The organism is Streptomyces sp. TRM49041 (assembly GCF_008271805.1).
Lineage (GTDB): Bacteria > Actinomycetota > Actinomycetes > Streptomycetales > Streptomycetaceae > Streptomyces.
Window position 1 is genome coordinate 1 of sequence record NZ_VSRY01000166.1, and the last position, 54,892, is coordinate 54,892.

Annotated in this window: 55 protein-coding genes and 2 pseudogenes (1 of these 57 cut by a window edge); 28 read left to right on the top strand and 29 right to left on the bottom strand. The window is 70.7% G+C overall.

What is annotated here, in order from left to right; genetic code table 11:
• From FVS66_RS28850 to FVS66_RS28860, 3 genes and pseudogenes are all read right to left on the bottom strand, one after another.
• Positions 1-394, bottom strand: a pseudogene (locus tag FVS66_RS28850) (serine/threonine protein phosphatase); the annotation flags it as partial.
• A 247-nt stretch (positions 395-641) separates the two neighbouring features.
• A complete protein-coding gene (locus tag FVS66_RS28855) occupies positions 642-1,376 on the bottom strand; it encodes a DUF402 domain-containing protein (RefSeq protein WP_149184185.1) in 735 nt (244 codons plus the stop codon).
• Positions 1,377-1,488: 112 nt separating this feature from the next.
• Positions 1,489-2,889, bottom strand: a complete 1,401-nt coding sequence (locus FVS66_RS28860; protein ID WP_149184186.1) for a class II fumarate hydratase — start codon at positions 2,887-2,889, stop codon at positions 1,489-1,491.
• Between the two features lie 105 nt (positions 2,890-2,994).
• Between FVS66_RS28860 and FVS66_RS28865 the strand changes: the two genes are divergently transcribed.
• The gene (locus FVS66_RS28865; protein WP_149184187.1) at positions 2,995-4,518 is read left to right on the top strand and encodes a ricin-type beta-trefoil lectin domain protein; all 1,524 of its coding nucleotides are present in this window, start codon (positions 2,995-2,997) and stop codon (positions 4,516-4,518) included.
• 180 nt (positions 4,519-4,698) lie between these two features.
• On the opposite strand, the gene FVS66_RS28870 is transcribed toward FVS66_RS28865, so the two are convergent.
• On the bottom strand, positions 4,699-6,369 hold the full coding sequence (locus tag FVS66_RS28870; RefSeq protein ID WP_149184188.1) for a fumarate hydratase: 1,671 nt from the start codon (positions 6,367-6,369) through the stop codon (positions 4,699-4,701).
• A 138-nt stretch (positions 6,370-6,507) separates the two neighbouring features.
• Here FVS66_RS28870 and FVS66_RS28875 point away from each other — a divergent pair, with 138 nt between their 5' ends.
• Positions 6,508-7,194, top strand: coding sequence for a DUF1707 domain-containing protein (locus FVS66_RS28875; RefSeq protein ID WP_149184189.1), 687 nt, complete (start codon positions 6,508-6,510; stop codon positions 7,192-7,194).
• A gap of 138 nt (positions 7,195-7,332) precedes the next feature.
• Positions 7,333-7,707 carry a WhiB family transcriptional regulator gene (locus FVS66_RS28880; RefSeq protein ID WP_149184190.1) on the top strand — a complete coding sequence of 125 codons (375 nt, stop codon included), beginning with the start codon at positions 7,333-7,335 and terminating at the stop codon, positions 7,705-7,707.
• Positions 7,708-7,896: 189 nt separating this feature from the next.
• Here the strand turns inward: FVS66_RS28880 and glpX are convergent, their stop codons facing one another.
• Complete coding sequence (gene glpX, locus FVS66_RS28885) at positions 7,897-8,928, bottom strand: class II fructose-bisphosphatase (protein WP_149184191.1); 1,032 nt, start codon at positions 8,926-8,928, stop codon at positions 7,897-7,899.
• Between the two features lie 127 nt (positions 8,929-9,055).
• Between glpX and FVS66_RS28890 the strand changes: the two genes are divergently transcribed.
• A complete protein-coding gene (locus tag FVS66_RS28890; RefSeq protein ID WP_149184192.1) occupies positions 9,056-9,580 on the top strand; it encodes a DUF4245 domain-containing protein in 525 nt (174 codons plus the stop codon).
• Between the two features lie 10 nt (positions 9,581-9,590).
• On the opposite strand, the gene ppgK is transcribed toward FVS66_RS28890, so the two are convergent.
• Entirely contained in the window at positions 9,591-10,331 is a 741-nt protein-coding gene (gene ppgK, locus FVS66_RS28895) for a polyphosphate--glucose phosphotransferase (protein ID WP_149184193.1), read from the bottom strand.
• Positions 10,332-10,370: 39 nt separating this feature from the next.
• Complete coding sequence (locus FVS66_RS28900; RefSeq protein ID WP_149184194.1) at positions 10,371-11,378, bottom strand: 4-hydroxy-3-methylbut-2-enyl diphosphate reductase; 1,008 nt, start codon at positions 11,376-11,378, stop codon at positions 10,371-10,373.
• A 66-nt stretch (positions 11,379-11,444) separates the two neighbouring features.
• On the opposite strand from FVS66_RS28900, the gene xseA reads away from it, so the two are divergent.
• From xseA to FVS66_RS28915, 3 genes are all read left to right on the top strand, one after another.
• Positions 11,445-12,680, top strand: coding sequence for an exodeoxyribonuclease VII large subunit (gene xseA / locus FVS66_RS28905; protein ID WP_149184195.1), 1,236 nt, complete (start codon positions 11,445-11,447; stop codon positions 12,678-12,680).
• Positions 12,681-12,690: 10 nt separating this feature from the next.
• A complete protein-coding gene (locus FVS66_RS28910; RefSeq protein WP_149184196.1) occupies positions 12,691-12,996 on the top strand; it encodes an exodeoxyribonuclease VII small subunit in 306 nt (101 codons plus the stop codon).
• A 139-nt stretch (positions 12,997-13,135) separates the two neighbouring features.
• On the top strand, positions 13,136-13,726 hold the full coding sequence (locus FVS66_RS28915) for a malonic semialdehyde reductase (protein WP_149184197.1): 591 nt from the start codon (positions 13,136-13,138) through the stop codon (positions 13,724-13,726).
• 121 nt (positions 13,727-13,847) lie between these two features.
• Here the strand turns inward: FVS66_RS28915 and FVS66_RS28920 are convergent, their stop codons facing one another.
• Positions 13,848-14,447, bottom strand: a complete 600-nt coding sequence (locus tag FVS66_RS28920) for a DUF6542 domain-containing protein (RefSeq protein ID WP_149184198.1) — start codon at positions 14,445-14,447, stop codon at positions 13,848-13,850.
• 195 nt (positions 14,448-14,642) lie between these two features.
• Here FVS66_RS28920 and ychF point away from each other — a divergent pair, with 195 nt between their 5' ends.
• The gene (gene ychF, locus FVS66_RS28925) at positions 14,643-15,731 is read left to right on the top strand and encodes a redox-regulated ATPase YchF (RefSeq protein WP_149184199.1); all 1,089 of its coding nucleotides are present in this window, start codon (positions 14,643-14,645) and stop codon (positions 15,729-15,731) included.
• Between the two features lie 108 nt (positions 15,732-15,839).
• Here ychF and FVS66_RS28930 read toward each other — a convergent pair.
• Positions 15,840-16,241: pseudogene (locus tag FVS66_RS28930) on the bottom strand (tyrosine-type recombinase/integrase); the annotation flags it as partial.
• Between the two features lie 161 nt (positions 16,242-16,402).
• Here FVS66_RS28930 and FVS66_RS28935 point away from each other — a divergent pair.
• Positions 16,403-16,906, top strand: a complete 504-nt coding sequence (locus tag FVS66_RS28935) for a hypothetical protein (RefSeq protein ID WP_262387277.1) — start codon at positions 16,403-16,405, stop codon at positions 16,904-16,906.
• Positions 16,907-16,973: 67 nt separating this feature from the next.
• Here the strand turns inward: FVS66_RS28935 and FVS66_RS28940 are convergent, their stop codons facing one another.
• The 4 genes from FVS66_RS28940 to FVS66_RS28955 form a co-directional block, all read right to left on the bottom strand.
• Positions 16,974-17,519 (bottom strand): HAD domain-containing protein, encoded by a 546-nt coding sequence (locus FVS66_RS28940; protein WP_149184200.1) that lies wholly within the window; start codon positions 17,517-17,519, stop codon positions 16,974-16,976.
• Between the two features lie 35 nt (positions 17,520-17,554).
• Positions 17,555-18,247, bottom strand: a complete 693-nt coding sequence (locus tag FVS66_RS28945; RefSeq protein WP_149184201.1) for a class I SAM-dependent methyltransferase — start codon at positions 18,245-18,247, stop codon at positions 17,555-17,557.
• A gap of 1 nt (position 18,248) precedes the next feature.
• Positions 18,249-19,160, bottom strand: a complete 912-nt coding sequence (locus FVS66_RS28950) for a phosphotransferase (protein WP_149184202.1) — start codon at positions 19,158-19,160, stop codon at positions 18,249-18,251.
• 76 nt (positions 19,161-19,236) lie between these two features.
• A complete protein-coding gene (locus FVS66_RS28955) occupies positions 19,237-19,986 on the bottom strand; it encodes a hypothetical protein (RefSeq protein WP_149184203.1) in 750 nt (249 codons plus the stop codon).
• Between the two features lie 223 nt (positions 19,987-20,209).
• Between FVS66_RS28955 and FVS66_RS28960 the strand changes: the two genes are divergently transcribed.
• The 3 genes from FVS66_RS28960 to FVS66_RS28970 are packed head-to-tail and all read left to right on the top strand — an operon-like array spanning position 20,210 to position 22,561.
• On the top strand, positions 20,210-21,565 hold the full coding sequence (locus FVS66_RS28960) for a tetratricopeptide repeat protein (RefSeq protein ID WP_149184204.1): 1,356 nt from the start codon (positions 20,210-20,212) through the stop codon (positions 21,563-21,565).
• A 1-nt stretch (position 21,566) separates the two neighbouring features.
• A complete protein-coding gene (locus FVS66_RS28965) occupies positions 21,567-22,103 on the top strand; it encodes an NUDIX domain-containing protein (RefSeq protein WP_149184205.1) in 537 nt (178 codons plus the stop codon).
• On the top strand, positions 22,100-22,561 hold the full coding sequence (locus tag FVS66_RS28970; protein WP_149184206.1) for a hypothetical protein: 462 nt from the start codon (positions 22,100-22,102) through the stop codon (positions 22,559-22,561). The genes FVS66_RS28965 and FVS66_RS28970 overlap by 4 nt, the downstream gene beginning before the upstream one ends.
• Before the next feature lie 18 nt (positions 22,562-22,579).
• Here FVS66_RS28970 and FVS66_RS28975 read toward each other — a convergent pair whose 3' ends face one another.
• Positions 22,580-23,122 carry a hypothetical protein gene (locus FVS66_RS28975; protein WP_149184207.1) on the bottom strand — a complete coding sequence of 181 codons (543 nt, stop codon included), beginning with the start codon at positions 23,120-23,122 and terminating at the stop codon, positions 22,580-22,582.
• Between the two features lie 96 nt (positions 23,123-23,218).
• Here FVS66_RS28975 and FVS66_RS28980 point away from each other — a divergent pair, with 96 nt between their 5' ends.
• A complete protein-coding gene (locus tag FVS66_RS28980) occupies positions 23,219-23,575 on the top strand; it encodes a hypothetical protein (protein ID WP_149184208.1) in 357 nt (118 codons plus the stop codon).
• 30 nt (positions 23,576-23,605) lie between these two features.
• Here the strand turns inward: FVS66_RS28980 and FVS66_RS28985 are convergent, their stop codons facing one another.
• The 3 genes from FVS66_RS28985 to FVS66_RS28995 are packed head-to-tail and all read right to left on the bottom strand — an operon-like array spanning position 23,606 to position 25,353.
• Positions 23,606-24,235: a DUF6000 family protein gene (locus tag FVS66_RS28985; protein ID WP_149184209.1), complete on the bottom strand. Its 630-nt coding sequence runs from the start codon at positions 24,233-24,235 to the stop codon at positions 23,606-23,608.
• A gap of 3 nt (positions 24,236-24,238) precedes the next feature.
• Positions 24,239-24,970, bottom strand: coding sequence for a HEAT repeat domain-containing protein (locus FVS66_RS28990; RefSeq protein WP_149184210.1), 732 nt, complete (start codon positions 24,968-24,970; stop codon positions 24,239-24,241).
• Complete coding sequence (locus FVS66_RS28995; RefSeq protein ID WP_149184211.1) at positions 24,967-25,353, bottom strand: CPCC family cysteine-rich protein; 387 nt, start codon at positions 25,351-25,353, stop codon at positions 24,967-24,969. Before FVS66_RS28995 ends, FVS66_RS28990 begins: the two co-directional genes overlap by 4 nt.
• 402 nt (positions 25,354-25,755) lie before the next feature.
• Between FVS66_RS28995 and FVS66_RS29000 the strand changes: the two genes are divergently transcribed.
• The 4 genes from FVS66_RS29000 (at position 25,756) to FVS66_RS29020 (ending at position 27,298) form a co-directional block, all read left to right on the top strand.
• Entirely contained in the window at positions 25,756-26,040 is a 285-nt protein-coding gene (locus FVS66_RS29000; RefSeq protein WP_149184212.1) for a type II toxin-antitoxin system prevent-host-death family antitoxin, read from the top strand.
• Entirely contained in the window at positions 26,037-26,291 is a 255-nt protein-coding gene (locus FVS66_RS29005) for a Txe/YoeB family addiction module toxin (RefSeq protein WP_009321768.1), read from the top strand. The genes FVS66_RS29000 and FVS66_RS29005 overlap by 4 nt, the downstream gene beginning before the upstream one ends.
• Positions 26,292-26,633: 342 nt before the next feature.
• Positions 26,634-26,885, top strand: a complete 252-nt coding sequence (locus FVS66_RS29015; RefSeq protein ID WP_149184214.1) for a type II toxin-antitoxin system VapB family antitoxin — start codon at positions 26,634-26,636, stop codon at positions 26,883-26,885.
• A complete protein-coding gene (locus FVS66_RS29020; RefSeq protein WP_149184215.1) occupies positions 26,882-27,298 on the top strand; it encodes a PIN domain nuclease in 417 nt (138 codons plus the stop codon). The genes FVS66_RS29015 and FVS66_RS29020 overlap by 4 nt, the downstream gene beginning before the upstream one ends.
• 258 nt (positions 27,299-27,556) lie before the next feature.
• On the opposite strand, the gene FVS66_RS29025 is transcribed toward FVS66_RS29020, so the two are convergent.
• The 3 genes from FVS66_RS29025 to FVS66_RS29035 all read right to left on the bottom strand — a co-directional run bounded on the left by FVS66_RS29025 (position 27,557) and on the right by FVS66_RS29035 (position 30,253).
• Positions 27,557-28,138: a Uma2 family endonuclease gene (locus tag FVS66_RS29025; protein ID WP_149184216.1), complete on the bottom strand. Its 582-nt coding sequence runs from the start codon at positions 28,136-28,138 to the stop codon at positions 27,557-27,559.
• A gap of 294 nt (positions 28,139-28,432) precedes the next feature.
• Positions 28,433-29,350 carry a hypothetical protein gene (locus FVS66_RS29030; protein ID WP_149184217.1) on the bottom strand — a complete coding sequence of 306 codons (918 nt, stop codon included), beginning with the start codon at positions 29,348-29,350 and terminating at the stop codon, positions 28,433-28,435.
• A 33-nt stretch (positions 29,351-29,383) separates the two neighbouring features.
• Positions 29,384-30,253, bottom strand: a complete 870-nt coding sequence (locus FVS66_RS29035; RefSeq protein WP_222946991.1) for a papain-like cysteine protease family protein — start codon at positions 30,251-30,253, stop codon at positions 29,384-29,386.
• Positions 30,254-30,968: 715 nt separating this feature from the next.
• Here FVS66_RS29035 and FVS66_RS29040 point away from each other — a divergent pair.
• Positions 30,969-31,460, top strand: coding sequence for a PH domain-containing protein (locus FVS66_RS29040; protein ID WP_149184219.1), 492 nt, complete (start codon positions 30,969-30,971; stop codon positions 31,458-31,460).
• 8 nt (positions 31,461-31,468) lie between these two features.
• Positions 31,469-32,794, top strand: coding sequence for a PH domain-containing protein (locus FVS66_RS29045; protein WP_262387279.1), 1,326 nt, complete (start codon positions 31,469-31,471; stop codon positions 32,792-32,794).
• A gap of 309 nt (positions 32,795-33,103) precedes the next feature.
• On the opposite strand, the gene FVS66_RS29050 is transcribed toward FVS66_RS29045, so the two are convergent.
• The 3 genes from FVS66_RS29050 to FVS66_RS29060 all read right to left on the bottom strand — a co-directional run bounded on the left by FVS66_RS29050 (position 33,104) and on the right by FVS66_RS29060 (position 35,018).
• On the bottom strand, positions 33,104-33,571 hold the full coding sequence (locus FVS66_RS29050; protein WP_149184221.1) for a hypothetical protein: 468 nt from the start codon (positions 33,569-33,571) through the stop codon (positions 33,104-33,106).
• A 2-nt stretch (positions 33,572-33,573) separates the two neighbouring features.
• A complete protein-coding gene (locus FVS66_RS29055; protein WP_149184222.1) occupies positions 33,574-33,822 on the bottom strand; it encodes a hypothetical protein in 249 nt (82 codons plus the stop codon).
• 95 nt (positions 33,823-33,917) lie between these two features.
• Positions 33,918-35,018 carry a pyridoxal-phosphate dependent enzyme gene (locus tag FVS66_RS29060; protein WP_262387280.1) on the bottom strand — a complete coding sequence of 367 codons (1,101 nt, stop codon included), beginning with the start codon at positions 35,016-35,018 and terminating at the stop codon, positions 33,918-33,920.
• Between the two features lie 217 nt (positions 35,019-35,235).
• Between FVS66_RS29060 and FVS66_RS29065 the strand changes: the two genes are divergently transcribed.
• The 7 genes from FVS66_RS29065 (at position 35,236) to FVS66_RS29095 (ending at position 43,701) form a co-directional block, all read left to right on the top strand.
• On the top strand, positions 35,236-36,819 hold the full coding sequence (locus tag FVS66_RS29065; RefSeq protein ID WP_149184223.1) for a S8 family peptidase: 1,584 nt from the start codon (positions 35,236-35,238) through the stop codon (positions 36,817-36,819).
• Between the two features lie 571 nt (positions 36,820-37,390).
• On the top strand, positions 37,391-38,482 hold the full coding sequence (locus FVS66_RS29070; protein ID WP_187645739.1) for a DUF4190 domain-containing protein: 1,092 nt from the start codon (positions 37,391-37,393) through the stop codon (positions 38,480-38,482).
• A gap of 196 nt (positions 38,483-38,678) precedes the next feature.
• Positions 38,679-39,434 carry a GntR family transcriptional regulator gene (locus FVS66_RS29075; protein ID WP_149184225.1) on the top strand — a complete coding sequence of 252 codons (756 nt, stop codon included), beginning with the start codon at positions 38,679-38,681 and terminating at the stop codon, positions 39,432-39,434.
• Between the two features lie 266 nt (positions 39,435-39,700).
• On the top strand, positions 39,701-39,880 hold the full coding sequence (locus FVS66_RS29080; protein WP_149184226.1) for an SPOR domain-containing protein: 180 nt from the start codon (positions 39,701-39,703) through the stop codon (positions 39,878-39,880).
• Between the two features lie 27 nt (positions 39,881-39,907).
• Entirely contained in the window at positions 39,908-40,393 is a 486-nt protein-coding gene (locus FVS66_RS29085; protein ID WP_149184227.1) for a (deoxy)nucleoside triphosphate pyrophosphohydrolase, read from the top strand.
• A gap of 191 nt (positions 40,394-40,584) precedes the next feature.
• On the top strand, positions 40,585-41,013 hold the full coding sequence (locus tag FVS66_RS29090; RefSeq protein ID WP_149184228.1) for an ATP-binding protein: 429 nt from the start codon (positions 40,585-40,587) through the stop codon (positions 41,011-41,013).
• A gap of 180 nt (positions 41,014-41,193) precedes the next feature.
• Positions 41,194-43,701, top strand: a complete 2,508-nt coding sequence (locus FVS66_RS29095) for a SpoIIE family protein phosphatase (protein WP_149184377.1) — start codon at positions 41,194-41,196, stop codon at positions 43,699-43,701.
• A gap of 60 nt (positions 43,702-43,761) precedes the next feature.
• On the opposite strand, the gene FVS66_RS29100 is transcribed toward FVS66_RS29095, so the two are convergent.
• From FVS66_RS29100 to FVS66_RS29125, 6 genes are all read right to left on the bottom strand, one after another.
• Positions 43,762-44,475, bottom strand: a complete 714-nt coding sequence (locus tag FVS66_RS29100) for a PspA/IM30 family protein (protein ID WP_149184229.1) — start codon at positions 44,473-44,475, stop codon at positions 43,762-43,764.
• Positions 44,472-46,514 (bottom strand): TPM domain-containing protein, encoded by a 2,043-nt coding sequence (locus FVS66_RS29105; RefSeq protein WP_149184230.1) that lies wholly within the window; start codon positions 46,512-46,514, stop codon positions 44,472-44,474. The genes FVS66_RS29100 and FVS66_RS29105 overlap by 4 nt, the downstream gene beginning before the upstream one ends.
• 99 nt (positions 46,515-46,613) lie before the next feature.
• Positions 46,614-47,381, bottom strand: a complete 768-nt coding sequence (locus tag FVS66_RS29110) for a succinate dehydrogenase/fumarate reductase iron-sulfur subunit (RefSeq protein WP_149184231.1) — start codon at positions 47,379-47,381, stop codon at positions 46,614-46,616.
• A complete protein-coding gene (locus FVS66_RS29115; RefSeq protein ID WP_149184232.1) occupies positions 47,378-49,321 on the bottom strand; it encodes a fumarate reductase/succinate dehydrogenase flavoprotein subunit in 1,944 nt (647 codons plus the stop codon). Before FVS66_RS29115 ends, FVS66_RS29110 begins: the two co-directional genes overlap by 4 nt.
• Positions 49,322-49,344: 23 nt before the next feature.
• Positions 49,345-50,175 (bottom strand): hypothetical protein, encoded by an 831-nt coding sequence (locus tag FVS66_RS29120; protein WP_149184233.1) that lies wholly within the window; start codon positions 50,173-50,175, stop codon positions 49,345-49,347.
• A gap of 143 nt (positions 50,176-50,318) precedes the next feature.
• Positions 50,319-50,555 carry a hypothetical protein gene (locus FVS66_RS29125; protein WP_149184234.1) on the bottom strand — a complete coding sequence of 79 codons (237 nt, stop codon included), beginning with the start codon at positions 50,553-50,555 and terminating at the stop codon, positions 50,319-50,321.
• Positions 50,556-50,814: 259 nt separating this feature from the next.
• Between FVS66_RS29125 and FVS66_RS29130 the strand changes: the two genes are divergently transcribed.
• Both FVS66_RS29130 and typA read left to right on the top strand, forming a co-directional pair.
• Positions 50,815-53,169 carry an ABC transporter family substrate-binding protein gene (locus FVS66_RS29130; protein ID WP_149184235.1) on the top strand — a complete coding sequence of 785 codons (2,355 nt, stop codon included), beginning with the start codon at positions 50,815-50,817 and terminating at the stop codon, positions 53,167-53,169.
• 205 nt (positions 53,170-53,374) lie between these two features.
• Positions 53,375-54,892, top strand: partial view of a translational GTPase TypA gene (typA, locus tag FVS66_RS29135; RefSeq protein WP_149184236.1) — the 5' portion only. The gene runs 390 nt beyond the window's last position; only the first 1,518 of its 1,908 coding nucleotides appear in the window; it begins with the start codon at positions 53,375-53,377; the stop codon falls past the right edge of the window.

Below are 54,892 nucleotides of genomic sequence, written 5' to 3' on the forward strand. Positions count from 1 at the left end.
CGGCGCGCCCGGCCGTGCGGGCCGCGCCCGTCTGCCGGGCGTCGGCGGTACGTCCGGTACCCGGCTCGGCACCCTGCCCATCACCACCACCGGCGGACGGCCGGGCCGCCCCGGTGCCGGTCGCCTCCCCGCCCGCGTTCGCCCTGCCCCGGGCCTCACCGTGGGCGGCGGCGGCCGCCGGGTCCGTACCCGGCGCGGGTCCGGGCCGGTGTCCCGGCTGGGACGGTACCGATGCGGACGCGGGTGCGCGGCCGGGATGGGCACGGCCGTGCGCCGGCGCGGCCTCGGCGGGGGTATCGGCCGCCTCCGGGGCCTCCTGCCGGGGCCGGGTGCGTTCCTGGGGCCGGGCAGCGAGCGGCTGCCGACCTTCGTGGGAGGTGGGATGCTCCGTCACGCGTGGGATTCCGTCCGTCCGGGCCGGTTGGGCGATGCAATCGCTCTGTCAGGCGCTATACCCGCTCTGAGGGCGGCGTCGACAAGGGACGACGGATCCGTGCACACCTCGGGCACGGCTCCACCCCCCTCGTAGATGACTTACGGTCAGTTCGTGTCCTGTACTCGATGGTTACTGCTGCGGGGCCGCGTCGGCTGTCCGGCGGAGGACGATCCTACGGTTTCCCCCCAGGGGCGCATCAAGGGTCTCATGGAGCCGTGTGCGCCGGGGTGCGATCCCAGTCGGCCGGCAGCTCCGGAACGGTCCACCGGGGGTCCGGACGCCAGTTCTCCCAGCCGTCCGCGAAGGGCGGCCCCCAGGCCCGGATCACCTCCAGGGCGGCCTCACCGGCCTCCCGTACCCGCCGGGCCTGCGCGGCGTCCATGAGTCCCGCCCGCTGGGCCTGCGCGAACTCGTCCTCGTCGCGCCAGAGCCAGCTGCGGTCGGGGTAGACCGAGATGTCGAGGAAGTGGTCCTCGGAGTCCACGCCCCCCGTCCACCGAACGCGTGGCGCCTCCAAGTTGACGTACCAGCTGCGGAACTCCCAGCCGCGCTCCCAGAACAGCCACACCGACCACGGGTCCGCTGGGCGGGCCAGCTTCAGGACGCCCATGCCGGTCCAGGGCGCCCGCGTGGTGGTGCGCGGCGCGGTGTACCGGGTGGCGAGCGGCTCGTCGTGCACGGGCGTACCGTCCACCAGCACGGGCTTGACGCACTCGGTGCCGGGCGCCATCCACACGGCGAGCAGGTCGGCGGTGTCCTGGACGACGGTCACGGGCCGGCAGATGTGGACGTGGCCGCCGCCGTTGTCCCGGTACCGCCACAGGATCCGGTCGCCAGACGACCAGCGCGCGCCACCGGTGCCCGGTCCGCCCGCCTCGCCCGCGCCGCCCGCCGCCCCGCCCGCCGCTCCTGGCACTGAGCCTGTCGTGTCCGCTGTCATGCGCAGATCTTAGGCGCGCTCCGTGGCGTACGTCCGCGATCCCGGTCACGGACGACGGGCGCCCCGGACGCCGACACAGCAGGTCAGAGGCGGGCCACCGACCCGGCGCCGGTCAGGGGCGGGTCATCCGCAGCACGTCCAGCGCCTCGTCGAGCTGCTGGACGGTGAGGTCGCCCCGCTCCACGTACCCCGACTCCAGCACTACCTCGCGGATCGTCTTCCGCTCGGCCAGCGACCTCTTCGCGACCTTCGCGGCCTCCTCGTACCCGATGTACCGGTTGAGCGGTGTGACCACGGACGGGGACGACTCGGCGTACTCCCGCGCCCGCTCGGCGTTCGCGGTGATCCCGTCGACCGTACGGTCCGCCAGCAGGCGCGCGGCGTTGGCGAGGAGCCGGATGGACTCCAGCAGGTTCTTCGCCATGACCGGAAGCATCACGTTCAGCTCGAAGTTCCCCGCGGCGCCGGCCGTCGCGACAGTCGTGTCGTTGCCGGTGACCTGCGCGGCGACCATCAGGACCGCCTCGGGGACCACCGGATTGACCTTGCCGGGCATGATCGACGAGCCGGGCTGGAGGTCGGGGAGGTTGATCTCGGCCAGGCCGGTGCGGGGGCCGGAGGCCATCCACCGGAGATCGTTGGCGATCTTGGTGAGGGAGACCGCGACCGTACGGAGCTGCCCGGACGTCTCCACGAGCCCGTCCCGCGCCCCCTGTGCCTCGAAGTGGTCGCGAGCCTCGGTCAGCGGCAGCCCGGTGGCGCGGGCGACCTCGGCGATGACGGCGGCGGAGAACCCGGGCGGTGTGTTGATGCCCGTACCGACCGCCGTTCCGCCCAGGGGCAGTTCGGCGAGACGGGGCAGGGCGGCCCGCAGCCGCTCGACGCCGTACCGGACCTGCGCCGCGTAGCCTCCGAACTCCTGACCCAGCGTCACGGGCGTCGCGTCCATCAGATGTGTACGGCCCGACTTGACCACGTTCTCGAATTCGGCTGATTTCCGCCCCAGGGCGCCGGCCAGATGGTCCAGCGCGGGGATGAGGTCCTCGGTCACGGCGGCGGTGGCCGCGATGTGGATGGAGGACGGGAAGACGTCGTTGGACGACTGGGACGCGTTGACGTGGTCGTTGGGGTGGACGTCGCGGCCGTCACCGAGCCGTTCGCCCGCGAGTGTGGCGAGCACCTCGTTCATGTTCATGTTGGACGACGTGCCCGATCCGGTCTGGAAGACGTCGACCGGGAAGTGGTCGTCCCAGCGCCCCTCCGCGACCTCGGCGGCCGCCTCCTGGACGGCCCGGGCGATGTCCGCCTCCAGGACACCGAGCTCCGCGTTCACCTTGGCTGCGGCGGCCTTGACGCGTGCCAGGGCCGCGATGTGGGCGCGCTCCAGGCGCTGGCCCGAGAGGGGGAAGTTCTCCACGGCCCGCTGGGTCTGGGCGCGCCACTTGGCGTGTGCGGGGACCCGCACCTCACCCATCGAGTCGTGCTCCGTCCGGTACTCGCCTGCGTCGGTCATCGTCCCAACCTCCCTGGAAAGTTGAGCACTTGTCTTGTTCGTTCTATTCCCAAGTGCTTTACCGGCCAGTAAAAACCGTGGGTAACCCCACATCCAGGAGGCGCAATGGCGCGCACCAGACTGAAACTCAGATGTACGGTTGCGGCGGCCGCCGCGCTCGCGGCCGCCGTGTCCGGGCTGACCGTGGCCCCTACCGCGACAGCGGCCGATTCCGGACGGTCCGTCACCTCCGCGGCCCTTCCCGCCGAGCTGGAGCGCATCCGAGCGGCCGAGGCCACCGCACTGTACGGCAGCCCTGTCGAGCGTCCGCTCGACGAGCGCAAGAGCGCGCTCATCTCCCTCGGCGACAGCGAGATCTCCGGCGAGGGTGTCGGTACGTACGAGCCCGGCACGGACGGCCCCGACAACTGGTGCCACCGCTCACCCGACGCGGCCATCCACCGCACCGGCATCCCCGCCGACGTCACCTACAACGTCGCCTGCTCCGGCGCGTCCACCGGCAACATCCGCATCGGAGGCTCGAAGCAGTACGCCGACGAGCTGGTGCAGAGCGACAGCCTCGCCGTCAAGGCGCGCAACACCCGAGTCAAGATGGTCCTGCTGGTCGCCGGCGCCAACGACGACCTCCGGTTCGGCCCCGTGATGACCGACTGTGTCACCCGCTACGTCCTGCTCCAGGGCCCGTGCGAGCCGAAGTACGCGTCCGGCTGGCAGTCCCGCGTCGACGGCCTCGTCCCCAAGGTCGAGCAGACCGTACGCGACCTGCGCACCGTGATGCGCGACGCCGGATACGCCGACGGCGACTACAAGCTCGTCGTGATGAGCTACCCGAGCCCCATCGGCCCGGACTTCCGGGACAACCCGAACTTCCCCGGCAAGCTCCTCTGCGGTGGCCTGGGCTACGACTCCGACACCGTCTGGGGCCGCAACACCGCCGTACCCGCGTTCGAGCGCGGGATCCGCGAGGTGGCCGCGAACACGGGCGCCGTCTACCTCGACGCCTCGCGCCTCTTCCACGGGCGCGAGGTCTGCATGGACGAGACCTGGGCGCGCGGACTGTACATCGACCTGTCCAAGTTCCCCTGGGACGAGAACTCCGTCCGCCAGTCCTTCCACCCCAACAAGGGCGGCCACGGTGCCTTCGCCTCCTGCCTCACGCAGCTGTACGAGGCCCGGGTGCGGGAGGCGAGCTGCGCCGACCCGGCGTCCACGGGCAAGCCGGTGCTGTGGTCCGGCGCGTGGGACGACAAGTTCGCCCCGCTGAAGAACGCCGCCACGAACAGCTGTGTGGACGTCGACGGCGCCGTCACCCGCAACGGCACGGCCGTCCTCGGCTGGCCCTGCCACGGCGGGCGCAACCAGAACTGGTGGTACGACAGCGAGCGGGGCTCGCTGCACACCGCGCTCACCCATGACCGCTGCCTGGACGTGCCGTCCGCGCGCTACGAGGCGGGCGCGGCGCTCATCGTCTGGAACTGCTCGGGCGCCGCGAACCAGAAGTTCGTCCGCACGGGCGAGACCCTGCGTCCGTCGGCCGCGCCGAATCTGTGCGTGACGCTGGCGTCGGCCAAGGACCGGCTGCGGCTGCAGCCGTGCGCGCCGGGGTCGGCGAACCAGCGGTTCGCGTAGCGGGGTCCGTCCCCGAATCCGGGGGCTCTGCCCCCGGACCCCCGCTCCTCAAGCGCCGGAGGGGCCGAACGCCGGCCCGTCCGGCGCTTGAGGACGAGCGCCGTCAGGCGCGGAACGGGGGCCTGGGGGCGAAGCCCCCAGTGACGGGAAGGGGCGGGGTGGGGATGTCCCCGGCTGGGTCTACCGGGCCTCGCGGACCGGGATGGACGTGAAGGTCGGCGCGGGCGCCGGGTCCTTGAAGAAGTCGTTGCCCTTGTCGTCGACCACGATGAACGCGGGGAAGTCCTCGACCTCGATCTTCCAGACGGCCTCCATGCCGAGCTCCTCGTACTCCAGGACCTCGACCTTCTTGATGCAGTCCTGGGCCAGGCGGGCCGCCGGGCCGCCGATGGAGCCCAGGTAGAAGCCGCCGTGCGTGCCGCACGCGTCCGTGACCTGCTGGGAGCGGTTGCCCTTGGCCAGCATGACCTTGGAGCCGCCCGCCGCCTGGAACTGCTCCACGTACGAGTCCATGCGCCCGGCCGTGGTCGGACCGAAGGAGCCGGAGGCGTACCCCTCGGGGGTCTTCGCCGGGCCGGCGTAGTAGACCGGGTGGTCCTTCAGGTACTGCGGCATCTCCTCGCCCGCGTCAAGCCGTTCCTTGATCTTCGCGTGCGCGATGTCGCGCGCCACGACCAGCGGGCCCGTCAGCGACAGCCGGGTCTTGACCGGGTACTTGGCCAGCTCGGCGAGGATGTCGTCCATCGGCTGGTTGAGGTCGATCTTCACGACGTCGCCCTCGTCCGCGAGCTGTTCGTCCGTCGTGTCCGGCAGGAAGCGCGCCGGGTCGGTCTCCAGCTGCTCCAGGAAGACGCCCTCGGCGGTGATCTTCGCGACGGCCTGGCGGTCGGCCGAGCAGGACACGGCGATGGCGACCGGGCAGGACGCGCCGTGCCGGGGCAGGCGCACCACGCGCACGTCGTGGCAGAAGTACTTGCCGCCGAACTGCGCGCCGATGCCGATCTTCTGCGTCAGCTCGAAGACCTTGTCCTCCAGCTCCTTGTCACGGAAGCCGTGGCCGAGCACCGAGCCCTCGTCCGGCAGCTCGTCCAGGTAGTGGGCGGAGGCGTACTTGGCGGTCTTCAGGGCGTACTCGGCGGACGTGCCGCCCACGACGATCGCCAGGTGGTACGGCGGGCACGCGGCCGTACCGAGCGAGCGGATCTTCTCCTCCAGGAACTTCATCATGGAGGACTCGTTCAGGACCGCCTTGGTCTCCTGGTAAAGGAACGACTTGTTGGCCGAGCCGCCGCCCTTGGCCATGAACAGGAACTTGTACGCGCCGCCGTCGGTGGCGTACAGCTCGATCTGGGCGGGGAGGTTGGAGCCGGTGTTCTTCTCCTCCCACATGGTGAGCGGAGCCATCTGCGAGTAACGAAGGTTCAGCTTGGTGTACGCGTCGAAGACGCCGCGCGAGAGGGCCTTCTCGTCCCCGCCCTCCGTCAGCACGTTCTGCCCGCGCTTGCCCATCACGATCGCGGTGCCGGTGTCCTGGCACATGGGGAGCACGCCGGCGGCGGCGATATTGGCGTTCCTCAGCAGGTCCAGCGCCACGAACTTGTCGTTCGACGACGCCTCCGGGTCGTCGATGATCTTCCGCAGCTGGGCGAGGTGCGCCGGCCGCAGATAGTGCTGGATGTCGTGGACGGCCTCCTCGGCCAGCTTGCGCAGCGCCTCCGGCTCGACCTTGAGGAACGTCCGCCCGTCGGCCTCGAACGTGGACACACCCTCCGAGGTCACCAGGCGGTAGGGCGTGGTGTCCTCTCCCAGGGGGAGCAGATCGGAGTACGCAAACTCTGGCATGACGGCCATTCCTCACTCGGCGGACAGCTGCGCGGCCTCCTTTGGCAACGCGTCCACAAGCGTAGAGCGCCCGCGGGGCACCGAGGCTGTGAGGTAGGGCTCATCCCGCTCTAGTCGCGATCTATCGCGTATCGCTACCCTGGGGAGATGGACCTCGAAAAGCAGCCCCAGGAGCCTTCCGCCACCCCGGCGATCCGGGCCTCGGACGCCGACCGTGACCGGATCGCGGACATCCTCCGCGAGGCCCTGGCCGAGGGGCGGCTCGACACCGAGGAGCACGCGGAGCGCGTCGACGCCGCGTACCGCGCGAAGACCGTCGCCGAGCTGGAACCGCTCGTACGCGACCTCCCCGCCACCCGCCAGGCCCCCGGTGTGCCGGCGGCGGCACAGGCGCACGGACAAGGACACGGATACGGATACGGTCCCGGCGAGACCGCCGACGGCCGGGCGGAGAGCCTGGTCGCGGTGTTCTCCAGCAACACGCGCCGGGGGCGGTGGCGCATCGGCCCCAGGACCACCGCGTTCTCCCTCTTCGGCAACATCGAGATCGACCTCACCGAGGCCACCTTCAGCCAGCGGCTCACCACCATCAACGCCACCTCCGTCTTCGGCAACGTCGAGGTCCGCGTCCCCGAGAACATCTCCCTGCGCGGCAACGGCACCGGGGTCTTCGGCAACTTCGAGGTCGTCACCCTCGAAGCCGACGACCCCGAGGCCCCCGTCGTGGTCGTCAACGGCTACTCGGTCTTCGGGAACGTGGAGGCGCGGCCCAAGCGCGGCAAGCGGATCGCGGACCTCCTCCACGACAAGCTCCGCAAGCATCTGGAGCACTGAGGTGCACCGTCGACTTTCGGCCGTACCGCATTTCGCGCCCTGGAAGGCGACGCCACGCAGTGCATAGGCGTGCGCACAGCGGGTAGGGCTTGCTGCATCGTCTCTCTCGCTCGCGTAAGCCGTCGTCAGGAGTAGACCGTGCTGCAACTGCCGCATCAGCCCCTCCAGATCGCCGCCGTCCCGTCCCAGCGTGTTCCGGCGCGGGAGGACGAGGCCGGTCCCTGGCACACGGAGGCGGTGTGCCGCCGCGACGAAGCGGGACTGTTCTTCGCCCCGTCCAAGGAGCCCACGGCCGCCCGGCTCGCCCGGGAGGAGGCCGCCAAGCGGGTCTGCGCCCGCTGCCCGGTCATGGTCGAGTGCCGGGAACACGCCCTTCTCCAGCCCGAGCCGTACGGCGTGTGGGGCGGCCTGACCGCGGCAGAGCGCCGCGTCGTGCTGGCCCGCCGTCGGCGCCGCGAGATGGAGCTGAAGAAGGCGGCGTCGGCCGGCCAGCAGATCGCCGCCGCCGGCTGACCGCATCGCGCACGCGGCGGCGGTACGGACGGCACGAGAAGGGGCGCTCCCACCGCACTGGGAGCGCCCCTCTTCGTACCGCTGTCCGTCGTACCGCGTCCGCGTCCGCCTCCGCGCTCTGCTGCCTGGCCTGGCCTGGCCTGGCCTGGTCTGGTCTGGCCCGGCCGGGCGGGGTCCGCTACCGCGCCGCTACTTCGCCCGGTCGAAGTCGATCTGGCTGTAGGCGCGCAGCTTGGACAGCCGGTGCGTCGAGTCGATCTGCCGGATCGTGCCGGACTTCGAGCGCATCACGAGCGACGAGGTCGTCGCCGTCTCCGAGCGGTAGCGCACGCCGCGCAGCAGCTCGCCGTCGGTGATGCCGGTCGCGACGAAGAACACGTTGTCACCGCGGACCAGGTCGTCCGTGGACAGGACGCGGTCCAGGTCGTGGCCCGCGTCGATGGCGCGCTGCCGCTCCTCGTCGTCCTTCGGCCACAGCTTGCCCTGGATGACACCGCCCAGGCACTTGATCGCGCAGGCGCTGATGATCCCCTCGGGCGTGCCGCCGATGCCCATGAGCAGGTCCACGCCGGTGCCCTCGCGGACCGCCATGATCGAGCCGGCGACATCGCCGTCCGAGATGAACTTGATACGGGCGCCGGTCTCCCGGATCTCCTTGACGATGCCCTCGTGACGCGGGCGGTCCAGGATGACGACCGTGACGTCCGCGGGATTCATGCTCTTCGCCTTGGCGACGCGGCGGATGTTCACCGACACCGGCGCGTCGATGTCGACGAAGTCGGCCGCCTCGGGCCCGGTGACCAGCTTGTCCATGTAGAACACGGCGGACGGGTCGAACATGGCGCCGCGGTCGGCGGCGGCCAGGACGGCGATCGCGTTGGGCATGCCCTTGGCGTTCAGCGTCGTACCGTCGATCGGGTCGACGGCGATGTCGCACTCGGCGCCGGTCCCGTCGCCGATGCGCTCGCCGTTGAACAGCATCGGCGCCTCGTCCTTCTCGCCCTCGCCGATGACGACGACGCCGTTCATCGACACGGTGGAGACGAGGGTGCGCATGGCGCGTACGGCCGCGCCGTCGGCGCCGTTCTTGTCGCCGCGGCCGACCCAGCGGCCCGCCGCCATGGCGGCGGCCTCGGTCACCCGGACGAGCTCCAGGGCGAGGTTGCGGTCGGGAGCCTCGGGAGATACCTCGAGTTCGGACGGCAGATGATGCTCGGTCATCGGAGCGCACCTTTCTGTACGGCGACGGCCGGTGGTGAAGAGGGTGCTGCGACTCTATCGGTACGTCGACAAATTGAGCAGAGGGGCCCACGCATGAGCAGGACGCCCTGATGCGACGATAGGGGGCGTGGCAGGTATGCGAGGCAAGCAGACAGTGCGCGGGATGTTCCAGTCGATGGCGGTCATCTGCGCCTTCGCGGGAGTCATCTATCTCTTCGTCCCGCACGACGAGAACGCCGACCCGCTCCAGCCGGTCGACTACCGCGTCGAGCTCGTGACGGCACAGCGCGCCGCACCCTACCCGGTGCTGGCGCCCGAGGGCCTGCCCGAGGACTGGCGGCCCACCTCGGTGTCGTACAGCCGTCAGAACGACGACTCCTGGCACCTCGGCTATCTGACGCCGGAGCGCGAGTACGTGGCCGTCGAGCAGTCCACCGCGCCCGCCGGGAAGTACATCGTCAAGGTCAGCCACGAGGCCCGGGACACGGGCGAGGTCCAGCAGGTCGCCGGGCGCCCCTGGCAGCGCTGGGAGGGCCCGAAGTACGACGCGCTTGTGCTGCGCGAGGACGGGGTGACCACGGTGGTCACCGGCACGGCGTCCTTCGAGCGGCTGGGCGAGATGGCCGCGGCGCTGAAGGCGAAGCAGGGCTGATAAGCCCGGGTCAGCGGGGCGCGGCCGCCATGGCCGCGCCCACGATGCCCGCGTTGTTCTGGAGCTGGGCCGGGACGATCTCCGCGCGGACGTTCTTGATCAGGGGGAGGAACTTCTCCGCCTTGCGGCTCACCCCGCCGCCGACGATGAAAAGCTCCGGCGAGAACAGCATCTCGACATGGGCCAGGTACTTCCGGACCCGGTGCGCCCACTCCTGCCAGTCGAGGTCCTTGTCCTCCTTGGCCTTGGTCGACGCGTGCTTCTCGGCCTCCTTGCCGTTCAGCTCCAGGTGGCCCAGCTCGGTGTTGGGGACGAGGCGGCCGTCGACGAAGAGGGCGCTGCCGATGCCCGTGCCGAAGGTCAGCATGATGACCGTGCCCTTACGGCCCCGGCCCGCGCCGTGCGTCATCTCGGCGACACCGGCCGCGTCCGCGTCGTTCAGCACCGTCACCGGCAGGCCGCCCAGCCGGTCCCCCAGCAGCGCGGCCGCGTCCACGCCGATCCACGCCTTGTCGACGTTCGCCGCCGTGCGGACCGTGGAGTCGGTGACCACTCCGGGGAACGTCACGCCCACCGGGCCCGACCAGCCGAAGTGCGCCACCACCTCCGCGACGCAGCCCGCGACGTCGGACGGTGTCGCGGGCTGCGGGGTCAGTACCTTGTGGCGGGGCTCGGCCAGATCGCCGCGGTCCAGATCCACGGGAGCGCCCTTGATCCCCGACCCGCCGATGTCCACTCCGAAGACGTTCATGGACACAACGTTACGTGGCGGGGCCGACACACACCGCCCTTATCGGGCCGCCCTGCCCTCGGTCAGCGAGGCCGCCTCCGCGCGCAGATCCCGGCGGAGCTCCTTCGGCAGCGAGAACGTGATCGACTCCTCCGCCGCCTTCACGATCCCGACGTCCTCGAAGCCGCGCTTCGACAGCCACTCCAGGACGCCCTCGACCAGTACCTCGGGCACCGACGCGCCGGAGGTGACGCCGACCGTCGAGACGTCGTCCTTCAGCCACGCCTCGTCGATCTCCTCGGCGAAGTCGACCAGGTACGCCTCGCGGGCGCCGGCCAGCTTGGCGACCTCCACCAGGCGCTTGGAGTTGGACGAGTTGCGCGAGCCCACCACGATGACCAGGTCCGCCTCCGCGCCCATCTGCTTCACGGCGAGCTGGCGGTTCTGCGTGGCGTAGCAGATGTCGTCGCTCGGCGGCGAGATCAGCTGCGGGAACTTCTCCTTCAGTGCGTCGACCGTCTCCATCGTCTCGTCGACGGAGAGCGTGGTCTGGGAGAGCCAGACGACCTTGGACGGGTCGCGGACCTCCACCTGCGCCACGTCGCCGGGGCCGTCGACCAGCTGGATGTGGTCCGGGGCTTCGCCGGAGGTGCCGATGACCTCCTCGTGGCCCTCGTGGCCGATGAGGAGGATGTCGAAGTCCTCCTGGGCGAACCGGACGGCCTCCTTGTGGACCTTGGTCACCAGCGGGCAGGTCGCGTCGATGGTCGCGAGCTTCCGCTCGGCCGCCTCCTCGTGGACGATCGGGGCCACACCGTGCGCGGAGAACATGACGATCGACCCCTCGGGGACCTCCTGCGTCCTGTCGACGAAGATGGCGCCCTTCTTCTCAAGGGTCTGCACGACGTACTTGTTGTGGACGATCTCGTGCCGGACGTAGATCGGCGCGCCGTACTGCTCCAGCGCCTTCTCCACGGCGATCACGGCGCGGTCCACGCCCGCGCAGTAGCCACGGGGAGCGGCGAGGAGGACCCGGCGGGCAGGAGGCGTAGGAGTCATGCCCCCCATCGTAAGGGTGGGCCCGGCACCCGCAGGGACCCGCATGTTGTCGGTGCCGACGCGTACGCTCCCCGTATGCCTCTGACTACGTCTGCCGAAACCCCCCTGCCCGTCGGTGAGGTGTCGCGGCTCATCGGGAGGTGGATCGACCGGCTAGGGGCCATCTGGGTGGAGGGCCAGATCACCCAGCTGTCGCGGCGGCCGGGTGCCGGGGTGGTGTTCATGACGCTGCGCGACCCGTCCCACGACATCTCGGTGAGCGTGACGTGCTACCGCCAGACCTTCGACGCGGTGGCGGACGTCGTGTCCGAGGGCGCGCGGGTCGTGGTGTACGCGAAGCCGGAGTGGTACGCGCCGCGCGGGCAGTTGTCGCTGCGGGCGGCGGAGATAAGGCCGGTCGGCATCGGGGAGCTGCTGGCGCGCCTGGAGCAGCTCAAGCGGTCGCTGGGTGCGGAGGGGCTGTTCGCGACGGAGCGGAAGCGTCCGGTGCCGTTCCTGCCGCAGCTCATCGGCCTGGTGTGCGGCCGGGCGTCGGCGGCGGAGCGGGACGTGCTGGAGGTGGCGCGGCGGCGCTGGCCCGCGGTCCGCTTCGAGGTGCGGAACGTCGCGGTGCAGGGCGTCCACGCGGTGCCGCAGGTGGTCCAGGCGGTCAAGGAGCTGGACGAGCTCGCTCATGTGGACGTGATCATCGTCGCGCGGGGCGGCGGCAGCGTGGAGGACCTCCTGCCGTTCTCGGACGAGCAGCTCGTACGGGCGGTGGCGGCGTGCCGCACGCCCGTGGTGTCCGCGATCGGACACGAGCCGGACTCGCCGCTGCTGGACCTCGTGGCGGATCTCCGGGCGGCGACGCCGACCGACGCGGCGAAGAAGGTCGTCCCGGACGTGGGCGAGGAGCTGGAGCGCGTGCGCTCGCTGCGGGAGCGGGCGCTGCGCTGCGTACGCGGTCTGCTGGAGCGGGAGGAGCGGGGCCTGGCGCACGCGCTGGCCCGGCCGGTGATGGAGCACCCCCAGCGGATGGTGGACGAGCGGGAGGCGCAGGTCGAGGCGTTGCTGGCGCGCGGTCGGCGCGTGCTGGGGCATCTGCTGGACCGGGCGGACTCGGAGCTGGCCCACACGCACGCGCGCGTGGTGGCACTGTCCCCGGCGGCGACGCTGGAGCGGGGGTACGCGGTGTTGCAGCGGGCGGACGGCACGGTGGTGCGTTCGCCCGAGGACGTGGTGGAGGACGAGGAGCTGAGGGCCCGGGTGGCGGCCGGCGAGTTCGCGGTGCGCCGCGTGGACGGCGGCGGCGTTGTCGGTCCCCGACCGTAGGGTGGACGGCATGACGGCCAACACGACGGACACGGACACGGACACGGGCGCGGACGCGGACGCGGACGCGGGCGGGGGCAGGGTCACGGACCCGGCGGCAGCCACCGCGGAGACGGCGATCGGGTACGAGCAGGCGCGCGACGAGCTGATCGACGTTGTCCGCCGTCTGGAGGCGGGCGGCACGACGCTGGAGGAGTCGCTCGCCCTCTGGGAGCGCGGCGAGGAGCTGGCGAAGGTCTGCCGCCACTGGCTGGAGGGCGCCCGGGCACGGCTCGACGCGTCGCTGGCCTCGGAGCGGGAGGACGAGCGGGCGTAGGACATCCCTCCGGCACGTCCGCGTCCGCGGACGCGTGACCGAGGGCACCCCAGCTTTAGTTGAAGCTTCACCTATCTGCCCTTACGGTGGGGATGTCGCCCCGCGATGCCCGCACACCGTTCGGAAGGTAAGCCCCGCCATGTCGCTCGCCCTTGACCCCACCGCCCAGGACCTGCTGTTCCGTGAGGCCCGCACAGCCAACACGTTCACCGACGAGCCGGTGACCGAGGAGCAGGTCCAGGCGATCTACGACCTGGTCAAGTACGGCCCGACCGCGTTCAACCAGACGCCGCTGCGTATCGTCCTCGTCCGCTCGGCCGAGGCCCGCGAGCGACTGGTCCCGCTGATGGCCGAGGGGAACCAGGCCAAGACCGCGACCGCGCCGCTCGTCGCGATCCTGGCGGCGGACAACGAGTTCCACGAGGAACTCCCGAAGCTGTTCCCGGCCTTCCCGCAGGCCAAGGACGCGTTCTTCGCCGAGCGCTCGGTGCGTGAGTCGGCCGCCGGCATGAATGCCGCGCTCCAGGCCGCGTACTTCATCGTCGGCGTCCGCGCGGCGGGCCTCGCCGCGGGCCCGATGACCGGCTTCGACTTCGCGGGCGTCCAGAAGGAGTTCCTGGACGACGACCACACCCCGCTGATGATCGTCAACATCGGCAAGCCGGGCGAGGGCGCCTCGCACCCGCGCTCGCCGCGCCTGGCGTACGAAGAGGTCGTCAAGGCCGTCTGACGTCGCCGTCCCGGTCGGCCCGGGGCGCCCGAGAGCCGGCGGCTCCGTGCACCATCCCCCCATTGGTGCCCGGAGCCGCCTTCTTCTTCTCCGCTTCCGCTCTGCTTCCGTGCCGGGGGTCTCAGAGCCGCCGCTGGGCGGTCGCCCGGGCAGCCGCGGCGGCTGCCGCCGCGGCGGCACGCTGGCGGCGCCCCATGAGCCGTACCTTCCGTACACATGTGATGACCCCGGCGATGAGCGTGCCCCCGTACAGCCACCCGGCATGCACCGCCAGGGCGGTGATCACCGCCATGGTGTGCCCCCCGATCCCGCCCTCTCCGCCGGCGATCGGCACGATCCCCACGGCGAACGCGATCGGCACACTGATCGGCGCCGTGACGAGATCGGCGCCCCGCACCCAGAGTGCCGTCAGCGCGCTCACCGGCAGGAACAGCAGCCCGAACACCAGCGGTGACCCGTCGAAGAGCAGCCAGTCCAGGCATCCGATCAGAAACATCGCCGCAGCCGCGAACAGCCCGGCGCCCAGCCCCGTCAGCCGGGGGTTCGGCAGCCGCCGCAGCGCGACCACCACAGGCGGCACGGGCCGCCGCCCACCCGGCCGGGCACCGGCCCGCGGCCGCGCCGGGTACGTGGCCGTGCCCTCGGCGAGCGCGCCCTGCGGCAGAACGGGGGACTGCGGCTGCCGCGGGCGCCGAGGGGGACTGCTCCTTTGCTGCTCCACGGGGACAACGTAGGCCGGGAGACACCGGAAAACCGGTACGAGACACACCTTTGGGGTGACCTTGGCGCGAAGTTCTCCCCCTTGCCCTCCCCTCGCCCGCCCCTCACCCCCGGCGGCCCGCGCGTCGTCGCCCGCGCCGGCACGCCCGTAAACTGGGCGGTCGGCCCACCATCCACACTTCAGGAAGTCGCCAACGTGTCGCTCACGATCGGAATCGTCGGCCTGCCGAATGTCGGCAAGTCGACCCTGTTCAACGCCCTGACCAAGAACGACGTGCTGGCGGCCAACTACCCGTTCGCCACGATCGAGCCCAACGTCGGAGTCGTCGGCGTCCCCGACGCCCGCCTGACGAAGCTCGCCGAGATCTTCAGCTCCCAGCGCATCCTCCCGGCGACGGTCGACTTCGTCGACATCGCGGGCATCGTGCGCGGCGCGAGCGAGGGCGAGGGCCTGGGCAACAAGTTCCTCGCGAACATCCGCGAGTCCGACGCCATCTGCCAGGTCATCCGTGCCTTCAAGGACGAGAACGTCGTCCACGTCGACGGCAAGGTCTCGCCGAAGGACGACATCGAGACGATCAACACCGAGCTGATCCTCGCCGACCTCCAGACCATCGAGAAGGTCCTCCCGCGCCTGTCCAAGGAAGCCCGCATCAAGAAGGACGTCGCGCCGAAGGTCGCGGCGGTCGAGGCGGCCAAGGAGATCCTGGAGCGCGGCGACACGCTCTTCTCCGAGGGCATCGTCCAGGGCAGCGAGAAGGCGGAGCTCCTCCACGACCTCCACCTCCTCACCACCAAGCCGTTCCTCTATGTCTTCAACGTCGACGAGGACGAGCTCACCGACGAGACCTTCAAGGACGAGCAGCGCGCCCTGGTGGCCCCGGCCGAAGCGATCTTCCTCAACGCCAAGCTGGAGGCGGACCTCGCCGAGCTCGACGACGAGGACGCCATGGAGCTCCTCCAGTCCGTCGGCGCCGAGGAGCCCGGCCTGGCCACCCTCGCCCGCGTCGGCTTCGACACCCTGGGCCTCCAGACCTACCTCACGGCCGGCCCGAAGGAGGCCCGTGCCTGGACCATCAAGAAGGGCGCCACGGCCCCCGAGGCGGCCGGTGTGATCCACACCGACTTCCAGAAGGGCTTCATCAAGGCCGAGGTCATCTCCTTCGACGACCTGGTCGCCACCGGCTCGGTAGCCGACGCCCGCGCCGCCGGCAAGGCCCGCATGGAGGGCAAGGACTATGTGATGCAGGACGGCGACGTGGTGGAGTTCCGCTTCAACGTCTAATACGTTCGGCGAAAGGCCGTCTGACCTGCGGTGGAGCGGGTTGGGCGGCCTTTGCTGTCCGCACAGAGTCCGCAGCGTGCTGACTTCGATCAGCGCGCGGGGGAGCGGCTACGCCGCTTCGTCGACCTGTGGCTGGGCATCGGCGGACTGGTCCGCGTACGCCTTGTCGACAGCAGCCCGGGTCCGCTCCTCGGAGTCGGGCCACAGATGGGTGTAGATGTTCAGCGTCATGGCCGCATTGGTGTGGCCGAGGCGCTCGGAGACGGTCTTCACCGACTCGCCGTGCTTGATCAGCAGGCTGGCGTAGTGGTGCCGGAGGGCGTGGGGTCCGGTGCCCTTCGCTATGCCAGCCTTCGCGCAGGCGGGCCGCCAGGACCCGTCCATGAAGTGCGTGTAGACCACGGGTCCGCCTTGCGGCGCCGTGAAGATCCAGCTCTCGGGCCCATCGGCGGGGAAGTCCCGCAGGTGGGCCTTCATCGCATCCACCGCCATGCGGGGGAGCGGGACCGTGCGGTGCGAGCGAGCGGTCTTGGGCGGGCAGACCTACACGCCGTGCTTGGCGGTCTGCCGTTCACGGTTATGCAAACAGAGTGGCGATCGGCTTGGGCTGCCAAGCCGCTGATAATGCTGGCGGATCTCCAACCGAGGTACGCGTGGGGCATGCTGTCACGGTGAGTGAATCCTCAAACGAGTGGCAGGCTTGGTTGAACAGTCTGGACGCGCGTGGAAGGGCGGCAGCGGATTCGCTGCGCGCCCGATTCGAAGCACTCGGCGCAGCCGATGCTGGAGGCTGGGCCAAGTCGGAGATCTGTGAGGACCTTCCACACCTGGCGCGGTTCATGCTGCTGCGAAGTCTGTGGCGCGGTCCAATCGGCGGTTGGGCCGATCCGGATGCCATCGATCAGCTTCCTGTTGCCCAGCGGCTCCTTGCTGCTGGGGCGAACAAGGAGGATCTCGTTCGCCTGGCGCGAGCGGTCGCCTATGAGGCAGTGTTCGGAACGCTCGATGAGCTCGACACCGGGAGTGATGTGAACGTATCGGGCATCGATGTCGGCTGGCTCGTCATGGAGTCAGCCGAAGACGGCGCCCCGACTGGTCGAGCCCTCTCGGGCCTGCACGAAGATCTCTTGGCCATGGACCCGAGTGGGCGCGATGGAGCGGACTTGTGGCAGTAGTTCTGGTGCAGGGCTCGCAGCGCACCCTGATGCCCTCGCTGCTCGTGGCAGCGAGGGCGTCAGGGCGTCAGGCGGCGCGGGCTGTGGGTAACTGCGAGACCCACGTCGTGAGCCCGGTCAGGTGCTCGGGCTGCAGCCCGTGGTGTGGGTCTGGCTGAATGAGGAGGGTCGACGTTCCCTTCGCAGTGCGCTCCGCCGCCCATTCATGGTCGAGGCCGGTGAAGTCGTCGTCGATCCAGACGGCGGGGGCGTCGCCCAGCCAGGCGTCGACGTGGTCGCGCTTCCACAGGTAGCCGTTGGGGTGGCTGGTGGTGATCTGCGGACGCGGGAGATCGACGTACGACAGGGTTGGAAGGCCGAGGAGCGGGCCGATGAGGGTGGTGGCGTCCTGGCGCCAGCTGGTGCACCAGACCGGGGTGACCAGGCCGGTGCGGATCACGTCCATGAGCAGACGGCCGTGGTCGGGGTGGAGCCAGACGGTGACCGGGTTGTCGGCGCTCCGGCCGGTGGGGACGACGTCGTGGCGGGCGTGGGTGGCCGGGGTCGAGCCGTCCGCGTTGGGGAAGGGTATGAGGACGCCGTCGATGTCGAGGAGCAGGTAGGGCAGGCGCATCGGTTCCTCCGGGGGAAGCCGGGGCGAATGGCTGGTCAGAGCTTGCGGGCGCGGATCAGCAGGGTGGTGGGCCAGTGGCCCATGCGGGGGTCGTTGAACTCCTGGGCCGAAGTGAGCCAGAAGCCCGCCCGGCTGAGGTGCCTCTCCCAAAGGTCGGTATCGAACTCCCATCGGGCGATGGGGAGCCGGGTGCGGTCGGGAAGGGTGACGTAGTCGCGGCGGGGCCGGTCGCCGCCAGAGGGGCTTCGACCGCCGCGCTGTGGGTGCGGGATGGAGAAGGCCAGCACTCGCCCGGGCGTGAGGCGCTGGGCGATGGCCGGGAGCAGGAGCTCGGGCGCGACGAGCCCGACGGCGCCGAAGACGGAGTAGATCGCGTCGAACTGCTCGTCGGTGGCGTGCAGGTAGTGCAGGGCGTGGCCGGCGACGAAGGTGAGGTTGTTCAGCCGTCCGTAGTGGGAGCGGGCGCGGCGGACCTGGAGGCCGACCAGGTCGACGCCGGTGACGTGGGCGCCGTGTCGGGCGGCGAGGTGGGCGGCGTTGTGGCCGGGGCCGCAGCCGAGTTCGAGGAGTCGCTTGCCGCGCAGGTCGGGGCCGAGGACGTCGGCGCCGGGACCTTGGCCGGATCTCGTGGTCCACTCCATCCGGGCAGGTACGGCCAGAGGTTCGGCGAGTCCGGCGGCAGTGCGCTGGACGGCGTGGGCGTGCCAGGGGGATGCCTGGGCGAGCACGTCAGATCTCCAGGAGGTGGAGGACGTCGGTGAGGTGGCGGCGGACAGTCTTGATGTAGGCGGGGTCGGTTGCCGGGTCGTTGATCCAGCGGACGGACTGCTCCATGAACCACTCGACGGCCCACATGCGGTGCCAGCCCAGGGCCCAGTTCTCGGCAGTGAGCCCGCCGCGCGGGGCGAGGGCGTCGGGGGTGCCGCCGGCGGTGACGTACTGCTCCAGGAAGACGCGCAGGCGCACGGGGTGTGGGGGCTCGATGGTGCCGTGCCAGCTGGCGAGGTCGAGCAAGCCGGGGCCGGTGAAGACGCGGGCGAAGTCGAGCAGCCGCCAGCCGTGCTCGCCGATGTGGAGGCTGGTGGGGTGGAACTCGGAGTGCACCCAGCCGAACGGTTCCAGCGTCGCTCCGGCCGAGCGGGCCTCGGCGGCCTGGGCGATACGGTCGAGCGCGTCCTCGACGTCATCCGCGTCCTGCCACCGGTCGGCCTTGCGTAGCCGTTCGAGGTGCTCCAGCGACCTGGCCGGGAGTGTCCGCAGCCGGTCCTGGTCGAGGACGGGCAAGGGCGGAGCCGTACGGGTGCCGTGCAGGATCACGGCCGCGGCGACGCCGTCGAGGTCGTCGGCCTCGCGGACGGAGGGTCCGAGGTCCTCCATGAACATGCCGAGCCAGCCGTCCAGGACGGCGGAGGCGTGGACCTGGGGGACGGGTACGCAGAGGGTGTGGGCCAGGCGGAGGGCCTGGTCCTCGCTGTCGAACGGCTTCTTGGCGTACTTGAAGATGGCCGTGGAGCCGTCGGGGAAGGTCACGCGCTCGACGCCGGACATGGTCCACACGCGTACCTCCTCCCGTACGGCGGTGGTCTGGCCGGTCGCGGTGAGCAGGTTGTCGAGGAGTTCGGCGCTGGGGTTTGTGGTCATGGGAGGGCTCCGGGGGATGGTGGCTTCCGGGGCGGGCGAGGGATGCCGGCCCGCCCCGGAAGCCTGATCGGGTGGGTTACGCGGCGGGGTTCACGTGGTGGGCGTAGACCTGCTCGATCCAGCCCGCCTTGAACGCGGCGAGGTCGTCGCGGAAGTTCGCCATCGAGGCACCGTAGGGCGCGACCACGCCGCCGGACTGGTCCGGCACGGACTGGCAGCCGTGCACGAGCCGGCCGCCGAGCGCGGCGTGGGCCTTGATGGACTCGATCCGGCGGTGCTCGTTGAACCAGCCGCCGTGGTAGACCTCGTCGAGCATCCCGCCCATCTCGTCGTCCAGGTCGAACACGACGGAGGTGGCGGCGGGGAAGAACCAGCACGGGCCGACGTTGGAGATGTGCCCGTCCAGCTCGACCTTGTTGAGCGCCATGAGCGTGGCCGCCTCGCGGAGCATCCGCAGGTGCTCGGCGGTGATCTGCGGCAGGCCGAGGCCAGCCAGGTGCTCCTCGCGGAAGAGGTACGCGTACACCTCGTACGCGGTGGCCAGGACGCGGGCCGCGTCGGACGTGGACTCGCTGTGCTGCTTGATGAAGTCGAGCGCGAGTTGCTCGACCGCGCTCTCGGTCGTCTCGTTCACGTCCAGGAGCTGGGACTTGACCAGCTCCCAGTCGGCGACGAGCCAGGTGTTCGACTCGAAGCGGAAGAAGTACTCAGCCGGGTCGATGGTGATGCGCCGGCCGTCGACCTGGATGCCGGGCAGGCGGCTCCAGCGCGGGTCGAACGCCTCGGGCAGCTCGACCGTGATGGCCGTGGTGTCGATGGTGTTCACCGTGTCTCCGTCTCTGATTGGCCGGGTTCGGGCACAGGAATGCCCGAGCCTGGTGCGGGCGTACGGAACTTCGGGGTGCCGCCCGGACCAAGGGGGAGCCTGGATCACGGTCGTGCCGTTCCGGGCGGCTGCTGATAAGTGAACAGGTGGTCACGCTCAGTGGGTACGGTGGAAGGCAGTTGAAGCGGTATACGCGGTTTACAGCTCCGGAGTGGAGGCGATCGTGGCGGCGCAGAGAGACCCCAACTCCCGTCTGCGCGACGCCATCGCGGCGGCCGACTGCACCTACGAGGCCCTCGCCAGAGACGTGCGGCGCATCGCCGCCGAGAACGGCGAGATCCTCCAGACCAACAAGTCGGCCATCTCGCACTGGGTGAACGGCACCCGTGCTCCGTCGGGCCGGGTAGGTCAGTACCTGGCCGAGGCGTTGTCCCGCCGAGCAGGGCGCATGGTCACTCGGACCGAGATTGGCCTCCAGGCTGGTGATGAAGAAGAGCCGGCGGAATCCGACCCTGTCCTCGCGGTCACCGACCTGGGCCGGGCTGACGTCGAGCGACGCCGCTTCCTCGCCATCGCGGCCTTCACCACCGCCGGCGTCGCCATGCCGCTCGGATACGACCATGAAGCCACCGCCCGCATGCTCCGCGCCCGCACCGGCACGTCCGTGGTCGGGGCAGAGGACGTGGACGTAGTGCGGCAGATCACGGCGGCCTTCAGCGCCGCCGACGAGCGCCTCGGCGGCGGGCACGGACTGACCACCGTCACCGCGTATCTCGCCGACACAGCCGCCCCCATGCTGCGCGGACGTTTCCCCAATGAAGCCTTGCGCCGGGCAGCCTTCGGCGCCGTCGCCGAACTTGCCTACCTCGCAGGGTGGAAGCAGCACGACCTCGGCCAGGAAGGGGCCGCCCAGCGCTACTACCAGGTCGGCTACAAGCTCGCCTGCGAAGCCGACCCGCACGGCCACGCCGCCTGGATGATGCGCGCCCTCGCCCACCAGGCCCTGAGCCTCAAGCAGCCTCACCACTGCGTCGACCTCGTCGAAGGCGCCCTACGCGCAGGTCTCGGCCATGTCGACGGTCAGACCGAGGCGCTCCTCCACATCACCCACGCCCGCGCTTACGCCGCCACCGACGAGAACCCGTCGGCCGCACGCGCCCTGCTCGCCGCCGAGGACGCCCTCCTACGAGACGACGGCCCCCAGCCCAGCTACTCCCGCGTCAGTGGCCCCGCCGCCGGCACCGTTGCCAGCCACACCGCCCGCACCCTGACCGACCTCGCTGACCACATCGGCACCGAACAGCAGCACCGCGACGCCCTCACCCGCTGGGACCCCGAGAAGTACAAGCGGGTCCATGCGCTCACCCACGCCGACCTCGGCGACAGCCTCGCCGCCCAGGCCCGCGCCGACGAGGCGGTCGCCGCCTGGACCCAGGCCCTGGTACTCATGGAGGGCATGACCTCCGACCGGACCCGTAAGGCAATCACCTCAATCCGCTCCACGCTCGCGGTCTACCAGCGCCGCCGCGTTCCCGGTGCCGCCGATCTCGCCCGCCGCGCCCGCGAGGCCCTCGCCTAACATGCCCAACAACCCGCCCGACGAAGGGAACACCGTGACCCAGCAGACCGACGACCAGCCCAAGGCCCTCAAGCCGGCGCTCGAATCGATGACCCTGCTGGTCGCGGCCGTCATCGTCCACGACAAGGCCACCAACCGCGTCGTCCTCCTCCAGCGCAGCGAGAACGCGAAGTTCGCCCAGGGCCTGTGGGACCTCCCCGTCGGCAAGAGCGAGCCGGGCGAACCCATCACCGAAACTGCGGTCCGCGAGCTCTACGAGGAGACGGGCCTTACGGTGAAGCCCGAGTCCCTCAAGGTCGCCCACATCATCCACGGCGCCTGGGGCGTAGAGGCCCCCAACGGCTTCCTCACGGTCGTTTTCGCCGCTGAGGAATGGACCGGCGAACCCGAGAACCGCGAACCCCGCAAGCACTCCCAGGTCCGCTGGGTCGACGCCAACGCCATCCCCAAAGCCTTCGTCGACACCACCGCCAGCGCCCTCCACCATTACCTGAATGACGGCTCGGAGGTCTCGCTGGACGGCTGGTCGGCAGCGTGAGCATCACGCTGCTCCACCTCATACCCAAGGACCCGCACTTTTCGCCTGCGCCCGCTGCGAGCGAGGCTGCGCAAGCCCGGCTACGACAACTGGTTCCTGAGGCGTTGGGCGGTTACGACGTCTGGGACATCCCCGGCACAGCCTTCATTGATCCCGGGGAGAACTGGTGTGGTGTCCGGTGCCCCGTATGCGGCTCCGACATCGAAGACTGGTGGGGCGACGCGATGGACACGGCAGCCCTTCCGGACGGCTATTTCGACGCGCTTGCCGTGACGATGCCCTGTTGCTCTGCCCAGACGGACTTGAACGCCCTCGACTATGTCGAGGCCGCGGGTTTCGCCAGGTACAGCCTCGTCACCACAGACCCAGAATGCGAGCTGCCACTACAACCAGCCAGCATCCAGGCGCTGGAGGACCTCCTGGGCACGGACCTGCGACAGGTCATCGCCCGGTACTGACGTCAAGCGCTGGCTTCGCTATGCAGGGCTGTTCGGAAACAGAAGCTCGTACGGCAGGTGATTGTCGTCCGGTACGCGCGGCACGTAGTCCGGGGCCGTGCGTGCAGCCACAGCCAGCAGGCGAGCGGCAGCCTCCTCCTCGGAGATGGAGGTAAGCCCGAGGGCGTACAGAAGGCGGTCGCGCTCGGCGTCGAAGTCCGGGTGGTCGGCCCGAAGGTCCGAGCCGAGCTCGCTGATTGTGAAGCCCTTCGCCAGGTCGCGCCAGAGGGGCAGCACCACGATGAGTGTGATGGCCTCGAAGAGGTCGGCGCCGATCAATGTGGCCTGGCCCTCCGAGTCGGCGTACAGGACGGGCCTCTCCTCGGCCCCAGCCTCCCCGCACAGGTAGTACGTGCCGCCAGCGCCGCAACCGGCTATCGGGTGTAGGGGGTTCCTGGTAGGAAGGGCAAGTTCCTCGATGGGGTCCCGGCGCTCGACGTCGAAATCGCCAGGCCAGGCGAGCGCGGTGGCAAGGGAAGGCTCCTGCTCGATCCGGCGGATTAGATCGTCTGATGCGGTCATGGGACGGAACGTAACAGCGCCCTCGGACGTCTGGTGCGGCTGGCCTGCTGATCGGCGCTCAGCGGTGCTGTCAGTAGGGCTTGGCACAGTTCGGCCATGAGCTACGACCTGGCGGTGTGGGTAGGCAGCAAGCCCGCTAACGATGTGATCGCGGGCGAGGTCCTCACCCAGCTGTACGACCGCTACATCGACACGGAGGAAGAGTTTCCACCGTCACCGCGTATCGCGGAGTACGTTGCTGGGCTCTTGGCGCGATGGGTGGACCTCACGGAGGACGAGGAGGACACCTCCCCCTGGTCGACGGGGCCGTTGATCGGCGAGGCGTCCGGGCCGTTCATCTACTTCCCGATGCGCTACAGCATGGCTGAGGAGGCTTCGGCCTACGCCGCCGATCTCGCGGCATCGATGGGGCTCGTTTGCTATGACCCGCAGGCTCGGCTGCTGCGGCCGTGACCGCGTTCAGACCGAGGGCGGGTGCAGCGGCTACGGCCGGGTCCAGCCGTTGGCGAAATCGCATTGGAGGTCCGTCCAGCGGCGCTGTTCGACGGGGACGTGGCTGGGGTAGCCGAGGCGTCCCACGCCCTTGACCCACTCGTCCCAGGGGCCGTCGGGCTCCGTGAAGCGGTCGGCGTGGCGGGTGCCGAGGAGGGCGTCGAGGCGGAGGAGGGCACCGAGGGCGGTGGGCTGGTCGTAGTGGAGGTCGGTGCGGGGGAGGTAGTGGTCGAGGTAGGCGGTGAGGATCTCGGCGTCGGCGTGGGTGCCGAAGCGTGCCAGGGCGAAGCAGTAGGCGCTGCCGGAGTAGCAGACCTCGCTGGCCAGGAGCAGGTCGCCGATGCGTGCCCGGAACCGTTCGCGGCGGTCGACGCCGATCAGCCAGGCGGCGGTGATGCGCGAGCGCCATTCGTAGCCGAGGAGAGCTTCCAGTTCCTCGTCGGTGATCGCGGCGGCGTCATTCAGCAGGTGTCGGGTGAAGCGGGTGGTGTGCCACCACCGGGGGCCCAGGAACCGCCCGCCGTTCAGTACGAGATAGCGCGGGAGGCCGCCGTACATCCTCGTCACGTAGCTCTCGACCACGTGGCCGTAGCCGACTTCCTCGGGGCGCTGGGACGGCATCGGTCACCTCTCCGGGTACAGGTCGGTACGGTCGATCCAGGTGGGGGCGACGAAGATGTTGTCGCCGGTGGGGGCTTCGGAGGCTTCCAGCAGGGACCAGGTGCGGGACTCTTCGACCAGGTGCTCCCAGGGCGCGGCCCAGTTGAGTTCCCGGTCCAGGCCGGTGTCGGAGATGCCGTACGTACGGCCGGCGTCCACGTGCCAGAACTGGGAGTAGAGGATCACCTGGGCATGGTCGGCCAGGTCGTTGATGATCTCGGCGAACAGGGCCGAAGGCCAGCCAGGGGCGTCGTCCGCAGCGGTGGGGTGTAGGTGTGCGATGAGCGGTGGGACGACAGGGGTGCGTGCGCCGAGTTCGGTCAGCGCCCAGCGGATGCCGACTGGCTCGCTCCAGTCCGGTGGGGTCGCCCGTTCCAGGCAGGCGCGGCAGGCACGGCGCAGGGGCTCGGTGGCGCCGTCGATCTCCAGGCTCGCCAGGGCCATGGCCGCCCATTCGCGGACGGTCGGGTTGTCGCTGTCCAGCAGGCCGATGAGGGCGGGGCCGCAACGGGGATCGCCCACTTCCTCGAAGACCTCGATGGCGGTCAGCTGGCCGAAGCCGCCGAGGGAAGGCAGGCCGTTGATGACGGTGGGTATGGCGTCGGCGCCGATCCAGATCAGCTCCGCGCGGGCGTCGTAGGACTCGTTGGCCTTGCCGTCGAGCTGCTGGACGAGTGTCTCGATGTGGGAGGTCATGACGCGGAGTGGTCCCGGCGCCAGAAAGTGGGCAGCCACCAGCAGAGCACCGAGCGGTCGGCGGGCCACGGGGCGCGGTCCTCGGCTGCCCAGTCCTCGAAGGAGTCGCGTGTCAGGTCGATGGGGCGCCAGGCGGGGTCGAGCGGCTCGTCCTCGGCCGGCGGGCGGACGTACCGTCGGCCGTGCTCGTCGCAGGCGCCGAAGTCCTGGTAGTTCCGCTGGGCCTCGATCAGGGAGACCTTGTTCGCGCCGCCTCCCAGGGTCGGCCAGCGGAACTGGACCCCGTCGTCCTCCCAGAAGCAGACGGGGCAGATCTCGTACGAGCCGGGCATCGCGTCCAGCACGCGGTGCCCGCAGCAGGGACAGGGGTGGGAGTCGATCACCTGCTCAGTCTCCTTGCAGGCCCAGCCGGTGTGCCAGGGATTTCGCCACCTCGGAGCCGCCGGCCAGTCCGCAGCCAGTCCGCAGGACACCCGTAAATAGCTGTCGGGAGCCAACGCATGCCAACCAGGAAACCCCAGGTCAGAGCCCTGGATGGGGCTCCGCCGCAGGTCAGGATAGCCCCCAGGCATTCCGCTTCAACGTGTGAACGGCTAGCTACTGCGAGTAAGAGGTCCGTTGGGTTCGCAGGTGGCGGCGGGGCCGGCTTCTCTTGAAGCCGGCCCCCTGTTGTTTCTCGCGCTGGGGCGGGGTCGAGAGTCCTGATTCTTCGTCAGGCGGTTGCCCTGCCCGGAAGTGCTGATAGTGGTACGTTATTCGGTACCACTATGGGGAAGGGGCAGGTCATGTCCATAACTGCGAGCGAAGCCCGCAAGGCGCTCTTTCCGCTGATCAAGAAGGTCAACGACAACCACGAGGCCATCGAGATCGTCTCCAAGCACGGCAATGCGGTGCTCGTCGCGGCTGAGGACTATGCGGCGCTGCGCGAAGGCTCGTACCTCCTGCGCTCTCCGGCGAACGCTCGTCGGCTGCTCAAGGCGTACGAGAACGCCCTGACCAATATCAACGTGTCCGAGCGAGAGCTGATCGACCCCGACTCGCCGGATGCTGCACATGACGGTGCCGAGTGAGGCTCGTCTTCGAGGATCAGGGCTGGGAGGACTACACGTCCTGGCTCAAGAACGACCGCAAGATGCTCGCTCGAATCAATAAGCTCATCGAGGACGTCAAGCGTGACCCCTTCACGGGGATCGGTAAGCCCGAGCCGCTGAAGTACCACTTGCCGGGGGCTTGGTCGCGGCGGATCGACGACGAGCACCGTCTCGTCTATCTGGTGACGGACAAGGAGATCGTCATCCTCGCCGCCCGGTACCACTACTGATCGGTGAGCGTTCGCTGCGCCCAAGGGGGGCTGGGAGAGGGAGCGGGCGGCCCGGTAGTGGTCTTGCCTGAGTCCCAGAACCGCGAAAGGCCCCGCTGCCGCGGTGTGCGGCGAAGCGCGCTCGAAGACCGTCCGGACCTGGCTCGCCGAGCACGAGGGTCAGATCGAGCTGCACTCCACCGCCGACAACGCCAGTCCAACATCGTGCGGGGATACTTCGGCGGCCCACACGTCCGTTACGCCCTTGACAAGTGAACCCAATGGGTTTCTGATCAATATGATGTCATTTTCGGGTCTAGATTGATATCATTGCTGTGTCGTCGGGCTATGGAGGGATGACTGATGGCCAGGACTGTGATCGATCTGGACGAGGAGATCGTCGAGCAGGCGATGCGGGTGTATGGGGTGAAGACGAAGGCCGCCGCAGTGCGGGCGGCTATGGAGGAGGGGGTGAAGCTGCGGCTGCGCCGGGAGTTGTTCGACGCCATGGACGAGGGCGAGTTCGAGGACGTGTTCGCGGAAATCCGCTCGCAGACGGGGCCGCGCAATCCGGATGGATCTCTGAAGCGCGAAGGCGGGGCCTCGGCGGCGTGAAGGGGCGCTACCTCATCGACAAGTCCGCGCTGGCCCGCCGGGGCAAACCGGCGGTGCGGGCGCGGCTGGATGCGCTGGACCGCGATGGGCTCCTAGCGGTATGCGCCCCGACCGAGTACGAGGTTCTGTACTCGGCGCGCGGAAAGCCCGAGGCGCTGCGGCTGCGCACCCTGCTCCGCGGATTCGACTACCTGCCCTGCAACGACGAAGAGTTCGAGCGGGCGCTCAAGATCCAGGCCCTGGCCCTGAACGCCGGCTTTCACCGGGCGCTGTCCCTGGCCGACGTCCTCATCGCGGCAACCGCCGAACGGCATCGAGCCACGGTCCTGCACTACGACGGCGACTTCGACATGATTGCTTCGGTGAGCGGGCTGCAGGCAGAGTGGGTCGTAGAGCCGGGCACCGCCGACTGAGCCGGAAACGTGCACCAGTGCCCGAAGGTGTTGGGGGAGCGTTCTCGGTGTCAAGTCTTCTTGTACTGCGTCGAGATTCCCGTGCTGGGATGGTGCTGGGACGCGCCCGCATAACCGCAGGTCAAGTAAGTTGTGGTTGAGTTCCGCTTCAGCGTGTAGACGAACTCCCACTTTCTGCCAGGCGATCTGTCAAGTGTGCAGGTCGGAAGGGGTCGGACTCTGACGAGTCCGGCCCCTTCGGCGTTCCGGTGCTGACTGTCAGGTGCGTCGAGGCGGGCTCAGCTTGTCCAGGTCGAGGCTGACCTGGAAGGGCACCGGACGCTGGAGCGAGCTTCGGAAGATGCCGGCGGGCGCGTAGGCGCGGGTTGGCTCGTCCAGTTCGTAGACGTGGACGACGGGCGCACCGTCCTCGTCCTCGATGCACCAGTAGTGGGGGATGCCGGCCTCCGCGTACTTGCGGAGCTTGACCGTGCGGTCCCGATGGGCGGACTCGGGGGAGACGACCTCGATGACGAGACGTACTTCGTCCGGTGCGAACCAGGTGCGGTCGCCGTCGAAGTCGGCCGTCGTCACCAGCAGATCCGGCTCGGGCCGGTTGCGCTCGTCGAGCTTGATGGTCATCTCGCGGCCGACTCTGACCTCGGCAGGCGCCTGCTCCATGAGGGCGACGGTGAGCATGGTGACGAGGTGGCCGTGCCACCACCTCTGCGGCGACATCATGAAGACGAGAGCTCCGTCGATCAGCTCGGTGTGGCGAGGCGCCTCGGGGAGGCGGTCGAGATCCTCCGCGAACCAGCCTTCCGCGCGCGGCGGGCGCATCCAGTCGGGCAGTGCGGTCATGGCACAACCGTAGCGATTCGGGAAGGTCAGGGCCATGAGATCGTCGCGAAGGGAAACCACCCTCCTGTTGGCCGGGTATCCCGCCGGTGCTGGTTCTGTGCTGACTTGGATCACCCAGAGGAGTGTTTTCGCAGGTGAGAGCGTTGTGGTCAACGTCCCGCTTCAACGTGTAGCGGTTGACTCCTCGATCTGCCGAGATGGAGGTAAGAGGGTAAAACCCCAGGTCAGGGGTCAGATCTTCGGTCGGGCGCCCGCCCACCCCCGGTGGGCGGGCGCCGGTGCGACGCGGAGGGTTCAGCGCGCGGAGGCCGTCCGCCGACGGTGTGCGTACACCGCCGAACCTCCGACCGCCACCAGGGCGGCAGCAGCCCCGGTGACGGCGGCCGTCTGCCAGGACGCCTCGGCCGCCGCCGGTCGCCCGGAGGCGGCGGCTTCCTGCGCCGGCTGGTCCTGCGCGAGGTCGGCGTACCCGCCGGCCATGCCCTTGCGGTCGTACTCGGAGCCGGGCAGCTTGTCGCCGTACCGGGCGGACACCAGCTTCTGGTAGGCGGCGAGCGTGATGGCGCGCTTGCCGCCGAGACCGGTGTTCGCCTCTCCGTTGAGCGGCTCGACCATGCCTTCGGCGGTGAGCCGGTACCAGGCGTGGATCTGCGGCTCGGTGAAGACACGGGCCTGCGGTGTGCCGCGTTCGGCCAGGCTGAGGTCCTTGTCTCCGTCCCGGATGCCGGCCAGCTGCCAGCCCTCGGCGCCGGGACTCCGCGGGGCGCTGCCCGCCGAGGAGGGATTCCCTTGGGGCGTGAGCAGTACGGAGGCCGGGCGGCCGTCGGAGGTGTTCACCCGGGAGGCCAGGTAGGAGAGCCGCAGCGCGGTCTGCGGGGTGGTCTGAGCCTTGCCGGTCACGAACTCGGGGCTGATCTCGAACATCGGCACCGGGTCCTTGAGGTCGAACCGGGGTGGCGCGGCGGGAGCGGCGGGTGCGCTGCCGGCGCCGCCGTCCGCGGCGGCGGGGCCGCCGGCCTGGCGGGTCTGCACCAGGAAGCGGGAGACGGTGTCCCGGACCTGGTCGCTGCGGAGGGTCTGCTGCGCGGACTGGTAGCCCGCGATCCCGTCACCGTCCGCAGCCTGTGCAGAAACGTTCCCGCACAAGGTGGCGGCGAGCGCGGTGGTGGCCAGGACGGCAGCCCGGACCGCTGAGCGCCTGATGCGTCGCATGGTCTGCATGGTGTGCATGTTGGGGTCCTCTGCTCAGCCCTGGATGCCGACCCGGGAGTGGGTCCACTGGAACGAGTTGTTGTTCACGTAGGTGGAGTAGTTCCACCAGGTGTACGTCTGGGTGGTCTGCCACGGGTCACCGACCGCGATCATGTTGGTGGCGCTGTCGTAGCCGTAGATGACGTTCATATGGCCGCCCCCGCTGCGCCAGCCGAACCGGACGGCGAACGGCCGGCCTGCGGCGATCTCGCCTGCCGACTCGCTGAACGACGCGTTGCGGTACAGGCTGCGGCCGCTGTTGCCCAGCCCCAGCTTGGCCAGGCCGTTGGCCATGTCCTCCAGCGTCGCCGGCTGGTTGTTGCAGTTCACCCACGTTCCCTGGGCGGCGAGTCGGCAGAACCGCTCCTGGGTGACGTTGCGGCCCCAGTACTTGGCGATCGTCACGCCCGAGGCGTCCCAGCACCACTGGGTCCTGACCTGCTTCTGCATGTCGATGCCCAGGGACTTCGCGGTCGTCGGACCGGGGTTGGGCCGGGTGGGCCTCGGGTCCGGGTTCGAGCCGCAGACGGGCAGGCCCGTGGTGTTCTCGCGGATGAACGCGTCGGCGATGTAGTAGGACCCGGTGTAGATCCACCGCCGGTTGTTCTCCACGGTGTTGCCGGTCGTTCGGCAGGACATCTGGATGCGGTCGCCGACCCTCGAGGAGCCCTTGATCTGGGCGGAGAGGGACGGCTGGGCCCGGTGGTTGACCGACCGGTAATTTCCCTGCCCGCCGTAGACGGTGCCGCTGACCATATCGGCCTGGGCGAGGGCGCCGAAGCCGAACAGCAGGCCGCCGGATAGGGCGGCGGTGACCGTGGCTATGAACGCCTTCTTACGGCGGGACATACGACGTCTGTGCATTGTGCTCCTTGAATCGAGAGGGGGTAAACCGCGGGACGGCCCTGAGGTCCGCCCGTCTGTGCAGGCCGCTGCGGTCGGCGCTGCGCGGTTGTCGTGCCGCTGCCCGGCCGTGCTTCCGTATTCGGGCATATCGGCACTGCCTTCCTCGATTGGGTGGGGTGCAGGGAATCCTGCCAGAGGAAAAGGGTGATCTGAACGAGGTTGCTCTACGCGCAGAGATGTCGCCAATTCAACCACTATGAAAGGTGATTTGACGGACCGTCAATTATCCTTGTTCTGTGGTGACTTGGGTGCGGGAGGGGTGGTGGCCTGGCCCGCCTCGGCGGTTCTGCATTGCGTGGGCTTTACGTGAACTTGACGTTCTTCGCTCGTCATTAGATGCATTGTCAAATAGCCGAATCGCCGAGCGTGCTCGCCATGTGACTCTCCATGCATTTCGCTGGAGATTCACTCAACGCGGAGTGGGACAGAGCGTTACCCGCCGTGCTCGCTGCGTCGACATGCAGAGGCGGAGCTTCAAGGGCGTCATATCCGGACCTGACCGTGTCCTGCGTGGTGAGGCAATTAGCCGGAAGGTTCCGCCATCGTGTTATTCGCGCGGATGGATGCGCAGTTCGGCCGGAACACCGGCTCTTCCCGCCATCTCCGTGCGCTCGGCAGCACGCTCCCGACCAGCAGCGACAGGTGCACCGCGACCGGTATATAGGCTGATCGTATGAGTACGAGGACGGGGAGCGACGCCGGGACGGCGTGGACGAAGCTTCAGGGGGGACTGGTGCGGCTGCGCCGGCTGGTTCTGGTGAGCACACTGGTGCCGATCGCGGTCGTGGGGGCGGCTGTGCTGTGGCCGCAGGCCGGGCCGGGCTGGGCGGCTCTGGTCGCGCTGCCGCTGCTGGCGCTCACCGGCTGGGGCTGGTGGCTGATCGAGCGCAACTGGCGTTCCTGGCGGTACGCGGAGCGCGCCGACGACTTGCTGATCAGCCGCGGGGTGCTGTGGCAGGAGCTGACCGTGGTGCCGTACGGGCGGATGCAGCTCGTCGAGGTCACCTCCGGGCCGCTGGAGCGGCGCTTCGGGCTCGCGAGCGTGCAGCTGCACACCGCGGCGGCCGCGAGTGACGCCCGTATACCCGGGTTGCTGCCGGAGGAGGCGAGGCGGCTGCGTGAACGCCTCGCCGAGCTGGGCCAGGCGCGAGCGGCCGGCCTGTGAGCAGGTCCGTGAGCGAAGAGACCGCAGATGAGCGGGAGTCGGTCGAGGCGGTCGAGCGCCGTCTCCACCCCGTGACGCCGCTGCGTCGTGCCTGGGCGCCAGTGGCCGTCGCCGTCGGCGTGATCGTCCGTGATCTGGGCGATGCGCGGCAGTGGCTGGAGGGACCGACTGTCGGGCTGGTACTGCTGGGCATCGCCGTGCTGCTGCTGGCGGGTGGCGCATACGGCTTCCTTTCCTGGTGGTTCACTCACTACGCGGTCACCGAAACCGAACTGCGCATCCGTACCGGCCTGCTGTTCCGCCGTAGCGCGCACATCCAGCTCGACCGCCTCCAGGCCGTCGACGTCACCCGGCCGCTGCTCGCCCGCTTCGTCGGCGTGGCCAAGCTCAAGCTGGACGTCATCGGGGCAGACGAGAAGGACGAACTGGCCTACCTGAGTGAGCGGGAGGCGCGTGCGCTGCGCGCGGAGCTGCTGACACGCGCCTCCGGCAAGACCTCGGAGGCAGTAGGGGAAGCAGGCGAGGCGCCCGTACAGCAGCTGGCCCGCGTCGAGCCGAGGACGCTGGCGGTCTCGATGCTGCTGAAGGTGAGCACCTGGATCGCGCTGGCCGCGGCGCTGGCCGGGCCGCCGGTGGTGTGGGCGCTGAGCGACAGCCTGTGGGCGGCGATCGCGACGGCGCTGCCGTTCCTGGGCGGGGGGTGGGCGATCAGCGGAGGCCGCTTCGTCCGGGAGTACGGCTGGACAGTCAGCGAGTCCCTCGACGGGCTGCGGCTGGACCACGGGCTGCTCGACCGGACGCACGAGACGGTGCCGCCGGGGCGGGTGCAGACCGTGCGGATCGTCGAGCCGCTGCTGTGGCGGCGGTGCGGCTGGGTGCGGGTGGAGCTCGATGTGGCGGGCTCGGACAACGACGTCCTGCTACCGGTCACCGAACGCGCCGTCGCGGAAAGGGTCGTGGCCCGTGTCCTGCCCGGGGTTGACCTGGAGGCGGTGACTGCCGCGCTGGGGCGCCCGCCGCGACGGGCACGGTGGGCGGTGGCGGCGTGGTGGCGCGGCTACGGCTTCACGGCCGACGGCCCGGTCTTCGCCTCGCGGCACGGGCTGTTGGGCCGCTCGCTGGCTCTGGTCCCGCATGCGAAGGTGCAGAGCATACGCCGCGTGCAGGGGCCGTGGCAGCGGAAGCTGGGACTTGCGGACGTGCACATCGACACAGGAGCGGACCACACGGTCACAGCCCACCATCGCGACGCCGCCGAGGCCACGGCCCTGGTGGCCGCCCAGGCCCGACGCTCCCGCACGAGCCGCCACGAGGAGATCCTGACCGCCGGCTGACTGCGGACCGCCGATGCCGCCGTCAGGCGGAAGGCGCGGGGCCAGACGATCGGTGGTGGGGCGCCGATGCCGCCCGCGGCGCCTCCGGGGACCACTGTCTCCCGTTCTCGCGAACATCGACCCAGGCGCTCGGCGTGGCGCCGGTGGTCCTCGACCTGGCGAAGGCCGCGGCCCGGGGCATGACGTCTGCGGCCGGGCCCTGCCACTGGCCGGCGGGGAAGCCGCACCGGTATGGGCGGGGCGGGGAAGGGGCCGGGCTCCGATGAGCCCGGCCCCTGTCGCATGCCCGTGCCGGCTTGGCGGGGGCCATCAGTGGGGGTGGGCCGTGAGGTGGGCTGCCAGTTGGGCGCGGGTGGTGGTGGGGTCCGCGACCAGGGCGGCCAGGGTGTCGTCCGCCAGGGGGGTGGTCGCTACGGCGGGGCAGTGGTGGCAGGCGGAGGGGCCTGTCTGGTGCCACCACTTGCAGTGGGGGCGCAGGTGGCAGCGGGGGACCGGGCCGGTGGCCTCCGGGGGCGGGAGGGCCAGCATGCGGTCGGCCAGGCCGCAGGTGGTGCCGACCCGGTTGGCGCACTCGCTCACGCAGTGGGAGGCGAAGCGGAGTACCCGGGTGGGCGGGATGCCCTCCGGGAGGGTGGCGACGACCTCCGCCGCGGGGAGGGGAGCGGCCAGGTAGTCGACCTGGCCGTCCGGTCCGGACCGGACGCCCAGGACGACGGACTCCGGCCGGTCGGGCGCCCCGCTGGGGCACCACTCGACGGGGGCTGCGTCCGCGGGCATCGTCAGCAGGGCTTCGGGCTGCTGTCGGCCTGGGGCGCGACGTAACCGATCACATTGCCCTCGGCGACCGCACCGCCCCGGCTCTCCTCGAGTTCGACGGCCTGCCGGATGCTCTCGGCGAGCTGCTGCGGGGTGGCTATGCGCCCGACGGCCGGGCGCTCGGCCGCGGACGCGGTCGTCACCGAGGCCGTCGCCAGACCGGTGGCCAGAGCGGCGGCTGCCGCCGCGGAGCGGAGTGTGGACTTCTTCATGCGGTCAACTCCCTTGTGCAGAAAAGGAATCCGAGGGTGTACACGGTGCCTTCAATGCTCCGTGGCGGCAAGATCCGGGCCCGGCGTGGCGCCCCTCAGCCCTGGGCAAGGCCCGTCTTCGTGCCCGATCCGCACAGGGGTACCACCACGGCTCCCTGCGGCGGCTCCGCCCTGACCGCCGCCCAGCACGCCACGCCCGTCGGCTCGACATACAGACCCCGGCGCGCCAGGTCCAGTTGGGCGTCGCGGATCTGGGGGTCCGTCACCGTGCGGAAGGTGCCGCCCGACTCCCGGACCGCGCGCAGGATCTGGCGGGCGCGCGGCGGGTTCGGGATGGCGATGCCCTCCGCCGACGTGGGCGCCGCGGCGGCGGGCGTCGCATCGTCGGCCCCCGCGGCGAACGCCGTGGCCAGCGGTGCCACAGGGCGGGCCTGGACGGCCAGCAGCGCCGGGCGCCGGTCGATCAGGCCCGCCGTGTGCAGTTCGGCGGTCGCCAGGGCCGCGCCCAGGAGCAGGGTGCCGTTGCCGACGGGCACGGCCAGGGTCTCGGGGAGGCGGCCGCCCAGGTCCTCCCACAGCTCGTACACGTAGGTCTTCGTGCCGTGCAGGAAGTACGGGTTGAACACGTGTGAGGCGTAGAAGGTGCCCGGCTCGTCCGCTGCCACGCAGGCCGCCCGCGCCGCCGCCTCCCGGCCGCCGGGGACCACGTTCAGCCGCGCCCCGTGCGCCCGGATCTGCTCCAGCTTCTTCGACGACGTGGCCTCCGGTACGTACACCGTGCAGTCCAGCCCCGCCCGGGCGCAGTACGCCGCCACGGCCGTCCCCGCGTTGCCGCTGCTGTCGGCGACCACCCGGTCCGGTCCGAGCCGGCGGGCCAGCTCGGCGAGCAGCACCGCGCCTCGGTCCTTGAACGACAGCGTCGGCATCAGGTAGTCGAGCTTGGCCGACACCTCCCCGGTCAGCCCCACGAGCGGTGTGCGGCCCTCGCCGAGCGAGGCGTACGGCTCGGAGAGCGGCAGTGCCTCCTCGTAACGCCACAGCGAGTTCACCCGGTCCCGGAGCGCGCCCGGCCGTACCGGCGCCGCCGTGAAGTCCAGGTCCCAAGGGCCGCCGCACCGCGGGCAGCGCCAGGTCAGCGAAGAAACGGGTGATCGGACTCCGCACACCGGGCAGATGTAGTTCGCATCTTTCGCCATGGCGGCCAGCATGACAGTTGTGTGGCACATGTGTTGACGGCTCTTCAGCACTCTTGTGTGATTCCTATGGATCCGTCAATCTTTCGCCAGGCAGTCCGAGATGGGTGACGCCGCCGTTCGTCGTGGCGCGATCCGTCGTGCATGCATCAGGGGTTGTCATGCACCTGTCGCAATATCCCCCACAGCAACGCACCACCAAATGAGGAGGACCCCTCACATGTCAGTGATGCGTACGTCGCGGCGGAGATTCACCGCGGCCAGTGCCATAGCCGTCGCCGCCCTCGCTCTCGGCTCCGTCTCCGCGCTCCCGGCCGCCGCCGCCGGCTCCACCCAGGAAGGCGTGATCGAGAACGCCGGCGCCCCGAACGCCGTCCCCGGCAGCTACATCGTCACGCTCGACGAGTCCGCCGCCGACTCGGACTCCGCGTCCGGCAAGGCCGTCGCGGCACGCTACGGCGCGAAGATCAAGAAGACGTACACCGCAGCGCTCAACGGCTACGCCCTGGAGCTCTCCGAGTCCCAGGCGAAGAAGCTCGCCGCCGACCCGGCCGTCGAGTCCGTCGTCCAGGACCGTGTCTTCACGATCTCCGGCACCCAGCCGTCCCCACCGTCCTGGGGCCTGGACCGTGTGGACCAGCGGAACCTGCCGCTCAACCGGAGCTACACGTACCCGGAGCCGGGCGGTGAGGGCGTCACCGCTTACATCATCGACACCGGTGTGCGCATCAGCCACAACGACTTCGGCGGCCGCGCCTCCTACGGCTACGACGCCGTCGACAACGACAACACCGCCCAGGACGGCCACGGCCACGGCACCCACGTCGCCGGCACCGTCGGCGGATCGTCGTACGGCGTCGCCAAGAAGGCCAAGATCGTCGGCGTCCGCGTCCTCAACAACCAGGGCTCCGGTACGACCGCCCAGGTCGTCGCCGGCATCGACTGGGTGACCCAGAACGCGGTCAAGCCGGCGGTCGCCAACATGAGCCTCGGCGGCGGCGTCGACACCGCTCTCGACAACGCCGTACGCAACTCCATCTCGTCCGGCGTCACCTACGCCGTCGCGGCCGGCAACGACAGCAGCAACGCCTCGAACTACTCGCCCGCGCGCGTCGCCGAGGCCATCACCGTCGGCTCCACGACCAGCTCGGACGCCCGCTCCAGCTTCTCCAACTACGGCAGCGTGCTGGACATCTTCGCGCCCGGCTCGTCCATCACCTCCGCGTGGAACAGCAGCGACACCGCCACCAACACCATCTCCGGTACGTCGATGGCGACCCCGCACGTCGCGGGCGCGGCCGCGCTGTGGCTGGCCAACAACCGGTCGGCGACCCCGGCCCAGGTCTCCTCGGCGCTGACCTCCGCCGCCACCACCGGTGTGGTCGGCAGCCCGGGCTCCGGCTCCCCGAACCGTCTGCTGTTCGTGGGTGAGGGCGGCGACGAGCCCCCGCCGCCCACCGGCGACCGCTTCGAGAACACCTCCGACTACGCGATCAACGACCACGCCACGGTCGAGTCGCCGGTCACCGTCACGGGTATCTCGGGCAACGCCCCGTCCAGCCTCCAGGTCGAGGTCGACATCCAGCACACGTACATCGGTGACCTGCGTGTCCAGCTCGTCGCGCCGGACGGCACCGCGTACACGATGAAGGGCTACGGCACCGGCGGCAGCAGCGACAACATCAACACCACGTACACGGTCGACGCCTCCTCGGAGAGCGCGAACGGCACGTGGAAGCTGCGGGTGAGCGACAACGCCTGGTGGGACACCGGGAAGATCGACGCGTGGGCGCTGCAGTTCTGACGCCTGGTCGAGTTTGAGGGGCGGCCGCCGAGACTGGGTGGCCGCCCCTTGTCCGTGCGGCGGCCGTCGCACGGCCCCGTCTGCCGCGCGGCGAAACGGCGGGGCCGCCGCCGACCGAGGCGCCGCCCGGGGCCCTGGGTGGGTGTCGCACCCTCGCGGGGTGCCGACACCGTCCGTTTTGTGGGCGGGCGATGCGCCGTCGGACCGGTCCGGACCGGACCGACCGGGGTGGAACGGGCGGAAGGGACGGAAGGGGTGCTCCCGTGGAGGGGCGGTGCGACCGGGCGGGTTGAGGCCGGTACGGGGGTACGGGCGAGCCGGGTCAGGTGGCCGAAAGTCGTGGGTCGGGTGTCGGGGTGGGCCCGAGCCGACAGGGGGCGGCAAGGAGGCCGCAGCGGGCGTGGGGGTGTTGGCCAGGAGTGCGGAGCGAGCCGGCGGCGGGGGCGTACGGCCTCGCCAAGTGGCCGAAATGCGCCCTTCGTCGTCCGTATTCGCTCGCCCGCCGTCCAGCGCGTACGATGCGCGCCGCTCATACGTTCGTTCCCCCGCCCCCGACAGGAGCACCGTACCCGTGTCATCGTCCCCGCAGGGCTGGCCCGCGCCGCAGCAGCCCCAACCGCCGGTGCCCTCCATACCTGGGGCGTCGCAGCCCTCGGCGAACACCAACGGCCTCGCCATAACCTCCCTCATCACCGGCGTCGTCTGCCTCGTGCCGCCGCTCGGTCTGATCCTCGGCGCGCTGGCGCTGCGGCAGATCAAGCGGAAGGGTGACCGGGGCAAGGGTCTGGCCGTCGCCGGTATGGTCCTCTCCCTGATCAGCACGGCGCTCGTCGCCGCCGGCCTCGCCACGGGCTCCTTCAAGGAGGCCGTGGACAAGGCCCGTGAGGTCAAGGAGGAGATCGCCAGCTCCAGTTCCGCGTTCAGCCTCCGCACGGGCGACTGCTTCAACCAGCCCGGGGGTACGGGCTCGGAGCAGGAGGTCGAGCGGGTCAAGAGCGTGAAGTGCGATCAGCCGCACGACGCCGAGGTGACCGGCGCGTTCCAGCTCACCGGGACCGAGTACCCGGGCGTCCCGGCGATCGAGAAGCTGGCGGAGGAGCGCTGCTTCAAGATCAGCGAGGAGTACTCGCTGGACTCCTGGGCCGTGCCGGAGAACGCCGTGACGTACTACTACCACCCCACCGAGGAGAGCTGGCGGCAGATCAAGGACCGTACGGTCACCTGTGCCTTCGCCGCCGAGACGGGCAAGCTGACCGGGTCGCTGCGGGCCGACGCCACCACGCTGGACGCCGACCAGGTGGCATACCTCAAGGCCATGAACGGTGTCGACAACGTGCTCTTCGAGGAGCCCGAGGAGGACCCGGAGGTCGACTTCGACGGCAACGTCAAGTGGGCCGGGACGGTCGAGAAGTCCCTCGGTGAGTCGATCGCGCAGCTGAAGGGCCACACCTTCCCCGGCGCCTCCGCCCAGCCGGTCGCGGATGTCGTGAAGGAGCTGGAGAAGGCCCGGAAGCACTGGGCGAAGGCGGCCACCGCGGCCGACGCCGACACCTTCTGGGAGCACTACGAGCCGGGTTACGACGCCCTCCCGCTCGCGCTCGGCAAGGACGCGCGCACCGCGCTGAAGCTCTCCACCACCCCGCCGGCCGCGCCGACCAGCTGACGAGGTGCGCGCTGACGGGTGTCAGGCGTGGGTGTCAGGGCGTACGGCAGTCGCGGGACCGCCGTACGCCCTACCCGGGGTAAGGACCCTCCCAAACAGCACGTCATCACTTCGAGTGAAACTCTGGCCCATACTTGCGGCGCTCAACTCTGGGTTGCGACTCTGTAGCTGTCTGTCAACCTGATGGGAGTGGCCCGTGACTTTCGGTGAGCAGCCCGCCTATCTGCGCGTTGCGAGCGATCTCCGAAAAAAGATCGTCAACGGCTCGCTGCCGCCGCACACCCGCCTTCCCTCCCAGGCCCGCATTCGCGAGGAGTACGGCGTCTCCGACACCGTCGCCCTGGAGGCCCGCAAGGTCCTGATGGCCGAGGGTCTGGTCGAGGGCCGCTCCGGCTCCGGGACGTATGTGCGGGAGCGCCCCGTGCCGCGCCGGATCGCCCGCTCCGGCTACCGCCCGGTGAACGGTTCCGTGAACCCCTTCCGGCAGGAGCAGGCGGACGACGGTGCGCGCGGCACCTGGGAGTCCAGAAGCGAGCAGGAATCGGCGAGCGGCCCGATCGCCGCGCGGCTCGGCGTCACGCCCGGCGACCCGGTGATGCGTACGCGCTATGTCTTCCGGGACGCCGGGGAGGCGATGATGCTCTCCACCTCCTGGGAGCCGCTCGCGGTCACGGGCCGGACGCCCGTCATGCTTCCCGAGGAGGGCCCCCTGGGCGGCTGCGGCGTCGTCGAGCGGATGGCCGCCATCGACGTAGTCGTGGACAACGTCCTGGAGGAGGTCGGCGCCCGGCCCGGCCTCGCCGAGGAGTTGCTGGCGCTCGGCGGCGTGCCGGGTCATGTGGTCATGGTCGTGGAGCGCACCTACTTCGCGTCCGGACGCGCGGTGGAGACGGCCGATGTCGTCGTCCCGGCCGACCGCTACCGGGTCGCCTATCACCTTCCGGTGCGCTGAGCCCGAGTGGAGGGTCCGAGGGGGGCCGAGGGGGTAGGGGAGCTGTCGCTGTCGGGTCAGTCCTGGATGTGCCCGTATGTGATGGTTCGTGGGGGCGCGCCCGGACGGGTGCGCCCCCTTCGTTCATGGGCATCCTGGCTGGATGTGTATCTCTTTGTGTAAACGCGTATCCGGTCTGTAAAGGTCAGGCGTAAGGTCAGGCATATGCGGATTGCGGTTTCAGCGAAAGCCTTAGAGACATGCGACCCGGCGGGGGGAGCGGCGTGATGCCCGACACCAGTGCCACCCTTCTCTGGCAGGTCATTCGACAGGACGACAACGGCAACCACTACCGGGTCGGCCGGTACGCGACGCGGGACGAGGCGCAGAAGGTCGCCGACAGCCTCGACTCGCGCGGACATCGGCAGCTCTACTGGGTCGAGCGCATCGGGGAGCCCGCCCGCTGACCCGGACGGGCGGATACGCTCCGGCGCATGACAGATCGTGTGGTGGTCGCCGGAGCCGTCTACGACCAAGGGCGGCTGCTCGCCGCGCGCCGCAGTGCGCCTCCCGAGCTGGCCGGCCGCTGGGAGCTGCCCGGCGGCAAGCTGGAGCCGGGTGAGGGGCCGCGCGAGGCCCTTGTGCGCGAGCTGCGCGAGGAGCTGGGTATCGAGACGGAGCCCGAGGAGCGCATCCCGGGGGAGTGGCCGCTCCGGCCCGGCTACGTACTCCAGGTGTGGACTGCCCGTGTGCTCTCAGGCGAGCCGCGCCCCCTCCAGGATCATGACGAGCTGCGCTGGCTGTCCCGTCGGGAATGGGACAGTGTCGATTGGCTGGATCAGGATGTCCCCGCCGTCATCGAGGCCGTCCGCCGCCTCCCCGAGCGGGAGTCGGGTGGCGCCGGCTCCGGCTCCGAGGCCGGCTCCGGCTCGGAGGTAGGCCCCGCCGGTGCGCCGCCCGGGGCGGCGGCCCGCCCCTGACTCCGGAGGCTTCCGCCCGAACCCCCCGAGCCCGTCCCGACCCGGGCGGTGCGTCAGATGGGATGCGCCGCCCCGCGCGTACGCCGTTCGGGTCACCGTGCGCCGCCGCTGACGATACGGCGCCCCAAATGTCGGGTATGTGCTGATTAGCCCCCCGAAATCGGACGCGGGTCTGCTGTTGGTCTGGGGAAGTGATCGGCGTGATCGACACCGAAGGCGAATGCGCCGAGTGGACCTTCCCCGGTGAGCTCGACTCCGTGCGTACCGCCCGGCACGTCGTCCGCGACACGCTCCGCGACTGGCGGCTCGACTCCCCACTCGGCGACGTCACCGTCCTCCTCGTGAGTGAGCTCGTTACCAATTCCCTGCGGTACGCGTACGGCCCGATCGTGGTGCGCATGATCCGTCTCCCACCCGACCACGATTCCTTCCCGCCCCATCCCGCCCTCCTCGTTGAAGTCTCCGATCCGCTTCCGGACCCGCCCCGCGAGCGCGACCCCGGCCCTGATGACGAGGGGGGCCGAGGACTGCGGCTCGTCGCCGGTTCCGCGCGCCGCTGGGGCATCAGGCAGGGCAGGTCGGGCAAGACCGTGTGGTTCGAGCTGGCTCTACCGGGTTAGAAGAGGTTAGGGACAACGATCACCACAGGCTCGGCTCAAAACGAACGAGACCACCCTGTGATCGTGAACGGCGTGCCGCCGGGGGCCGTAGTGCTGAATACTGCGGGAATGGCCGGTCCGGTGCGGTGAGCTGGAGGGGACGGTCGCGTGAGCGAGATACCTGAGACGGCGAACGGCGTCATGTGGCAGAGCAGCCCGCCTGGCTCGATCTACGACTACATCAAAGTGGCGTCGTTCTCGATAGGTGCCGACGGGCTCGTCGACCAGTGGAGTCTCCGCGCCGCCGAGCTGTTCGGAGTCTCGTCCGACCAGGTCAGAGGCATGGACCCGGTCGAAGCGTTCATCCCCGCCGAACTCCGCCCGCGCGGCCACCGCAAGGTCGCCGAGATCCTCGACGGCAAGGAGTGGACGGGCCTCGTCCCCTTCCGGGTGCCCGGCGAACGGCACGCCCGCGGGCTCGCCGAGGTGTATGTCATGCCGAGCGAGACCGAGCACGGCGAACGCGGTGCGCTCTGCATCGCCGTCGACGTACGCGCCCTACGCCGAATAGAGACCGACTTGGCCTCATCACAGGCGATATTCGGTCAATCTCCCTTTGGTTTCCTTCTGTTCGGTACGGACCTCACCGTCCAGCGCGCCAACCAGCGCTTCGCCACCGTCTTCGGCGGCGCCGCCGAGGACCACCGCGGCCGCACAGTCCACGACTACCTCTCCCGCTCCGAGGCCGAGCGGATGACCGCCGCGCTCCGCCGCGTCCTGGAGACCGGCGAGCCCGTCACCGAACTCGAGATCGTCGGGTCCGTGCCCGGCGCCGCCGACCGCCGCCACTGGTCCGTCAACCTCTACCGTGTCCACAGCGGCGGCGGCCGCCCCATCGGCATCGCCGGTGTCGGCACCGACGTCACCCGCCGCCACAACGCCGCCCGCGAGGCCGCCAGCGCCCGCCGCAACCTCGCCCTTCTCAACGAGGCGACCGCCCGCATCGGCACCTCCCTCGACCTTGAGACCACCGCCCGCGAACTGCTCGACGTCGCCGTGCCCGGATTCTGCGACATCGCCTCCGTCGACCTCTACCAGGGCCTCCTCACCGGCGACGAGGCCCCGCCCGGTCAGGCCGACGGGCGCACCGCCGAACTGCGCCGCGTCGCCTTCGCCAGCGCCGTCTCCGACGCGCCGCTCGTCACTGCCGCCATGCCCGGCGCCGGGTGCCGCGAGACCGGGCCGATCCTCGTCGGCGCCGTCCACCGCTATCCGTTCAACTCGCCCTGTGCCAAGGCCCTGCGGACCGGCCGCCCCCGGCTCGTGCCCACCGACGACGGCGCCCTCGTCCACTCCGCGATCGCCGTGCCGATGGTCGCCCACGACACCGTCGTCGGACTCGTCCAGTTCTCCCGTACGAAGGGCAGCGAACCGTTCGGCGAACGCGACCGGGCCCTCGCCGTCGAGCTCGCCGCCCGCGCCGCCGTCTGCATCGAGAACGCCCGCCTCTACCGCCGCGAGCACCAGCGCGCCCTCATCCTCCAGCGCAGCCTCCTCCCGCCCGGCGACCCCGAGGCCGCCGGCCTGGACATCGCCTGCCGCTACCTGCCCGGCAACGCCGCCACCGAGGTCGGCGGCGACTGGTTCGACGTCATCGAGCTCCCCGGCCAACGCACCGCCCTCGTCGTCGGCGACGTCATGGGCCGCGGCCTGCGCGCCGCCGTAGCAATGGGCGAACTGCGCACCGCCGTACGCACCCTGGCGCAGCTCGATCTGGAGCCCGCCGAGGTCCTCTCCCACCTGGACGAGATCGCCCGCGGCCTCGGCGCGCCCATCGGTGCCCAGTCGTCCCGCGCCGCGCACAAGCCACGCGGCCCCGAGCTGGCCGAGGTGTACCTCGCGACCTGCGTGTACGCCGTGTACGACGCTGTGACCAGGCGCTGCACGTTCGCGAACGCCGGGCATCCGCCCCCCGTGCTGGTCGAGCCGGGCGAGGAGGCGCTGCTGCTCGACGTACCGCCCGGGATGCCGCTCGGGGTCGGTGGCGAGCCGTTCGAGGAGGTCGAGGTCGAGCTGCCCGAGGGGGCGCTGCTGGCCCTGTACACCGATGGGCTCGTCGAGTCCCGCGACCACCCCCTGGAGGAGGGCCTCCAGGCGTTCCGGCGGGCCCTCACCGCGGCCGGGCGGCCGCTGGAGGACGTCTGCGACCATGTGCTCAACACCCTCGACACCCGGCACGGCCAGGACGACATCGCGCTGCTGATGGCCCGTATACGAGGGCTCCCCGCCGAGGCGGTCGGCGACTGGCGGCTGCCGCGCGAGCCGCGCTCCGTGGGGCGGGCCCGCGAGCTGGCCCGCGCCCAGCTGACCACGTGGGCCCTGGAGCCGCTCGTCGACACCGTCGAACTGCTCGTCAGCGAACTCGTCACCAACGCGCTGCGGTACGGCGAGGGCGAGATCCGGCTCCGGCTGCTGCGCGACCGCGCCCTGGTGTGCGAGGTGTGGGACGCCGGGCTCGTCCAGCCCCGGCGGCGGCGCGCCCGCGACACCGACGAGGGCGGGCGCGGGCTCCAGCTCGTCGGGCTGCTCAGCGCGGGGTGGGGTTCGCGGCGCACCCCGCGCGGCAAGACGGTCTGGTTCGAACTGCCCCTGCCGGACGGCGACGGCCCGGCCGAACCGACGGTCGATCAGCTGCTGAGCATGTTCTGACCGACCGCTTCCGAGGCTTCTGAGGAGGTGTCCCAGGAAACCCTTGAGGCCCGGCTCCGGTCAGGCCGCGGACTTGAGCGCGGCGAGCCGGGCCTCGACCTCGGCCGTGTCGCCCAAGCTGTCCAGCCGCTCGAACACCCCGTCCAGGGACGACTCGATGAGTTCCTGCTTGCCGAGGGCCTTGGCCTCCTCGCGGCGTACCTTCGCCTCGAACCGCATGAGCTCGTTCGTCGGGTCGAGGATGCCGAGGTCGCTGATCGCGTCCAGCAACGCGTCGTGCGCCGCGACGGTCCGACGGGGGTCGAAGAGCTCGTCGCGTTCGGCGCAGAGCGCCGCGTCCGTCGCCCTCATCCCCTCCAGACCGTTCTGCAGGTACTGGACGACCGCCCGCTGGGCGGCGATCATCGGCTCCGCGGCCTTCGCGTTCTTCTCCGACTGGAGCTGGCGCTCCAGCGCGACCCTCGCCAGGGTGTCGAACCTGTCCGCCAGCTGCGGTCGGTCCGAGGCGCGCAGCGAGTCCGCCTTGGCGCTCGCCACCCGCGCCTTCTCGCCCCACTCCCGGGCAGCGTCCAGGTCCTCCCGGTGGTCCTCCTCCAGCAGGCGCAGATCGGCGAGCGTCATCGCGACGGCCTTCTCGGCCTCGCCGATGTTGAAGGCGTACTCCTGGATCAGCTGGTCGAGCATCTCCTCGCGGTCCACGGCCTGGTCGAGCACGGTACGGACGTTGGCCCTCGCCAGCTGGGTGACCCGGCCGAGGATGGAGTGCTTGGTCATGGCGCCTCTCCTTGCGCATGTCCTGTGGTGTGAGAACCCCTCAGAGGGGAGACGCCCGGGGCGGTACCCGACCGTCCCCGGGTACCCCCGCCGCCGAAACGAGCGAGCACCTCGGGTGCACCGCCCCCGAGCACGATCCCGCCGAGCACGGCACCGCCGAGCCCGCCCGGGCCACCGGGACGCGCGTCCGGGGCGGCGTACAGCCGCACATCCTGCTCGGCGAGCGCCTGCGCCTGCCGGGCGAGTGTGTCGGCGCAACGGGCGTCCTGGAGCGCGTCGCGGGGCTCCGCCGCGGTACCGGCGTCGCCGAGATGCCGCCGGGCCTCGGCGAGCCGGGTACGCGCCTCGCTCCGTACGGCACCCCGGTGCGTCGCCAGGTAGTCCTCGGCGGCTCCCAGGGCCGACCGGGCGGTCAGCAGCGCCTGGCCCAGGAACGCCCGCACCCGCCGCGCGTCCCGCTCCCGCAACCGCTCACGCTCCCGCGCCTCGTCCAGCGCGGCGTCCGCCTCTCCGACCCGGCGCAGCGCGTCCAGCGGGTCGTACCGCCCGGCGTCCACGGCCAGCCGTACGTCCCCGACGACGGACTCCAGCCGCGCGACCCGCCCCCGCAGCTCAGCCGCGGGCCCGACGTCCGGCGCCCCCTCCGACAGCTCACGCGACTCGGCCAGATCCCGCTCGGCCTCCGCCAGCGCCTCCGGCAGCCTCCCCGCCGCCTCGGCCAGCTCCACCGCCCGCCGGTCCACCCCGTCCACCAGGCGCCCGGCCTGCCCGAGCGCCGCCTCGGCGGCGTGCAGACACCCGACCACGTCGGCGGGGGCGCCAGGCGACCCACCGAGTGCCTCTCGGGCGGATCGCAGGTTGGCGGCGGCGAACTCCAGACGTTCGGCGGCCTGTTCCGGGGCGGTCGACACCGGTTCGGCCGCCGAGGCGGTGTAGCGGCCGCGCATCGCGACGAGGGCGGCCTCCGCCGTGGTGAGCCGGGCGGACAGTTCCCGGTGGGTGGCGTCGGCGGCGGTCAGGGCGGACGGCGCCGTGCGTTCCAGGTCGCGCAGGCGGTCGAAGGCGTCGGACTCCTCGTCCAGGCGGCGGTCCGCGTCCGCGCAGCGGGCGGCGATCTCCTCCAGCACGGCGCGCCGGACCGTCTCGTCCTCCGGGTGCGCGTCGTCGAACTCCTGGCGGAGCCGGAAGGCCGCCGTCAGCTCGCCCTGCGCGTACGCCACCGCCTCGGTGAACGGCTTGGCGGCCTCCTCGCCGCACTGCGCGACGGCGAACCCCAGCTCCTCCCGGCTGGTCCGCACCGCGTCGTCCGTGTCGACGAGCGCCCGCCGGGCGCGCGCGTCCAGCTCCGCGTCCTGCGGCACCGGCACGCCGCCGTGCGGGGTCGTCCGGGTCCGGGTGCGCCTGCGCCGGGTGATGTACGCGTACCCGGCGGCCACCAGGACCGCGGCGACCAGCACCACCGGGACGATCAGGTCCGCGCCTGGTGACCCTCCGTCGCCCGGGTCGGGGGCGCCCTGCGTGATGGCGGGGACCGGCACGGGGCGTCCCGCCAGCACGGCGCCGTACCCCTCGGCGGCGCCGATGGCGGCGCCCGCCCAGTCGTTGGCGAGCAACGCGGGGTCGATCGCGGTACGGGCGACCTCGTCCAGCTGGGTCTGCGACAGGCGGCCCGCCGGGTCGGCGGTGTACGCGTACTGCCCGTTCCCGGTGGCCACCGCCAGCAGCACGTCGTCGGCGCCCAGCCCGTTCCGGTCCGCCGTCTCGCGGGCCCATTCCGGCGCCGGCCGCCCGGAGAAGTCCCGTACGTACACCACGAACAGCCGGACCCGCTGTTCGTCGTACAACCGATCGAGCGCCCCGGTCGCATCCGGCTCCCGCACGCCCAGCGCGTCCACCCGGTCGGTGATCTGCCCCTCGCCGGCCAGCGGAACCGGTTCCTCCGCACGCCCCTCCGGAGCGGCGGGCCCCATGAGCCACCACGCCGCCACCAACAGCCCAGTGAGCAGGGCCCCCAGGGCCCGGGTGGCTCTCCGCGTCACATGAGTGAGGCTAAGGCGCCCCCGGGAGCCCCGCGACCGGACGAAGGTCCCGGGCCCCGGCCGGGTGGCCCCGGCACCCGGGCAGCGGGCAGCGGGCCGTCACGTCCGGCGGCGGATCTTGTCGCCGAGCCAGACCAAGGGGTCGTACTTGCGGTCGACCGCGCGTTCCTTCAGGGGGATCAGGGCGTTGTCGGTGATCTTGATCTGTTCGGGGCAGACCTCCGTGCAGCACTTGGTGATGTTGCAGTAGCCGAGGCCGTGCTCCTCCTGGGCCGTGCGCTTTCGGTCCAGGCCGGTCTCCTCGGCCGCGTCCAGGGGGTGCATGTCCAGTTCCGCGATACGCATCAGGAAGCGCGGGCCCGCGAAGGACGTCTTGTTCTCCTCGTGGTCGCGCACCACATGGCACGTGTCCTGGCACAGGAAGCACTCGATGCACTTGCGGAACTCCTGCGAGCGGCCCACGTCCATCTGGCGCATGCGGTAGTCGCCCGCCTCGACCCCGGGCGGCGGTACGAACGAGGGGATCTCCCGGGCCTTCGTGTAGTTGTACGACACGTCCGTCACCAGGTCCCGCACCACCGGGAACGCCCGCAGCGGCGTCACCGTGACGACCTCCTCGCGGGTGAACACCGACATCCGCGTCATACACATCAGCCGCGGCCGTCCGTTGATCTCCGCGCTGCACGAGCCGCACTTGCCGGCCTTGCAGTTCCAGCGGACCGCCAGGTCGGGGGTCTGGGTCGCCTGGAGCCTGTGGATGATGTCCAGGACGACCTCGCCGTCGTTCACCTCCACCGAGAAGTCCCGCAGGGCGCCGCCTCGCGCATCCCCGCGCCACACCTTGAAGTGGGCCTCGTACGACGTCATGAGTGCAGCTCCTCCTCGGCGAGGTACTTGACCAGCTCCTCCTTGTCGAAGAGGCCCAGCAGGTCCGGTCGGACAGGCTCCGTCGTCGTCCTCTCCAGGGCGATCCCGGGCCCGGGCGGGGCCGCCAGGCGGCAGAGGAGGTTCACCCGGCGCCAGGCACGGTCCATCGACGGGTGGTCCTCCCGTGTGTGCCCGCCCCGGCTCTCCGTGCGCTCCAGCGCCGCCCGCGCCACGCATTCGCTCACCAGCAGCATGTTCCGCAGGTCCAGCGCGAGGTGCCAGCCAGGGTTGAACTGCCGGTGGCCCTCGACGACCGCCCGCGCCGCCCGCTGCCGCAGCTCGGCCAGCTTCTCCAGGGCCCGCTCCATCTCCTCGGCGCGCCGGATGATGCCCACCAGGTCGTTCATGGCCTGCTGGAGCTCCTGGTGGACGGTGTACGGGTTCTCCCCGGGGCCTCCGGGGCCTCCGGGGCCTCCGGGGCCTCCAGCACCCGCGGCCACCACCGTCTCGTCCGTGCCGAACGGGCGCAGCGCCTCCCGCGCCGCCTCGTCCACCTGGGCCGCGTCCGCCGCCGGGCGCACTGCGAGCCCCTGCGCGTACTCCGCCGCGTGGAGGCCCGCCCTGCGGCCGAAGACCAGCAGGTCGGAGAGCGAGTTGCCGCCCAGTCGGTTCGAGCCGTGCATGCCGCCCGCGACCTCACCCGCCGCGAACAGCCCCGGCACGCCGACCGCCGCCGCGGTGTCCGACTCCACGGCGACGCCGCCCATCACGTAGTGGCAGGTCGGGCCGACCTCCATGGGCTCCGCCGTGATGTCGACGTCCGCCAGCTCCTTGAACTGGTGGTACATCGACGGCAGCCGCCGCCGGATCTCCTCCGCCGGGAGCCGGCTCGACACGTCCAGGAACACCCCGCCGTGCGGGGAGCCGCGTCCCGCCTTCACCTCGGCGTTGATCGCGCGCGCGACCTCGTCGCGGGGCAGCAGCTCGGGTGGGCGCCGGTTGTTGTCCGGGTCGTCGTACCAGCGGTCGCCCTCCTCCTCGGACTCCGCGTATTTCTCCTTGAAGACGTCCGGGACGTAGTCGAACATGAACCGCTTGCCCTCGGAGTTCTTCAGCACCCCGCCGTCGCCGCGCACCGACTCGGTGACGAGGATGCCCTTCACCGACGGCGGCCAGACCATGCCGGTCGGGTGGAACTGCACGAACTCCATGTTCAGCAGCGGCGCCCCCGCGAGCAGCGCCAGCGCGTGCCCGTCGCCCGTGTACTCCCACGAGTTGGACGTCACCTTGAACGACTTGCCGATCCCGCCCGTCGCGAGGACGACCGCCGGGGCCTCCAGCACGAAGAAGCGGCCGGACTCGCGGTCGTAGCAGAAGACACCCGAGACCCCGCCGTCCGGGGACTTCAGGATCCGCGTGACCGTGCACTCCTGGAAGACCTTCAGCCGGGCCTCGTAGTCCCCGTACTCCTCGAAGTCCTCCTGCTGGAGGGACACGGTCTTCTGCTGGAGCGTACGGATCAGCTCCAGGCCCGTCCGGTCACCGACGTGCGCGAGGCGTGGATACTCGTGGCCGCCGAAGTTGCGCTGCGAGATCCGCCCGTCCTCCGTACGGTCGAACAGCGCGCCCCATGTCTCCAGCTCCCACACCCGGTCGGGCGCCTCGCGCGCGTGCAGCTCCGCCATCCGCCACTGGTTCAGGAACTTCCCGCCGCGCATGGTGTCGCGGAAGTGGACCTGCCAGTTGTCGCCCGCGTTCACATTGCCCATGGCGGCCGCGATACCGCCCTCGGCCATCACCGTGTGCGCCTTGCCGAACAGCGACTTGCAGATGACGGCCGTACGGGCGCCCCGCTCGCGGGCCTCGATGGCGGCGCGCAGCCCGGCGCCGCCCGCACCGACCACGACGACGTCCCATTCCTGCCGGTCGGCCTGCGTCATCAGGCACCTTCTCCTTAACGGTGTCAAAAGAGCCGGGGATCGTCGAAGACGCCCGTCGCGAGCAGATACACGTAGAAGTCGGCAAACGCCACGCTCAGCAGCGACGCCCACGCCAGCTGCATGTGGCGGGCGTTCAGACGGCCGACCCAGGTCCACATCCGGTACCGGACCGGATGCGTCGAGAAGTTCTTCAGCCTGCCGCCGACGATGTGCCGGCACGAGTGGCAGGAGATGGTGTACGCCCAGATCAGCACGATGTTGACGAGGAAGACGACCGTCCCGAGGCCCATGTGGCCCCACTCATAGGAGGCGTCGCGGAAGCCGAGCACGGTGTCGTACGTGAGGATGCCGGCGACCACCACCGCGGCGTAGAAGAAGTACCGGTGGCTGTTCTGCAGGACGAGCGGGAGGCGGGTCTCGCCGGTGTACCGGCTGTGCGGTTCGGCGACGGCGCAGGCCGGGGGCGAGGCCCAGAAGCCCCGGTAGTAGGCCTTGCGGTAGTAGTAGCAGGTCAGCCGGAAGCCGAGCGGGAAGACCAGGATCAGCAGGGCGGGGGAGAGGCCCCACCAGCTGCCGAAGATCTCCCAGTTGGGGCCCGCCTTCATCGGGACGCAGTTCTCGGAGAGGCAGGGCGAGTAGAACGGCGAGACGTAGGGCGCCGCGTAGTAGTCGCTGTTCGCGAAGGCCCGCCACGTCGAGTAGACGATGAAGGCGAGCAGTCCGGCGGCCGTGGCGGCGGGCGGGAGCCACCACCGGTCGGTCCGCAGATGGCGGGGCGCGATGGCGGCGCGTGTGGCGCTGTGGACGCCGCCCCGGCCCGGGTCGATGGAGGGTGGTTCGGTACCTGTGGCCAACGAGGTCTCCGAGGGTGACGGGGGTCTCCTGGGGGAGGGGGCCGGTCTGACGGACCGCGACGGCCGTCGGACAGCGGTCGGACGGCCGTCGTGCAGCGGTCGGACGGCGGTCGTACAGCGGTCGGACGGCGGTCAGGCGGCGGTCACGGAGCGTGCCGGTCCCGGGCTCCCAGGCCCTCGTCGTCGGAGTCCCGCCACAGCGAGGCGTCGTACGGGGTGTCGGGGATGGTCACCAGGTTCTCCGGGCGGCCCGGTGCGGCGGTGGGCCTCTCGCCCGTCCGCTGCTTCTCCTGGGCGAGGTCCCGTTCCAGCTGTCCGACCGAGCGGACCAGGTCGTCGAGGCAGCGCTTGACGGCGGTCAAATCGTCCTGAAGCGACATCTGTTGCCCTCACTTCCGCGATCGCGGGTGGCAAACACGCGCCTGAGAGTGTCGCGTGCCGGCTCCCTCCTTGTGAAGCGGCGTGCACGGATTCCACTCTTCCGCGCGCGCCGTTCCGGACACGTTGGGCCGTACGGGTGGGCTTTGGCGGCCGTCTCGTCGTGTCGCCGACGCCACACCCGTCCCATGTTTTTCAGTGTATGGGCAATAGGTGTGATCATCTCCAAATTCCAGAAAACCGGACGAAGAGGTACAAGTCATGTCCCACGTCGGCGTCCGCGTACTCCGGTCCGCCGCGCTCCTCACCAGTGGGGCGCTCGCCGTCTCCCTACTCGCAGGCTGCGCCTCCGGGGACGAGGGGACCAGCGCCAGGGCCGTACCCGCGGACATCGCCTCCGCCCCCCGGGCCCAGGTCGCGGACGGCGGCTCCCTGCGCTGGGCGGTCGACGCGCTGCCCACCACCCTCAACGCCTTCCAGGCCGATGCGGACGCCGCCACCGCCCGGATCACCGGAGCCGTACTCCCCACCCTGTTCACCCTCGACGAGCGGGGCAGACCCCAGCTCAACGGCGACTATCTGGAGTCCGCCGAGATCGTCGAGCGTGAGCCGAGGCAGGTCGTCCTGTACAAGCTCCACCAGCAGGCCGTGTGGAGCGACGGCCGCGAGATCGGCGCCCCCGACTTCGTCGCCCAGTGGCGGGCCCTGCGCGGCAAGAACAGCGCGTACTGGACCGCCCGGAACGCCGGGTACGAGCGCATCGAGAAGATCGAGCGCGGCGCGACCGACCTGGAGGTGCAGGTCACCTTCGGCAAGCAGTACGCCGACTGGAAGTCCCTGTTCTCGCCGCTGTACCCCAAGGAGGTCATGGGGTCGCCGAACACGTTCAACGACGGCGCGCGCACCAATCTCACCCAGTCGGCAGGACCGTTCCGGCTGAAGACGATCGACACCAAGGCGGGCACCGCGACACTCGTCCGCAACCCCCGCTGGTGGGGAGAGCCCGCCAAGCTGGACCGCCTGGTCCTGCACGCCGTCCCGCGAGCGCAGCGGGCCACCGCGCTCATCAAGAACACGGTCGACATCGCCGCGGTCGACCCCTCCGTCGCCGACCGCATCGCCCGCGCCGCACGCGCGGGCGAGAAGGGCGCCCAGGGGCAGCCCGCCGGCCACGGCTCCGTCGCCGACCTGACCCCGTCGGCCGCCCTGAAGTCCTGGGCCGTCGCGTACGGCTCCGACGCGGCCAAGGCCGCCGAGACGCGCGCCGCCCGACAGCGCCGCCGGGAGGCGATCGCCGCGTACGCGGCCGAGCAGCAGGCCCTGCGCGGCTACGCCGTCCGCAAGAGCCTGGAGCCCGCGTACACGCAGCTCGCCCTGAACGGCGAGTCCGGGCCCCTCGCCGACGAGCGGGTACGCCGGGCTGTGGCCCGCGCCCTGGACCGCCGCGAACTGGCGGAGGCCGTCCTCGCCCCGCTGGGGCTCCCGGCCGAACCGGTCGGCTCCCACCTGGCGCTGGCCGGGCAGCACGCCTACGCGGACAGCAGCGGCGCCCTCGGCAGCCAGGACACCGAGGAGGCCCTGGCTCTGCTGGCCGACGCGGGCTGGACGAAGGCCGGCGCCCGCGAGAGCGCCGCGCCGTCGGAGGCCGCCGAGGCCGGCGCCGGGGCGTCCGGCACCCCCTCCAAGGCCGCCTCCCCGTCCGCCGCGGCCGCCGCCTCCCCGTCCAAGGCCGCGAGCGCCGCCGCCGGGGCGAAGGCGACCGACCGGCCCTCCGACGACGGCCTGTACATCGTCGGTGACGACAAGCCCGGCGCCGATCGCACGCCGGGCACCCACATCCTCGCGCCCGCCCCGGCCGCGGCCGTCCACAGCAGTCTCGTACTCGGCCAGGCCAGGGCGCTCACGGCCGCGCTCACCGACGACCAGAGCGACAAGACGGGCGCCGGGAAGGACACCGACGCCACGGACCAGCCCAACGCCCAGGGCAGCGTCGCCGGCGCCTACGCCCCCGTCGGCACCGCGGCCCCCGCGGCCCCCACGAGCCCCGCCGCGCAGGGTCCCGCGGCCGGCCCCCTCGGCAAGGACGGCCAGCCGCTGGCCCTCCGCTTCGTCCTCCCCTCGGGCCCCGGCTCGGAGGCCCTGCGGACCGTCGGCGAGAAGATCGCCCGGATGCTGGACCGGATCGGTGTCCGCACCGAGATCACCAAGGTCCCGGACGACAGCTTCTTCAAGGACCACATCGCCTCCGGCGACTACGACCTGGCCCTGTACTCGTGGCCCGGCACGGCCTACCCGGCCACCGACGGGCGGCCGATCTTCGCCAAGCCGGAGCCCGCCACCGACGGCTCGCTGCTGGTGGAGCAGAACTACACCCGGGTCGGCACGGACCACATCGACCAGCTCTTCGAGCAGGCCGCCGCCGAGCTCGACGAGAAGGCGGCCCGCGACCTGGTGCGCCGGGCCGACGCCCGCATCTGGGCGGCGGCCGGCTCCATCCCGCTCTTCCAGCGGCCCGAGCTGGTGGCGGTCAGGAAGAACGTGGTCAACGCCGGTGCCTTCGGCTTCGCGACGCCCCGCTACGAGAGCATCGGATTCGCCGCGCCGAAGAAGGGGTGAAGCCCCGGCGAAGCCGGAGAGAACAAGCTCAGAAAGGGCTCAGATCCGTTGCCCGCCGGCCCCGCCGACGGGCACGATCATGCCGCGGAGGCCGAGTGCGCGGCCGCCCCGTACCATGGGACACAGCCGTGGCGCGTCCGCCCGGCGGGCGTACTGAGGAAAAAGAGACGCCGCACCCACGATCCGAGAGAAGCGCCAGCCACCCATGCCCACGCGCCACGACATCCGTAACGTCGCCATCGTCGCCCACGTCGACCACGGCAAGACGACCATCGTCGACGCCATGCTCAAGCAGGCGGGTGCCTTCGCCGCCCACCAGCTCGACTCGGTCGACGACCGAATGATGGACTCGAACGACCTGGAGCGTGAGAAGGGCATCACGATCCTCGCCAAGAACACGGCGGTGAAGTATCACCCCAAGGACGGCGGGTCCCCGATCACCATCAACATCATCGACACCCCCGGCCACGCCGACTTCGGCGGCGAGGTCGAGCGCGGTCTGTCGATGGTGGACGGCGTCGTGCTCCTCGTGGACGCCTCCGAGGGTCCGCTGCCGCAGACCCGCTTCGTGCTGCGCAAGGCCCTGCAGCAGCGGATGCCGGTCATCCTCTGCATCAACAAGACCGACCGCCCGGACGCCCGGATCGACGAGGTCGTCAACGAGACGTACGACCTGTTCCTGGACCTCGACGCCGACGAGGACCAGATCGAGTTCCCGATCGTCTACGCCTGCGGCCGTGACGGCGTGGCCTCGCTGACCAAGCCGGAGGACGGCACGGTCCCCGCCGACTCCACCAACCTGGAGCCGTTCTTCTCCACCATCCTGGAGCACATCCCGGCCCCCGTGTACGACGAGGAGGCGCCGCTCCAGGCCCACGTCACCAACCTCGACGCGGACAACTTCCTCGGCCGTATCGCGCTGCTCCGTGTGCAGCAGGGCGAGCTGAAGAAGGGCCAGACCGTCGCGTGGATGAAGCGCGACGGCTCCGTGCAGAACGTCCGCATCTCCGAGCTGATGATGACGGAGGCGCTCACCCGCAAGCCGGCCGAGAAGGCCGCCCCCGGCGACATCTGCGCCGTCGCCGGTATCCCCGACATCATGATCGGCGAGACGCTGGCCGACCCGGAGAACCCGGTCGCGCTGCCGCTGATCACGGTCGACGAGCCGGCCATCTCGATGACCATCGGTACGAACACCTCGCCCCTGGTCGGCCGCGGCGGCACCGGCAAGGGCGCCGACGCCAAGGCCGCGGTGAAGGACCGCAAGGTCACCGCGCGCCAGGTGAAGGACCGCCTGGACCGCGAGCTCATCGGTAACGTCTCGCTCCGCGTCCTGGAGACCGAGCGCCCCGACGCCTGGGAGGTGCAGGGCCGCGGTGAGCTGGCGCTGGCCATCCTCGTCGAGACCATGCGCCGGGAGGGCTTCGAGCTGACCATCGGCAAGCCGCAGGTGGTCACCAAGGAGGTCGACGGCAAGGTCCACGAGCCGGTCGAGCGCATGACCATCGACGTGCCGGAGGAGCACATGGGCGCCGTGACGCAGCTCATGGGCGTCCGCAAGGGCCGCATGGACAACATGTCCAACCACGGCTCGGGCTGGGTCCGTATGGAGTTCGTGGTGCCGTCCCGCGGCCTCATCGGCTTCCGGACGGAGTTCCTGACGCAGACCCGCGGCACGGGCATCGCCCACTCCATCCACGAGGGCCACGAGCCGTGGTTCGGT

What these genes read in the sequence shown, in the direction of transcription:
- FVS66_RS28910 (WP_149184196.1), top strand. Translation starts at nt 12,691, where the DNA reads ATGACGGCCAACACGACGGACACGGACACGGACACGGGCGCGGACGCG.
- FVS66_RS28980 (WP_149184208.1), top strand. Translation starts at nt 23,219, where the DNA reads ATGAGCTACGACCTGGCGGTGTGGGTAGGCAGCAAGCCCGCTAACGAT.
- FVS66_RS29080 (WP_149184226.1), top strand. Translation starts at nt 39,701, where the DNA reads ATGCCCGACACCAGTGCCACCCTTCTCTGGCAGGTCATTCGACAGGAC.
- FVS66_RS28950 (WP_149184202.1), bottom strand. Translation starts at nt 19,160, where the DNA reads ATGACCACAAACCCCAGCGCCGAACTCCTCGACAACCTGCTCACCGCG.
- FVS66_RS28940 (WP_149184200.1), bottom strand. Translation starts at nt 17,519, where the DNA reads ATGCGCCTGCCCTACCTGCTCCTCGACATCGACGGCGTCCTCATACCC.
- FVS66_RS29030 (WP_149184217.1), bottom strand. Translation starts at nt 29,350, where the DNA reads ATGCGACGCATCAGGCGCTCAGCGGTCCGGGCTGCCGTCCTGGCCACC.
- FVS66_RS28900 (WP_149184194.1), bottom strand. Translation starts at nt 11,378, where the DNA reads ATGGGGGGCATGACTCCTACGCCTCCTGCCCGCCGGGTCCTCCTCGCC.
- FVS66_RS28860 (WP_149184186.1), bottom strand. Translation starts at nt 2,889, where the DNA reads ATGACCGACGCAGGCGAGTACCGGACGGAGCACGACTCGATGGGTGAG.
- FVS66_RS29055 (WP_149184222.1), bottom strand. Translation starts at nt 33,822, where the DNA reads ATGAAGAAGTCCACACTCCGCTCCGCGGCGGCAGCCGCCGCTCTGGCC.
- FVS66_RS29025 (WP_149184216.1), bottom strand. Translation starts at nt 28,138, where the DNA reads ATGACCGCACTGCCCGACTGGATGCGCCCGCCGCGCGCGGAAGGCTGG.
- FVS66_RS29100 (WP_149184229.1), bottom strand. Translation starts at nt 44,475, where the DNA reads ATGACCAAGCACTCCATCCTCGGCCGGGTCACCCAGCTGGCGAGGGCC.
- FVS66_RS28985 (WP_149184209.1), bottom strand. Translation starts at nt 24,235, where the DNA reads ATGCCGTCCCAGCGCCCCGAGGAAGTCGGCTACGGCCACGTGGTCGAG.
- FVS66_RS29050 (WP_149184221.1), bottom strand. Translation starts at nt 33,571, where the DNA reads ATGCCCGCGGACGCAGCCCCCGTCGAGTGGTGCCCCAGCGGGGCGCCC.
- FVS66_RS28915 (WP_149184197.1), top strand. Translation starts at nt 13,136, where the DNA reads ATGTCGCTCGCCCTTGACCCCACCGCCCAGGACCTGCTGTTCCGTGAG.
- FVS66_RS29015 (WP_149184214.1), top strand. Translation starts at nt 26,634, where the DNA reads ATGGCCAGGACTGTGATCGATCTGGACGAGGAGATCGTCGAGCAGGCG.
- FVS66_RS29130 (WP_149184235.1), top strand. Translation starts at nt 50,815, where the DNA reads ATGTCCCACGTCGGCGTCCGCGTACTCCGGTCCGCCGCGCTCCTCACC.
- FVS66_RS28865 (WP_149184187.1), top strand. Translation starts at nt 2,995, where the DNA reads ATGGCGCGCACCAGACTGAAACTCAGATGTACGGTTGCGGCGGCCGCC.
- FVS66_RS28870 (WP_149184188.1), bottom strand. Translation starts at nt 6,369, where the DNA reads ATGGCCGTCATGCCAGAGTTTGCGTACTCCGATCTGCTCCCCCTGGGA.
- FVS66_RS29125 (WP_149184234.1), bottom strand. Translation starts at nt 50,555, where the DNA reads ATGTCGCTTCAGGACGATTTGACCGCCGTCAAGCGCTGCCTCGACGAC.
- FVS66_RS29000 (WP_149184212.1), top strand. Translation starts at nt 25,756, where the DNA reads ATGTCCATAACTGCGAGCGAAGCCCGCAAGGCGCTCTTTCCGCTGATC.
- FVS66_RS29040 (WP_149184219.1), top strand. Translation starts at nt 30,969, where the DNA reads ATGAGTACGAGGACGGGGAGCGACGCCGGGACGGCGTGGACGAAGCTT.
- FVS66_RS28855 (WP_149184185.1), bottom strand. Translation starts at nt 1,376, where the DNA reads ATGACAGCGGACACGACAGGCTCAGTGCCAGGAGCGGCGGGCGGGGCG.
- FVS66_RS29115 (WP_149184232.1), bottom strand. Translation starts at nt 49,321, where the DNA reads ATGACGCAGGCCGACCGGCAGGAATGGGACGTCGTCGTGGTCGGTGCG.
- FVS66_RS29060 (WP_262387280.1), bottom strand. Translation starts at nt 35,018, where the DNA reads ATGGCGAAAGATGCGAACTACATCTGCCCGGTGTGCGGAGTCCGATCA.
- FVS66_RS29035 (WP_222946991.1), bottom strand. Translation starts at nt 30,253, where the DNA reads ATGCACAGACGTCGTATGTCCCGCCGTAAGAAGGCGTTCATAGCCACG.
- xseA (WP_149184195.1), top strand. Translation starts at nt 11,445, where the DNA reads ATGCCTCTGACTACGTCTGCCGAAACCCCCCTGCCCGTCGGTGAGGTG.
- FVS66_RS29065 (WP_149184223.1), top strand. Translation starts at nt 35,236, where the DNA reads ATGTCAGTGATGCGTACGTCGCGGCGGAGATTCACCGCGGCCAGTGCC.
- ppgK (WP_149184193.1), bottom strand. Translation starts at nt 10,331, where the DNA reads ATGAACGTCTTCGGAGTGGACATCGGCGGGTCGGGGATCAAGGGCGCT.
- FVS66_RS28875 (WP_149184189.1), top strand. Translation starts at nt 6,508, where the DNA reads ATGGACCTCGAAAAGCAGCCCCAGGAGCCTTCCGCCACCCCGGCGATC.
- glpX (WP_149184191.1), bottom strand. Translation starts at nt 8,928, where the DNA reads ATGACCGAGCATCATCTGCCGTCCGAACTCGAGGTATCTCCCGAGGCT.
- FVS66_RS28965 (WP_149184205.1), top strand. Translation starts at nt 21,567, where the DNA reads ATGCCCAACAACCCGCCCGACGAAGGGAACACCGTGACCCAGCAGACC.
- FVS66_RS29085 (WP_149184227.1), top strand. Translation starts at nt 39,908, where the DNA reads ATGACAGATCGTGTGGTGGTCGCCGGAGCCGTCTACGACCAAGGGCGG.
- FVS66_RS29095 (WP_149184377.1), top strand. Translation starts at nt 41,194, where the DNA reads ATGTGGCAGAGCAGCCCGCCTGGCTCGATCTACGACTACATCAAAGTG.
- FVS66_RS28975 (WP_149184207.1), bottom strand. Translation starts at nt 23,122, where the DNA reads ATGACCGCATCAGACGATCTAATCCGCCGGATCGAGCAGGAGCCTTCC.
- FVS66_RS29110 (WP_149184231.1), bottom strand. Translation starts at nt 47,381, where the DNA reads ATGACGTCGTACGAGGCCCACTTCAAGGTGTGGCGCGGGGATGCGCGA.
- FVS66_RS28990 (WP_149184210.1), bottom strand. Translation starts at nt 24,970, where the DNA reads ATGACCTCCCACATCGAGACACTCGTCCAGCAGCTCGACGGCAAGGCC.